The organism is Spirosoma harenae (assembly GCF_054776975.1).
In genome coordinates, this window is sequence record NZ_BAAHBD010000002.1 from 115,343 (window position 1) to 173,013 (window position 57,671).

A 57,671-nucleotide genomic window follows, 5' to 3' on the forward strand; every position below is an offset into this window, starting at 1 on the left:
AAGTAATTCGTTGTTTTTGTTTCGTAAATTCCAGAAGAAAGGCCGGACATTTTCGGTAAACTGGACTATTTCAGCTAATAATCAGGACAATGAGGGATTCAATAAGTCGCTCAACCAGTTTAATGGATCGTCAACGAGTCTAACATCTGGGGTCATTACAAAAGATACAATCACGGGCATCACGACCCAGCGAATCGATCAGCGCAATAATCAGCAAACGCGCGCAATGACCAATACGATCAACGTGAGCTATACCGAGCCGCTCTCACTTCGGCAAACGCTTGAGTTTCACTATAATCTGTCGAATAATCACAATACGTCGAACCGGGCTGTCAATGATTTCAATAGTCTGACGAATCAGTACGATCAGTTGAATTCGTTGTTGAGTAACAACTTCATAAACGACTACGTCACGAATCGGGGCGGTTTGACCTGGCAAACGAAGCGATTGAAATATACGTATGCATTGGGGGTAGATGCACAGCAGGCAAGCCTGAATTCGGATAACCTTACATATCGGGAAAGAAGCGTTAATCGGTCGTTTACCAATTTCCTGCCTAATGCCTTGTTTACCTATAATTTCGGTAAACAGCGGACGTTACGCTTTAATTATCGCACACGTATTAATGCTCCATCCGTGAGTCAGTTGCAGCCTGTTCCCAATAATACAAACCCATTAAATATTCAATATGGTAATCCGGCTTTGCAACCTGAATATAGCCATAATATCACCCTGAATTTCAATCGCTTTAATTCCGCTACATTCCGAAATATGTTCGCGTTTGTCAGTGCAAGCCGGACCGATAATAAAATTGTTAATTCAACGGTTTTTGCCCCAAACGGAGCCCAGACAACTACACCCATAAATACAAACGGTTATTATACCGTCAATGGATCGCTGGTACTTGGGCAGCCGGTTAAAATCGGGTTGCAGAAAACGAATCTGAACTTCTCCACCAACCTGACGTATAATCATGGTCAGAGTTATGTGAACAATCAACCCAACGAGGCCAAAAACTGGTTGATTGGACAAGGTGTGCGGATTAGCTCAAACTTCTCGGAGAAACTGGATTTGAATCTGGGCGGAAACATTAGCTGGCAATCGGCTCAGTATTCGTTGCAACCTCAGCAAAATACAACCTTCCTGAACCAGACTGCCACACTGGATATCTTTTATCAACTGCCGCTCAAGTTTACCTTCTCAACCGATGTTTATTACAATCACTACGGTGGTAGCTCAGCGAATTATAATCAGTCGTTTACGCTCTGGAATGCTACTTTATCGCGGCAGTTGTTTAAACAGAATCAGGGTGAATTGCGCTTCCAGGTGTTTGATTTGCTGAATCAGAACCAAAGTATCGTTCGGAACGTGACAGACACGTATACCGAAGAAGTACAAAGCCGCGTACTGAATCGCTATTTTATGATAAGCTTCGTGTATAACCTACGTAAATTTGGTGTTGGCACGACTCCGCCCCGCGATCCTTTCCAGCAGCGCGGCAATGGCAATGGCGGTGGACAGCGCGGGCAAGGTGGTTTCCGCCGAAATGGGTAAATAAAACCATTGACTGTCAATGAATGAAATAGGGTAATACAAGAAATAAAACTTTATCTGACTATTATAAACTAAAAGCTGGTCGTGTAACCAGCTTTTAGTTTATCTTGAATACAAGGCACATAACTATAAGTACATAGGGTTCACTGCTTTTGGTTAATATTGCATTTTGTTAATCAAAGTAAGCGTTCTTCAGTGAGTAAAAGGTCTACCCATTTTGCGGCTCTATTCGTTGCCTTTCTTTACTTAATCAACTTTAGAGTACATGCTCAGGTAATCACAACCATAGCTTCTGGTACAACTATTAATGATGGACAACCAGCCCTGAATGCTGCTTTTCATGGCCCTATCGCTGTTGGATTTGACAAGAACGGGAACACCTTTATTTTAGATGCAGACGATTATCGAGTTCGGAAAATTGATTCGAATGGCATCGTTACAACATTGGCTGGCGATGGGGAACTCGGTTTTGCTGGGGATAATGGCTCCGCATTAAATGCTAGATTCCTTGACCCTCGTGGTATTACTGCTGATGCAGCAGGTAATGTATACATTGCTGATACTCAAAATCATCGCATTCGAAAAATAAATACGGCAGGTACTATTACGACCATAACCGGAACCGGTACGCAAGGGTATAGTGGTGATGGGGGAGTGGCTATAAATGCTCAAGTAAACTATCCCAAAAATGTAACTATTGATAAGCTTGGAAATCTTTATATCGCTGATTCTCAAAATTATCGTATTCGGAAAATTGGTGTCGATGGTATGATCAGTACTGTAGCTGGAAATGGGACTTCAGGCTATAGTGGAGATGGTGGATTAGCCATAAACGCACAGTTATTTCTTCCTGGTGCCATTGCCGTTGACAATGCCGGTAACCTCTACATTGCTGATTCAAACAATAACCGTATCCGAAAAGTGGATACGAATGGCATCATTACGACTATTGCCGGTAATGGCACCTACCAAACTACTGGCGATGGTGGACCCGCCATCAATGCCGCAGTATATCTTCCAGTTGATATTGCTGTTGATGACGCTGGAATTGTATACGTATCGCAGCAGGACAGTCGGATACGAAAAATAAGTGCCGATGGTACTATTTTGCCTGTAGTCGGCAATGGTACGGATGGATTTACGGGCGATGGTGAACTGGCTGTAAATGCATTAATTGGCCCTGCCGTGGGCATTAAAATTGACAATGAAGGTAACCTTACTATTGCTGATCGGACTAATTATCGCATCCGTCGCATCATAAGCGATGGCGTTATAAATACGGTTGCTGGGGGATTTACGGGCGATGGTGGGCCAGCAACCAACGCTCACTTCAGAAGATACCTATTCAATACTCCCTCCAATCTCACAGTGGACACCAAAGGGAATGTGTACGTGGTGGATCGATTTCAAAATCGGATTCGCAAGGTTAGTCCCAATGGCGTCATCACAACAATTGCCGGAACGGGCGTTAATGGATATTCTGGCGATGGTGGACCCGCTACGGAAGCTCAGCTTCGGCATCCGCGTGGAGTAGGACTTGACTCTACGGGCAATCTATATATTGTGGATCAATACAATAGCCGAATCCGGCGGGTTGATACGAACAATAGTATTACGACAATTGCGGGAGATGGTACGCCCGATTTTATCAGCCCCTGGCCCTACATTTCCAGTGCCAGTATTTACAATTCGAATGGAATGGCTGTTACGAAAGCTGGAACAATGTACGTACCTGTTAGCAACAGCAACTGTGTCCTGAAAATTACTCCAGAAGGTATTATCACAATTGTAGCCGGAACTACAGCCAGTGCCGGATATAGTGGTGATGGCGGTCCAGCCATCAATGCAAAATTGAATTTCCCAGTCAGTGTAGCCCTTGATGAAGCTGAAAACCTGTATATCGTTGACCAGTCTAATAATCGGATACGCAAGGTTGATGCCGCTGGTATCATTACGACGGTTGTGGGTAATGGTTCGACAGGCTATGGTGGTGAAAATATAGTAGCGGCCAATGCTCCATTGAACACGCCCTATGAAGTTGCTTTTGATAGTAATGGATCAATGTATATTACTGAATCCTATTATAGTCGCGTACGAAAAGTTGATCGTAACGGAATCATGACTACGGTAGCTGGTAGTGGGACCCCCGGATTTAGTGGCGATGGAGGTGTGGCAACGAATGCTCGATTATCAGGCCCAAATGGCATCGTCATAGATGCTGCTGGCAATCTATATATTGCTGATGTCGGGAATAAGCGTGTTCGTAAAGTTACCTATCCCGTTCAGGCAGCACTAACTACAACTAGCCCCGTAAATTGCTCAACAACATTATTCACGATTACAGCCAAGCCATCTGGACCTGGTTTCGCTTATCAGTTTAGCTCAGGAGCTGCGCAGATAGGCTCCACCAATCAGGCTATTGTTAGTACGCCTGGCGTCTATTCTGTTACAGTAACAACATCTATTTTCGGCTCTCCTGCCGGTTCAGCTACGATTACTATCCCCGACGCTTCTACTATTTATACGGTTAAGGCCGGAAACTGGGATGATCCAACTATATGGTCATGTGGTTTGATTCCTGTTGGTGGTCAAAAAGTACGCATTCTGCATTCGGTTGATGTTCCCTTGAATTATCAAGCTCAAGCAAGCACTATAAACTATGAAACCGGAGGGAGTTTACGTTTTGCTGTTGGGTCCGGTGTAAAATTAGCTCCTTGAATAAATACTACCCTGAACAAAAATACCCGGTAACTTTTCTAATAAGTCACCGGGTGTTTTGTTGGTAAATACGGATTAAAGCAATTATTTGATATATCGAAAATCTTCGTTGCCTTTTAAGGATAGTAACGTTTCATACATCAATTTGATAACGTTCTGAACGTCATCCATATGCACTGTTTCGACCGTGGTGTGCATGTACTTGAGCGGTAGCGAAATCAGTGCTGAAGCAATACCTTCAGTTGCGTAAGCAAACGCATCCGTATCCGTACCGGTCGATCGGCTAACGGCTTGCCGCTGAAAAGCAATTTCGTGCTGCTCGGCTACTGCGATCATGTAATCGAGTACGTTATTCTGTACGGCAGGACCATAGCACAAAACCGGACCAGCCCCACACTTAAGATCGCCCTGCTCTTTCTTATCATACTTTGGTGACTGCGTATCGTGGGTAACATCGGTACAGATGGCAAGGTCAGGGCGGAGACGACGAGCGATCATTTCGGCACCACGCAAACCAATTTCTTCCTGTACGGCATTGACAACGTATAACGTAAAGGGCAGTGTTACATTATTTTCCTTGAGCAGCCGGGCTACTTCGGCAATCATAAAGCCACCCATCCGGTTGTCTAGTGCCCGACCAACGTAATAACGATTGTTCATCTCCGTCAAGCCATCCACGAACGTACAAACCGTTCCCACGTGAATGCCCATTTCCAGCACTTCCTGCTTGGTAGCCGCACCCACATCGATGAACAAATCCGTTACTTTAGGGGCTGTATCTTTCGCCAGATCGCGGACGTGAATAGCGGGCCAGCCAAATACGCCTTCAACCACCCCTTGCTTCGTATGCAGGTTTACGCGCATCGAAGGTGCAATCAATGCGTCAGAACCGCCATTCCGACGAACGAAAATGTAGCCATCATCGGAAATATAATTGACGAACCAAGAAATTTCGTCGGAGTGGGCTTCAATGACCACTTTATAGTCTTTCCCTGGCCCGATGACCCCTACGGCGGTTCCGTATGTATCGACAATGTATTCGTCGGTATAAGGTTTAAGATAATCCAGCCAAATCTGCTGTCCCGACGATTCAAAGCCAGTAGGAGAGGCATTATTAAGATACTTGTACAGAAATTCTTTACTGTGTTCGTTCATGTAGGCAAAATATAGTAAAACTTGCAATGTGCGAATAACGTAGATTTTACTGTTCAAAACAGGTTAAATCTGAGGTAATTAGTAACGAAACTTACTTAAAGCCAATTCGCTCGCGTTTCTCTTCGAGGCCCATCGAGCGTAGCAATTCAAACGCAATCCGCTCATCGTATTTGCGTTTCCAATAGTCTGTTTCCAGACGTAGTTTGTCTAGTTCGACTTGTTGTTTATCCACCATTAGCCGGAGTGTTTCGAGTTCATGGTTAACGATGGAAGTAGGTTTTTCTTCGACAACTTGAGCCGGAATGGCTTCATCGCTTAATAAGCTAAGGGGCGAAACAGCCAGAACACTCGCGATCTGGTTCAATCGGGAAAGGGTTAGATCGGTTTTGCCGCGCTCAATGTCGCCGTAGGCAGTAGTCGACAGATTGAGCAGATCGGCCATATTTTCTTGCGACAAACCGCGTTGGAGTCGCTGTAAACGTATTTTTTCGGCGATGGAAGCTTTCATATCAAGTAACGATGATAAAATCTAAACCAAAACTGACAGGGTTTTTCGAGAGGATAACGCAATTTTGTGACGAAACGATTCTCGAACTTACACCAAGTGTTCTTGGTTTTCAATTTAACGAATAGAAATCCCAGTATGAATTACGAAAAAGAATTCCGCAATTTCGCTGTTCACCACATGGGCCTCAATGGCCTCACGGTGGATGGCTACATGAACCATACCGTTAATAACCTTACGGTCGAAAACATGACCCGCTCGGTTATTGAAGAACGGCCGATGAACTTCCGGGAAGTAGACGTATTCTCGCGGTTGATGGCCGACCGGATTATTTTCATGGGTTTGCCCGTTGATGACAATATCGCCAATATTATTGTTGCGCAACTATTGTTTCTGGAATCGGCCGATCCGAAGAAAGATATCCTGATGTATTTGAATAGTCCTGGTGGTTCGGTATATGCCGGGTTGGGTATTTACGATACCATGCAGTACGTTCGGCCTGACGTGGCTACTGTTTGCACAAGTCTGGCGGCTTCGATGGGAGCTGTCTTGTTAGCAGGTGGAGCCGCAGGCAAACGTTCGGCGCTTCCACACGCTCGGATCATGATTCACCAGCCATCGGGTGGTGCGCAGGGCCAATCGGTTGATATCGAAATTACAGCTCGTGAAATCGTAAAACTTCGTGAAGAGCTGTATCAGATTCTGGCTGATCACTCTGGAAAAAGTGTTGAGCAAATCGAAAAAGATTCGGATCGCGATAAATGGATGCGTGCCGATGAAGCCAAAGAATACGGCCTGATCGACGAAGTATTACGCCGGGAAAGATAAACTAAATTACGGATTACGAATGGTGATTTTCCTTCGATGCTATCAATAAATCGTGCATCGTACATCATAATTCGTAATTCCTTTAATAACTTTGTTCATTACTAAAGACTCAGTAGAATCTGAGTCTTTTTTTTCTATCAGAATTTAGGTTGTCAACAAAGTTTTCGTTTATCATCCACAAACCCAGCTTTTCCCCTGCAAACGTTCATGCCACAAATTAGTTGCTCGTTCTGTGGACGGCGCAAAAACGAAGTAATGGTGCTCCTGTCGGGCATCGATGCACACATCTGTAACTACTGTATCGAACAGGGACATCAGGTGGTGCTGGAAGAAATGCGCCCACGTCGGAGTGAACCGACCGAAGTAAATATCAATCTTATCAAGCCGGTTGAAATGAAACGGCATCTTGACCAATATGTAATTGGCCAGGATGAAGCCAAAAAAGCGATCACAGTAGCCGTTTACAATCATTATAAGCGACTGATGCAGCCAAAAACCGATGATGATGTGACGATTGAAAAATCGAATATTATCATGGTTGGCGAAACAGGTACGGGAAAAACCTACCTGGCGCGCTCGATCGCTAAAATTCTTGAAGTACCATTCTGTATTGCTGATGCTACGGTCATTACGGAAGCTGGTTATGTGGGCGAAGATGTAGAGACCATCCTAACACGACTTCTGCAAGCAGCTGATTACAATGTGGAAGCTGCCGAACGGGGCATTGTGTACATCGATGAGATCGATAAGATTGCTCGTAAGTCTGACAATCCCAGCATTACCCGCGATGTGAGTGGTGAGGGCGTTCAGCAGGCTTTGTTGAAATTACTAGAAGGTTCAGTTGTGAACGTGCCACCACAAGGCGGTCGCAAACACCCAGATCAACGGCTTATTGCACTGAATACGGAAAATATTTTATTCATCTGCGGAGGAGCTTTTGATGGTATCGAACGGCATATTACCAAGCGAATTAATACCCGGCCTATCGGTTTTTCAGGGGATCGTCGCCTGAATGACACGCTGGAGCGTGGGCACCTGATGCGTTATATCTCAGCACTTGACCTGAAATCGTTTGGCCTGATTCCTGAACTCATTGGACGATTGCCTGTATTGACGCATCTTGAACCACTCGACCGAAAGGCCCTGATGCAAATTCTGACGGAGCCGAAAAACGCCATTACCAAGCAGTATAATAAGCTGTTCAAAATGGAAGGTATTACACTGCGGTGGGACGATAGCGCACTTAATTATATTGTCGATCAGGCACTTCTGTACGGCCTTGGTGCTCGTGGTCTGCGTTCTATCTGTGAATCCATTATTACCGACGCGATGTTTGAAATGCCTTCTCAACTGGGCGTTAATGAACTAACCGTTAGTTTGGAGTATGCCCGGGAGAAGTTTGGGAAAACTGTTTCGCATCAATTCCGATCAGCCGCTTAATTAAGTAGAAATCTCCTTTATGTAAGCCCCCTATAGAGGTAGATGTTTTAGAGAAACTAATTACTCTAAACATCTGCCTCTATAGGGGGCACTCATTTAGAAAGTAGACACTTTACTAAATGACTTCGGTATTTTCGGACGCTTTCAGAATAGAGCAGAAAACGCTGGGAAATTTCGCTTCTAACTCATTCATTCGTAAAGAAACCAGACATTGTGTTCCTTCGGTTCGAGCACGTATAATACCCGCTTCCCGCAACACCCGCAGATGATGCGACATAGTTGATTTAGCGACAGGTGTTTCGATTGACCCACAGGATTTCTCGCAGGCATGCTTCGCCAGATTTTGGACAAAATTTAGTCTTACAGGATCGCTCAGCGCATGCAACACGCCCGTTAGCGTAATCTGATCAAGGGTTGGATGCGGGTATTGTTTCATAAGGTATATGCATGAAAACGAGCTAACAGGTTACCTGTTCGATTTATGTTGAGCAAGTAATTCTGATCTGCACCGAACCCAAAAATAACGGATAAGTAATCTGTCTGGTCGTAGGAAATAGCTTCAGAAAAAATCAACTTGGTTTCTCCAAAGGCGGAGTTTTTTTTAGCTATATACGTTATTTTTTGCCTGACTGCTAACAAACGGGAAATTCGACAGTTTAACGAGTTGATAACACATTCGTTACACATAAACATAACCCGTTTTGTTATGAGAAACAGATATAATTCTCTGCTCAGTAGTTTATTATTTGTTGCTGTCTTTGCTGCTTGCAGCCGCCCGGTAGCCTACTTTCAACCCACCGCCCGGGAGCATTTTACTTCGACAAAAGCTCCGGCTACCCCTCCGGCGATTACTGCTCCCATCACAACAGAAACACCTACTCAAGAGGCTGTTAATGCAACTGCTGAGCCTACTGCACAAATCGCACAAGCGACAGCCGCTATGGATCAGTTAGATGCACTGGCACGAAATGACAGCAAATTAGCTAACAATAAAGCGCTTCAGAAACGGCTAAGCCGTATTCGGACCATGCTGGCTACCACCAACACGACTGACAAATTGGCCGCTACAAACGCCACTGAGTCTAAGAAAATGAATCTGGTGGAGCGGATGATGGTGAAAAAACTGAACAAAAAAATCAGTAAGCAACTAGCACCCGCCAACCCAGAAAAAGCGATGGTTAGTACGGGTACACTGGCTACTGGGGCCGTTTTTGTCATTGTCGGTTTGTTATTGGTTTTGTTGACGACAGGTACAGCCTTTACCATCGGACTTATCGCCTTATTGGTAGGAGCTGTTGTACTACTGGTTGGCTTACTATAACACGCTGGTAATTAAGAGCTATTTATGAAATCTCCGTTGGCTGATTGACAAAGTTGGCTAATGGAGATTTTAGTTTCCGGACCTTACCAATGATTTAATCGGAAATTTTCAGTGATTCTTAACAAACCAATGACGTTGTAGTTTTTGAAGAAGCTATCTCAATTCTTTACGTAAAATTGTCACTTATGAGCGTCTTTTTCCGAACCGTCTGTTTCCTGGTTTTGGGTATTGGTATGCTGGCCTCCTGTAGCCGTCCGGTTGCTTATTTTCAACCCACAACCCGGGAGCATTTTACATATTCACCTTCGCCTGTTTCGCCAGCAACTCCCGATAACGTAGTTAATCCTGCTCGGATCGAACCGAGCAGGTCTATTCCAGATCAACAAGTTGCACAAGCAACAGCCGCGATGGATCAGGTGGATGCGTTAATCCGTCAGGAGAGCAAATTGGCCGCTAATAAAACGGTTCAGAAGCGACTGGGACGTATCAGAACAATGCTGGCATCGGCTGCTGTGAATGTCGAACGAACACCGGCTACTACGACTGCTCCTAAAAAGATGAATTTAGTAGAGCGATTGATGGTCAAAAAATTGAATCGAAAAATCACGAAACAGTTAGCACCAGCACATCCTGATAAATCATTGGCTATTAAAAGCATTCTCACGCTGGGCGCGGTTCTGGTATTAGGAGGTCTATTGTTGATGCTGTTAACGACTGGAACCGGATTCGCTATTGGCGTGATTGCGTTAGCGGCTGGCCTTGTATGTCTATTAGTTGGGCTATTGTAGCCAATTAATAGAAAATTAAAATCCCATTAAGTGAAATTATAGTAAAATTTAATGGGATTTTGGTAGATTTTCGCACTTTTGAGGGGCATTGAATCAAAAAAAGTAATTCAATGCCAACAAATGAACCAAGTTGTAGTTCATGAGAAGAATACCTTAATCATTCACGTAAATCAATCACTTAATTCAAACGAACCCCTATGCGAACACTGTCTAAATCCCTGTTTTTTTTGCTTTTCGGCATTGTTGTTCTGGCCTCCTGCAGCCGTCCAGTCGCTTACTTTCAACCTACTGCCCGGGAGCATTTTACCTCAACCCAGCCTAAAACAACTCCTACTGCTACCCCAACTGATGTAGCAACTCCCACTGAAATCGCAACGCCTGCCACCGAACCCGCAGCGACTGCTACACCCACTGAGCAAATTACCCAAGCTAAACAGGCTGTCAGTCAGGTCGAGGCTTATGTTCGCAACGATAGCAAGCTGGCGTCGAACAAGAAATTAGCCAAGCGCATGGAGCGATTGAAGGAAGCTCTGACAACGGCTAGTGAAAAGGCAACTGTTTCAACAAATGCTGCTTCTACGAAAAAAATGACGTTTATGGAGCGGACGATGTTGAAAAAATTAGACAAGAAAATTAAAAACCACGTTGCTCCTGATAAAACCAAAGTGCTGGATCGTAATGTGCGGCTAGGGCTTATCATAGGGCTTATTGGTTTGATTCTCTGGCTGCTAGGTGGTGCTAGCGTGCTGGCGGTTATTGGTCTTATCATGTTTGTCGTTGGTCTGGTTCTGGTACTGATCGGCTTGCTCAACGCTTAACTTCTCTATTAACGAATTGGCATGAGCCAGTTACCGTTCATTTGTTTAATTCACGGCCACGGCGTAGATGCTTCCATTTGGGATAGCATCTACGCCGATCTGGCATCTGGCGCGACTGTAGTAAAACCTGACTTCGCCCGATTATCGAATTATACTACAATTGAAGCTTACGCTGAAGATTTGTATGCCCGACTACAGTCGGCATCGGTCGAAAAAGTAATCCTGGTAGGGCATTCGATGGGGGGATATATTGCGCTTGCTTTCGCTGAGAAATATCCCAAAATGGTACAGGGATTGGTTCTTTACCATTCGACGGCAACAGCTGATGATGAGGACCGTAAGAAAACCCGGCAACAAGCCATTGAGGGAATGAAAGCCGAAGGAACTGCACCATTTATTCAGAAACAATTGCCGAAAATGGTTGCTCCAGATTATCCGCCGGAAAAAACGCAAGGGCTGATTGATCAATTTAGCCAATTGCCTGTTGAGGCTTTAATTGCGGGCATGGCAGCTATGGCGAATCGCCCCGACCGGACGAAGGTTTTACGCGAAGCTCAGTTCCCAGTTTTATTGGTTCTCGGTCAGGAAGATCAGATTATGCCTCACGAAAAAATCGCAAAACAGGCCGATCTATCCGACCAAATTGCCTTGGCTACTATTAAGCAGGCTGGACATTTGAGTATGATAGAACAGCCGGAAGAATCGGTAAACGTTTTGCGAGATTTCCTGTCGAAATTCTGATAGACGTAATACATTCGATAAAAGAGGAAGTCTACGGGCTTCCTTTTCGTGTTTTAAGCCGATTTTCAACGGATTATCCGTAAACTTGCACCTCAATTTTTGATAACCTTCCGGCTTGCTCCCGAATCGGTCAGGTCGGATTTTATAGTTTACTGAAATGGCTGAGCTTTTTAACGTTTATCCGCTATATAACATTGAGCCTGTGCGTGCGCAGGGCAGTTATTTGTGGGATGTCGATGGGACTCGTTATCTGGATTTATACGGTGGGCATGCCGTTATTTCGGTGGGCCACACGCATCCGCGATATGTTAAAGCCCTAACCGATCAGTTGAATAAAATTTCGTTTTATTCAAACTCGGTTATTATTCCACAGCAGCAAGAACTGGCTGACAAATTGGGGGCTCTGTCTAATCACCCTGATTACGCGTTATTTCTATGCAATTCGGGTGCTGAAGCCAACGAGAATGCCTTAAAATTGGCCTCGTTTCATAACGGGCGGACGAAAGTTGTAGCCTTCACAAAGTCGTTTCATGGGCGTACAGCAGGAGCCGTTGCAGTTACGGATAACCCAGCAATCGTCGCGCCGATCAACTACAATCAGCACGTCACGTTTCTGCCATATAACGATATTGAAGCGGCTCGTGCCGGAATCACATCGGAAACCTGCGCCGTGATCATTGAAGGCATTCAGGGAGTAGGAGGTATTCAGGTTGCTACCAATGAGTTTTTGCAGGCTCTCCGCCAACGTTGCGACGAAACCGGTACAATCCTTATTCTGGATGGCGTTCAGTGTGGATATGGCCGTTCGGGTAAGTTTTTCTCGCATCAATTTAGTGGAATTGAAGCCGATATTATCTCGATGGCAAAAGGCATGGGGAATGGTTTTCCGATTGGCGGAATTCTGATTTCACCCAAGTTTAAAGCCAGCTACGGATTACTAGGTACAACCTTCGGAGGTAATCATCTGGCCTGTACGGCAGCTATTGCGGTTCTTGACATTATGAAAGAGGAAGGCCTCATGGAAAATGCCACAAAAATGGGTAATTACCTAATGGATGGTATTCGCCAGATCGGTGGTCATAAAGAGTTACGAGGTCGAGGACTGATGATTGGTATTGAGTACGATTTTCCAGTGGAGTCACTGCGTAAAACCTTGTTGTTTGAGCATAAGCAGTTTACGGGCGTAGCCGGAAAAACTATAATCCGTTTGCTCCCTTCACTGGCGATTGGTGTCGATGAAGCCGATCAGTTTCTGGAAGCGTTGCAAGTGTGTTTGAAGACTGAAAAAGCGACGGTTTAAATGGAGAAAACTTTGTTTTTGGTATAAGAAAAAATACGCCAGCGCCGTATTCAGTAACTAGTACGCTAATTGCTTAACGAGTCTAATGACCAATTTCCTTTCCCTCGCCGACGTCACGAATCTTGACGCCCTTATCCAGTCGGGTCTTGCTGCAAAAGCAAACCCGTTTGCCGATCAACACTTGGGTAAAAACAAAACTATTGGCCTGATTTTCTTCAACTCTAGTCTCCGCACCCGGATTAGTACACAAAAGGCTGCCCAAAATCTTGGTATGAATGTAATCACCATGAACGTCGGGCAGGATAGCTGGGGACTTGAAATGGAGGAGGGCGTACTCATGAACGGCGACAAAGCCGAGCATGTGCGCGAAGCCGCTGCCGTGATGGGTCGCTATTGCAACATTATCGGTATCCGCGCTTTCGCCGAACTTCAGGATCGAGACAAAGATTACCGCGAACAGGTTATGCACCAGTTTGCCAAATACGCAGGTGTACCGATTGTTAATCTCGAATCAGCGACTCGCCATCCGCTACAATCGCTGGCCGACTGCATTACGATTGAAGAAGCACGCGCTAAATCACCCGTTATGCCTGCTCGGCCGAAGGTGGTGTTGACCTGGTTGCCGCATTTCAAACCATTGCCACAAGCTGTTGCCAATTCGTTTAGCGAATGGATGAACGCACGTGCCGCTGCAGGGCATGTTGAGTTTGTGATGACTCATCCTAAAGGGTACGAACTGTCGGCTGAGTTTGCAGGCAATGCTCGCGTGATTTATGATCAGGATGAAGCGTTTGCTGGCGCTGATTTTATCTACGGGAAAAACTGGTCTTCTTATACACACTATGGGCAGGTTCTATCACAAGATCCATCGTGGGCTGTGACAATGGCTGATTTGCGTCTGTCGAACAATGGGAAATTTATGCATTGTCTACCCGTCCGGCGAAATCTGAAAGTGGCTGATGAAGTGTTGGATAGCCCGCATTCACTGGTTATTGAGCAGGCTGCCAATCGCGAATGGTCGGCGCAGGCTGTGCTGAAGGAAATTTTATTGAATTTAGGTTAATATCGCGTAAATGGATACCCTTACAGTCGTTAAAATTGGCGGGAATGTAATTGATGACCCAGCCGCTCTCAAACGTTTTTTAACCGCGTTTGCCAGCTTATCAGGTGCTAAAATTCTGATTCATGGTGGAGGGAAAGTAGCTACGCAAGTCGCTGAAAAACTGGGTATTGAGACTGTAATGGTTGAAGGTCGGCGGATAACCGATCAGCCAATGCTCGATGTAGTGACGATGGTGTATGGCGGTTTGGTAAACAAACAGATCGTGGCTAAACTTCAGGCACTGAACGTTAATGCCATTGGTCTGACGGGCGCTGATGGAAGCACAGTATTAGCTAAAAAGCGGCCGGTAAAAGATATTGATTACGGTATGGTTGGTGATATTGAAGAGGTCGATTCGGGTCAGATTCAGTTTTTCCTACGCCAGAGCCTGACGCCCGTTTTTGCTCCGATCACTTATAATTTGGCGGGTGATCTACTAAATACCAATGCCGATACAATGGCTTCGGCAATTGCCGTCGATATGGTAAAGCATAACCAGGTGACGCTGATTTATTGCTTCGAAAAGAAAGGAGTTTTAAAAGACCCTACTGACGATAGCAGTGTCATAAATGAACTGACACCTGATCAATACGCTGACTACAAAGCGGCTGGTGCGATCAATAAGGGCATGATTCCCAAGCTGGACAATGCTTTTAAGGCGCTGGATAGTGGCGTTTCAAAAGTAATTATCTGTCACGCTGATGAGTTAGTGAACGCAGTGAATCAAGGGGCAGGAACAACACTGAAAAAATAAAGCGACCCGAAAGTCGCTGGAAATGGTATAGGTTAAGAAAGATTGGAGCGGCTGTCTGGCCGCTTTATTTTTCGGTAAGTAAATGCGCGACGCGCCGAACTCCCATAAAACGTCGTTGATAATAGCTCGCGTCTAGATAATCATATCGAACGCCACCATTCCAGGCAGAATGGATAAATTTGATTTGGTCGCCAATGACTTCGGTGATTAATCCTACGTGGCCTATTCGGCTACCTTTCGAGCTATGCCCTTTAAATAAAATGAGATCACCAGGCTGGGCGGCTTGTTTGGCGATGGCTTCACCTACATTGCCCTGGGCAGCGCTGGAATGGGGAAGCGAAATGCCAAATTTATTAAAACAGAACCGGGTGAAACCTGAACAGTCGAAACCGCGTGTGCTTGTACCACCAGAACGGTACCGGATTGAAAGATGATCTTTGGCAAAGCTGATTACGTCTTTTACGAGCGGAATCTGCTCGTAGAAACTTGGTTCATCAGGAGTTACGGTGGGTACCTCAGTTACGGCGAATATGTCGGAAGTTACGGTAGGTACGCTTTGTGCTTGAACGATGCCAAACGAGACAGTACAAAATACTGTCAGGAGCATTTTTTTGATCATATAAGGAGGTCAAAAACAAGTTACACTTATAAAAGTATGGCATTATAGGTAAACTACCTATTTGTTGAGGAATTTTTTCTACAATTTTTTCTCCATTTTTTGTGCCAATTGTGCGCAAGTCACTGGCATTAAATTAATTGAACGGATATTAAATTTCTTTTAAGGGTCTACTTGTGCCGAACGCCTGCACATAAATGAACCAGCCCTGTTGACGAACAATATGCTCGTCAACAGGGCTGGTTCGCTTTTGAATTGATGTCTACAGGGAAATGGACTGGTATTATTCTTGATACATCTGGTTATCCTATTGTAACGTCCAGCTATTTGCTGATCGATTAAAACCAGCCTGCGCCCATAATGCGGAAAGGCCAGGGAATAGAAGCCAGAATAAGTAATAACCCCAAACCGTAAAAAATCCCGATCAAACGTTGTTTCGTTGTAGCATCCGTGGCGCGTTTAGAACGAGAATAGCCAACCGTAATGAGAACAATTGCGATCAGCATACCGGTTGTGTGTTCGACACTGTAGAAACGATACAACTTCTCGCTCATCATGCCAAAGTTTACTTTAGGGCTGATAAATAAGAGAACCAAGCCGATCAGCAACTGGGTATGAATAGAAATAAGGGTAAACAGATATAATTTTCGATTTCCCTCCGTGTAGCCACTTTGGCCCTGCCATTTGCTGATAGCGGTACCAACCGCTGCCAGTAATAAAATAAGGGCAATCCAGCGTAGCCCTGAGTGAGCATGTACTAATCCAGAATACATAAGTCGGTCAGTTTAGCGAACAAATTGATTTCGGACAGCAAAGAAACAACCAAACCACCAACTTACCTTGATCATTTAGTGTTTCACGGTTATGATTCTTTACAATACAACGTATAGTGTAGCCAGCGAAGTGGCTGACGACTGGCTGCGCTGGATGAAGCGATTTTTCCTGCCTGCGGCCATGGCTACCGAATTGCCCACGGGCCACAAAATCCTTCGACTGTTAACAGAGCTGGACAATGGGGGAGTAACGTACTCTGTACAACTGGATTTTCATTCGCTGGAGGCCTACCAAACCTATCTGGAAATTCATGCAGATTCACTACGTCAGCGAATTCAGCATCGATTTGGTAACCAATTTGTTTCGTTCGATACGCTGCTTGAGGAGCAATAATAGATGCAGGCTCGTTACTATTTTTTTAGGATCTTTATCAGCTTACGAGTAATCAGGGCATAACCTTCATCGGAAGGGTGTAAACCATCGTACGTTTTATCGATAGCCTCCACAGGATACGGATACTCATCTGTTTCGGGATTGAAAGGAATATCGATGAACTTCGGATACGTATAGTTGACGTACGTACCCGTTTGAGGATCTTTCAGACGTTTGAACTTGACCAGGTTTTTATGCTGTAATCCCTTTAAATGATAGAGATCTAAAACGGGTAAATTGGCGTAGTGACCAATTGAATCAATAGCATTGGCAAACGATTCTAAATATTGCCCGTTTTTGGCTTTGTACGACCCATACGCATTGTTCTTGAAATTGGCTATGTACACAAAATCAACCCGCTGCATGGGGGTTATGAGAACAATAGGCGCTTGCGGATTCAGACTATGAAGTTTGTCGACAATAATGCGGAACGAGCCGTAAACCGTCCCAGTGCCTGTATTCAACTTATAGTCCTCCAAACGACCAAGTGGGCGACCGGACCACCAATCGTTTGTACCTAGAAAAACAGAATAAACATCTGCTTTTGTTAGCCCTAATTTGTCAATCTCCTGAGCAATCTTAACCGCTGTCCAGCCATTGTGTCCTTGATTGGTATAGCGGATATAAGGCAGTTTTTCAGTTACCTGAGTCATGTAGCCTTTGGTGATTCGGTTGCCCGTTTCGTTCTGGTGATCATTCAAATACGTAATCGAATCCCCGAGAGCTACCCAGGTCATTTCTTTATGATCGAACGAGCTAAGCAGACAAACCAGGCTTGTGAGAACGAAGAGATTTTTCATTGGTTTAGGTGCCTAATGACTACGGACTAGGGTTTGTTTTCTCTTTTTATCAACCGTCAATAGAAACGCAGGGAGTAGAATCAGGTTAGACGCCATCCCCATCAATAGCGTAATGGATACTAATAGCCCCAGCGCCATAGTTCCCTGGAAGGTCGATGCCGCAAAAATAGCGAAACCAGCAAACAGAATCATGGCGGTGTAAAACATACTAATACCCGTATAGCGAATCGTTTCCGAAACCGCTTTATCCAGGCTAAGCTTCTGATTACGAAGTTCATCGCGATATTTTGTGATGAAATAAATTGTACCATCAGATGATATCCCAAAGGCGATACTAAAAATTAGGATAGTTGATGGTTTGAGATGAATGTCCAGAAACCCCATGATACCTGCCGTTACGATCAGAGGGACTACGCTGGGCAGAATGGCAATTAAACTTAATCGAATGTCGCGCAGGAGGATAATAAGAATGACCGAAACCAGTAGCACAGCCCACACCGTACTTTCCGCCAGGTTTTTTAACAGGTAATCGTTGCCTCGTGTGAAGACGACGCTGTTGCCCGTAATAGTTACCTCGTATTGCTCATCAGCCGCTACCCGCTGCCCAGTGGTTCGGTCAAAGTTAAAAATGGAATCAACTTTTGGTTGCAGCTCAGTTAGCAATTGCTTCGTTCGGACAGTACCTACGTCCGGCATCTGAAAGCTGATCCGTGTGTACCGGAACGTGCTATCCATATACGCCTTAAACGCAGATCCTCCAGCGGCATTTTTAGCTCCTTTTAATTGCGGAGCGTAACTCGCCAGTTGGCTTAGTTCGAGCGCACCGGGCATCGCGAAATATTTAGGATCGCCACCGCGATAGGACTGATAAAAAAACTTAACGGCTTCAACCAATGAGAGCGGACGTGTGAATTCATTGTATTTGGCGAATTCGCGTTCTAACACTTTGATTTTGGTCAACGTTTGTGGAGTCAGCACGCGTCCTGGCCGTTTTGTATCGATACTGACTTCGAAGGGCATTACACCTTTAAATCGATTTTCGATAAATTTCAAATCTGTATAAATCGGGTCGTTTTTAGGCAGGTCGTCTACCACATAACCAATCGGATTGAGTTGTAAAGCACCGACGATGGCAATAGCGGTTATAATGGCAATGAAGGTATAAATGGCTGGCCGTCGGGTATGAACTATATGATCGACCCAGCCCAGAAAGCCACTTACTTGTCGACGTTCCAGATGACCTCGTTGTTTTTGAGAGGGTATAGCCAGATAACTAAAAATAATGGGAATGAGAATGAGCGACACAACGTAGGTTGTCATGATGCTGACAGCGGCAACCAGTCCAAACTGAAGTAGGAGGGGGCTGCCGGTAAAATAAAATACGAAGAAGCCAATGCTCGTAGTAATGTTGGCAAAGAAAGTGGTTTCTCCCACCTTTTCAGTCGTAATTCGTAAAGCGTCCTCTTTGCTACGTTTGCGGTTCAGTTCTTCATGATAGCGATTTAGCAGAAAGATCGCATTCGGAACACCGATCACAATAATTAAAGGAGGAAGAAGGCCGGTTAGCAGTGTAATTTCATAGCCGAAAACAACAATATACCCCGTTACCCAGATAACGCCAATACCCACTACTCCAAGTGCTGCTAGGGTGACAATGAATGACCGGAAGAAGTAAAAGAGTATCAAACCGGTAACCAAAAAAGCCAGGCCCATAAATAAAGTCAGTTCCTGGCTGATTTTAGCACTGAACTCTGTACGGATGTAAGGCATCCCCGACATATGTACCGAACCGTCTGGCCCAAGCAACGTATGGCGTCTACCGAACGAATCTGCTACGGCTTCGATCTGGCGGACCAGGCCAATCCGATTTTTGGTATTGACCAGTTTCGACTCGAACGTAATGGCCATCAAATGAGCCTTACCGCTACTGTCGCTGACTAAATTTCGGTAAAAAGGCAAATACGCAATTTTTGCACGCAAACTATCGACACCCGCTTGCGTGGTTAAAGGCTTAGCTACTAATGGACTAATACGAAACGTATGGGCTGTATCGTCACGGATGATAGTGTACAGATTCGCATTGGATACAACATCTTTGACCCCTTCGATCCTGTGTATTTTCTGGCTAAGCGTATACCAGTCGTTGAAGAATCTTAACTGATACATACTGTCGGTTTCAACACTCAATACCATCACACTTCCATCCTGTCCGAACCTCGATTTGAATGCTTCATATCGTTGATTTTCTGGATCAGTAACGGGTAAAATTTTCGCTAATTCATAGGAGAGTTTGACTTTGGAGGCTTCGTAGCCCATAAAAGCCGTGCTCAGTAAAATGACTACGATTAACGCAATTCGATTGGATAAAATAAAGGATGAGATACGGTGCCAAATCATGTCTGGTATACATGAAGTAAGGTCGCAAGGTAAGCAAAAATGGTGGTGTTTTGGAAAGTAGAGGGGGATTTCAATGGCAACAGTTCTACCAGATATGGCCGTATTGGGTTAAGAAAATTTTTGCTGATTATATGGTAAAACAAAGGTTTAGTTGGATAATGATCTGGTATTTGTGAGAATATGGCCAGTAATTCATTAAAACCCTTGTGAATGCCAAACAAAAGGGATAAGAAGCCGATTATGTTAGTAGAGAATACCTAGCCTTCTATATAATTCAGGTTAACTATATGACAACGCCTACAAACCATATTAAACTATCAACCCATACAGACCAGGCGGTTCTTTGGGAACATAATCCTAAAAACGTAGCATTTATTGGCGACTACCTGCCCCGGCAGTGTGGTATTGCCACCTTTACATCTGATCTTTATACTTCTTATAAAACGTTTATACCTGATTCTAAACCAATTGTTATCTCGGTTAATGATACTCCTGATGGGTACGACTACCCAAGCGAGGTTCGTTATGATTTCTATCAGCAGGATCAGGATGCTTATCGGAAAGCGGCTGAGTTTTTGAATTCAAAAGATGTCGATGTCGTTTGTCTTCAGCATGAATATGGCATCTTTGGTGGTTCGGCAGGCAGCTATATTCTGACGTTGCTACGTAATCTGACCATGCCGGTCATTACCACGTTTCATACTATCCTGAAAGATCCCAATGAAGAGCAGTTGCTGGTGCTGAAAAGCATTGCTGATCTGTCGTCGCGGGTGGTTTGTATGTCTGAAAAAGGACGGGATTTTTTGATTAATATCTACGAAATCCCTGAGGATAAAATCGATCTGATTCCCCACGGTATTCCCAATATGCCGTTTGTCGATCCCCATTTTTATAAAGATAAATTCGGGATGGAGGGCAAACAGACGTTACTGACGTTTGGGCTGCTTTCGCCCAATAAAGGCATTGAAAATATGATTCGGGCACTGCCCCGAATTGTGGAACAGCATCCGAACGTAGTATATATGGTGTTGGGAGCTACGCACCCGCATTTGCTTAAGCATGAAGGCGAAGCTTATCGCGACAGCCTGAAAAAGCTGGCGGCTGATCTGGGTGTTCGCGACCATATTCGCTTCTATAATCAGTTTGTTGAACTGGAAGATCTGCTGGAGTATCTGGGATCAGCTGATATATATATAACACCGTACCTGAATCCGGCTCAGATCACCTCTGGAACTTTATCGTATGCGTTTGGCTGTGGGAAAGCCGTGGTTTCGACACCCTATTGGCATGCCGAAGAACTCCTGGCTGATGGTCGGGGTATATTAGTACCGTTCGGAGATTCTGAAGCGTTTGCCGATGAAATTATTCATTTGCTGACTGACGAATCGATGCGGCACGCGATGCGTAAGAAGGCTTATCTGATGGGTCGCGAAATGATTTGGGAACGGGCGATTCAAGCTTACGCCGATTCATTTACCAAGGCCCGTCAGGAACGAATGAGCACTATCAACAGCCAGATTCCCTACTCAATGGGCAGCCATAGTACCGCTGTTTTTAAACTACCTGGGCTCCGGCTTGATCACTTATTCCGACTGACCGATTCGACGGGAATCGTACAACATGCTCGTCATCACTTGCCTTATTATGAAGAAGGTTATTGTACCGACGATAATGCTCGGGCACTGATTCTGACACAGATGTTGCTGGAGGGTGGTATGGGAGATTCTAAACTAGCGCGTACCGCCGATAACTACTGTGCTTTTATGAATCATGCTTACAATCATGAATATCGGCGCTTTCGCAATTTCATGAGCTATGATCGGCGTTGGCTCGAAGAATTTGGCTCTGACGATAGTACGGGTCGAACGATCTGGGCATTAGGTACCTGCATTGGTCGTACGAATGATCGTAATACGGTATCCTGGGCTATTACCTTGCTAGAGCATGTATTGCCTAGTGTTGTTAGCATGTCGTCTCCGCGTTCCTGGGGGTTTGCGTTGCTGGGTATTTATGAATATCAAAAGAAATTCAACGACGACCGGTTAGCCAAAACCATACAGCGTCAATTGCTGGATAAGTTAATTTTCCGCTACACCGAAACTGCAACGGAAGATTGGCCCTGGTTTGAAAACACGTTAGCCTACGACAATGCTATGTTGGCACATGCCTTGATTCGTTCTGGTGATCAGCGAATTGTGGATATTGGTCTTAATTCGTTACGCTGGCTGGTGGGTTTACAAACGGCGAAATGCGGTCATTTCCAGCCAATTGGTTCCAATGGATTTTATACAAAAGGACAGGCTCGTGCCTATTTCGACCAGCAGCCTCTTGAAGCGCAAAGTACTATATCAGCCTGCATTGCGGCTTTCGAAATAACAGGCGAAGACGAATGGCATCGTACGGCTATTCGAATTTTTAAATGGTTTCTGGGACTCAATGACTTAGGCCTGCCTTTGTATGATCAACAAACAGGTGGTTGCCGTGATGGACTGCATATTGATCGTGCGAATCAGAATCAGGGAGCTGAATCAACCTTGTCGTATTTGATTGCGCTAGCTGAGCTATATATGGTACAACGAAAACGTACGGAAGCAAAATCACGCGATTTAGAAATGCCTGCGTTGATGAATGGATAGCTGACGAGGTAAAACATTATCTACCTGGAAACTCTTATATCGATATAGGTATACGGCTTTACTTGTATCATCCATTCGCACTATGAGTATAAAAGCAACCCGAACAGGTATTGTTTTGCGACCCGATCCAACTCGGGTTTTATTCCGCCCGTTTGAATTGGGCAGTACCACACGAACGCTGAAAATTATTGCCCGTGTAGGCAGCATGACCGATGAAGAAGCTGAGCAAAAACTGGATGAAGTAATCCGGGAATTTGGCGGGCGACATTACAAACTCGAACGATTTCTGCTACAGCGGTTCGAACAGATTAAGTCGCAATTACTGACTGATGAGCCCTTAACCGAAGAGCGAAAATTATTGCTCGGCGCTTATTTCACGATGGAATACTCACTTGAGTCGGCGGCCTTGTTCAACCCATCCATGATCTGGCATCCCGATCAAACGAATGTGCCGCCGGGTTATAAGCGGTTCATTCTGAGTTTACGGGCAACCGGTGAAGGCCACGTATCGTCAATTTCCTTTCGGATGGGATATATTGATGATATGGGGAAAATCGTGTTGCGTAAACCGTCTCGTTACGTAACCTCGCCCGAAACGGTGCAGAATCACCTGTTTAATCGGACGGTGTTTGAGCGGAAATTGTATGAGCTTCGATTGGAGAATAGTATCCAGGAAAAAATGATGGCGGGCCTGGGCGATGAGTTTAGCCTGGCCGAACTGGAAGCACAAGTTAAACGTGTATCAGCACAGTTTCGATATAATGCTGAATATGAGACTATTGCCAGTGGATTGCTGGCTTTGGCTAAGTCGAACTACGAAATTCATTTTGAAGACGATCAGAGTCTGGATGAGCGTTGTATCTTCCCGAATTCGCCAAATGAAACGAATGGTATTGAAGATGCACGATTTGTGCAATTTACTGACGACAATGGCGAGGTTACCTATTATGCCACCTATACGGCATATAATGGTCGGGTCACATTTCCGCAATTGCTGGAAACCAAGGATTTTACGCATTTCAGTGTCAGCACACTCAACGGAGCGGAGGTTTCGAACAAAGGGATGGCCTTATTTCCACGAAAAGTTAATGGGAAATACGCCATGATTTCGCGACAGGACGGCGAAAACATTTACCTGATGTATTCTGACGATCTGTATTTCTGGCAAACAAAAGATATTTTGCTGAAACCCACCTATCATTGGGAATACGTGCAATTAGGGAATTGCGGTTCACCTATTGAAACCGAGCAGGGTTGGCTCGTCCTAAGTCATGGTGTAGGACCAATGCGGAAATACGCTGTTGGCGCTTTTTTGCTGGATCTTAACGATCCAAGCATCGTCATTGGGCGCACTGCTGAGCCGATTCTAAGTCCTGATGAAAATGAGCGGGAAGGTTATGTTCCGAATGTTGTGTATAGTTGTGGTGGTCTGATTAACAATGACGAATTAATTATTCCATACGCTATGGCCGATTATGCCAGCAGTTTTGCTACGGTTAATGTTAAAGAGTTATTAGCTGAATTAACGGGTAAGGATAAGCCAGAGATAGTAGCTACACCAGAAGCTATATCGCAGACATAGATATAGAATTAGTTAAGTAAGTTCTGTATAACAAGATGATCCCCATGGTGGTTTATATAGCCACAATGGGGATTTCTTTTTACTCCGACCAACTAAATCTTGGCTGCTAATGCGCTGATTCTATTTAGATTATAATTGAATACTACCATAAAATATTAGTTTGAGTATAAATACTTCCTACAGATATTTACTCAATAAAACTGAGTAAATATAACTAATCTAATAATTAGCCCTAACGATGGCCGCTTGATAATATTATAATAGCCCGGAAAAACAATTTATCATTCACCTTGTTTGCTAACTTTTTTACTGATTTTCCGCTGTTTTTAATCTACTTTTAATTTACTGATTTCTATCTGATTATCAAATTGTTAAAAGGCAATCAATTGATCCTATCGATGCGATTGGTAAATTACATGAATTATTTGGTGATATAGTTATAGTGCAAAATTTTGTAATGCATTATTTTTTGTACAATTTTGATATAAGTTCTGAAAAGAACTCATTATTAACTTAAACGCTTTAATTCATGAGAAAACTTTTAATAGCACAGCTATGGCTGTGCCTTTTCAGTTTACCATTGCTAGCGCAGGACATAGCTATCAGTGGTAAAGTGACCTCAACGGAAGATAACTCTCCACTTCCTGGCGTAAACATCGCCGTAAAAGGAACGGCGCGCGGAACAAGCACGAATGCGACAGGCGATTATCAGTTAAACGTTCCAGCAGGTTCGACGCTGGTTTTTAGTTTTATAGGCTTCATCACACAAGAAGTTAAGCTAGGCAACCAAACGAGTGTTAACGTATCGCTGGTATCTGATGCTGCACAATTACAGGAAGTTGTTGTAACGGCTCTTGGTATTAAGCGAGATGCCAAATCAATTTCATTTGCGACTCAACAGGTTAGTGGGGAGAACCTGACCGTCACTCGTCAGCCCGATGCGGGTAATGCGTTGGCTGGTAAAGTAGCTGGTTTACAGGTGTTAAGTCAGGCGGGTTCCAAGCTGGGTTCGGGAGCTGTTGTGCGAATTCGTGGAGCGGCTTCGCTGGTTGATAAAAATCCGTTGTATGTAATTGATGGAACCCCATTGGCCAGTGATAGTGACACGCCTGGTTCGCTGGATATTAACTCCGACGATATCGAAAATATTTCGGTCTTGAAAGGGCCAAACGCGACGGCTCTTTATGGTCAGCGGGGTGATGCTGGGGTTATTGTGATTACGACCAAAAAAGGCCTGAATCGGAAAGGCATTGGCGTTGATATCAATAGTACCACTACATTCGAACAGATCAACATCATTCCAAAATACCAGAACCAATACGGTGGTGGGGGTGAATCGGCATGGCGTACGTTTACCTGGGCACCGGGCAACCCGACCGAATGGCAGGCGCTGAACGGCAAAAAGTACCATGATTATTCGGATGATGCCTCCTGGGGGCCAAGGATTGATGGTAGTGAATATATTCCCTGGTATGCCTGGTATCCTAACAATCCGTACTCATTCAAAACCGCTTCGTATACGGCTCAGCCCAATAACGTTCGGGATTTCTATAATACGGGTAAATCTTATAATAATAGCATTAGTCTGAAAGGCGGTGGTGAAGGCTACACGCTTCGGATGTCCTACACGAACCTGAATCAGACTGGTATTCTGCCCAGTACATCCTTGAAGCGTAATTATATTACAGCGGCCGCTACCTACGATCTGGGCAAACACCTGACGGCTGGTATCAACTTTAATTTCACTTCAGAGCAGGTATTTGGAAATTTCGGTGATGGCTATGGTAACTATTCGGGTTCAGGCTCCTTCAATCAGTGGTTCCACCGCGATCTGGATATGAGTATCATGAAGGAGTTGCGTAATTTCCGTACACCAATTGGTGCCTTAGCTAGCTGGAACCATACTAACCCAACGAATACGACTAATTTTAATTCGGCTACGTTTAACAAGGGGAATTACTGGTATAACTTCTACTCGTATCTGGATTATACCAACAATACCAGTAATCGAGATCGGCTATTTGGCGATGTGAATCTGACGTATAAGATCGACGACCACTTCAAAGTACAAGGTTGGTTGCGCCGGAACCAGCGTAATACAAACTATGAGAACAAGCAGCCATCCATTATTGAATTGAGTGGGGCCCAAACCGGCCAAAAGGCAGGCTATTCAACTGGGCAGATTCTGGATCGGGAAGACAACTATGAATTCCTGACTACGTACGATAACCGCTTCGGTGATTTCGATATTAATGCGAACGTAGGTGGTAACATTCGTGACAATATCTATACACGGGTCGACCTGGCGACTCAAGGGGGATTATTTGTTCCTGATCTATTCACGGTCGGTAACTCACTTCAGGCGTTTACGCAAACAAATAACCGTTTTCGTAAGACCGTGCGCAGTATTTACGGACGGGCATCACTGGGCTGGCGTAGTTTAGTGTTCCTGGAAGTTACAGGACGTAACGACTGGAGTTCGGCTCTGCCTGCCAACAACAACTCGTATTTCTATCCGTCGGTAGGGGGTAGCTTCGTGTTTTCCGAGCTGACCCGTCAGTCGCTGCCTTTTCTGTCGTTTGGTAAGTTGCGGGGGAGCTGGGCGCAGGTTGGCTCTGATCTAAATCCATACCAATTATCGTTGACATATGCCGTCGACCAGGCAAAATACAATGGTGTAAATAGCTTGATGACTACACCGAATTTGTTGCCAAATGCAGGTATTATTCCATCGCTGTCTTCGGCTTATGAAGCGGGTATTGATTTAAGTTTCTTACGGAATCGCGTTGGATTGGCTTTCACGTATTATCACGAAAACAAAATCAACGAAATCCTGAATGTAGACGTAACGGCAGCGAGTGGTTTTACGCAGAAAGTGATCAATGCAGGTCGGATCGAGCGTGATGGTGTTGAGATTCAGTTAAATGGGAAACCCGTTGTTGGCAAAAACTTCAACTGGGACATGACGCTCAACTTTGCTGTAAACAACTCACGTATTGTCGAATTGGCACCCGGTGTAAACTCGATTCAGGCAACATCAGCGATTCCATTTGGACAAACAGCCCAGTCGTACAGTACGAACGACGCTTTCCTGTTTGCGTATGTGATTCACTCGACCGGTGTTGACAACGGTGGCAACAACCGTTGGGGGCAGTTGCGTGGGAATGGAATTGTTTACAACAATGGTCAGCCCGTGTTGAATGCAGATGGAACCTATCAGTTTGCAACGAACCAATATTTTGGATCGGTTCTGCCATCGTTTACGGGCGGTTTTGTCAATACTTTGCGTTATAAAGATTTGTCACTTGCGTTCAGTATCGATTACCAGAAAGGCGGAAAATACTTCTCATTATCAAATTTCTGGGGAACGTATTCCGGCCTATATGCTGAAACAGCTGCTACGAACGACAAAGGCAAAAACGTTCGTGATGATGTTGCGCAGGGAGGTGGTGTACACGTAAAAGGTGTCAGCGAAACCGGCGAAGCGATTGATACATATGTTGGGGCTTACGATTACTATCACCAGTTTGGTAACAATTCAATTATCGACAATTCTGTTTTCGATGCTTCTTACGTGAAACTTCGTGAAGTGAGTGTTGGTTATCGCCTGCCGATCAAACCCAACAAGTTTGTCCAGAATATCAACGTATCGGTAGTTGCTCGTAACCCTTGGTTGATCTATGCAACCAACCGCAACATCGACCCATCGGAGCTATCACAACGGTTTGGTGAAAATGGTCAGCAGCCCGGCACCCGATCACTCGGTTTCAACATTCGTTTAGGACTCTAATTATAACTTGAGCCAACCCGATTGGCTCGATTTAGCAATAGCATCACAATGAAGACATTTAAAAATAATGCAATGGCACTCAGCATGCTAACTATGCTGGGAGTTGCCACTAGTTGCAGTGATTTCGGGAACGAGAATATAACACCGAACGCTGCTTCGACACCAGTAACTTCGGCATTGTTGACGGAGGCCATTACAGGTGTTCCTCCGACGACATCAACTGGTGCCCTGCTCGATGGCGTTGCCGGACGACTGACCGGATTAGCTCCTGAAACTCGACTATTTGCGCAATATTGGTCGCAAACGCAGTATCCTGAAAGCTCACTTTATTCGACGACGTTTGCTGACTGGAGCCGTTACTACGCGGTTACATTGGAAGATTTGCAAACGATTATTGATTATAACAACGATCCTGCAACGAAAGCCTACGTAGCGCAGTTCGGTTCGAACAATAATCAGTTGGCGATTGCGCGAATTCTGAAAGCCTATATGTATTGGGTTACAACGGATCGTTGGGGTGACATTCCCTATTTTGATGCTCTGAAAAAGAATACGCAGGTCAAATACGATTCGCAGCAGGCTATTTATACCGATCTATTTAAAGAACTGAAAGAGGCCCAGGCTCAATTCGATGGCGGAACGGTATTTAGTGGCGATATCATATACAGCGGTAGCGCGGCAAAATGGAAGAAATTTGCCAATTCGATGCGTATGCTGATGGCGTTACGGCTCTCGAAAGTTGATCCAACGACAGGTAAAACGGAATTTGCTGCAGCTTATGCCGATGCGGGTGGTTACATCAGTACCAATACCGATAACGCACTGGTTCAATATACTGATGCCAATCAGTTCCGGAATCCTGATAATGCGTTGTTTGATGGCCGCGATGATTACGGTGTTAGCGATGTGTTGGTAAATAAACTGAAAGATCTGAGTGATCCACGGCTTCCTGTTTATGCTGCGCCAATCACCAATGGTGATTACAATGGACTGCCGTACGGATTAAACCGGAACCTGCTGATTCAGTATACGGGTGCTAATGAGTTTTCGCGTCCTGGTACCAAAATACTGGCTAAAACGCAGCCTGGGTATATCATTACGGCGTCTCAGATGTTGCTGGCAAAAGCAGAAGCGTCGGTTCGCGGTTGGATTACGGATGACGCCAAAACGGCTTATAATGCAGCTATTCAGGCGTCCTGGCAGCAATATGGGGTATATGATGCCACTAAATTTGCGGCTTATATTGCCAGCACGAAAGTAGCGCCAACGGCAGCCGACTTCCTCGCTAAAATTGGTGATCAACGTTGGATCTCTCTTTACCCAAATGGGACAGAAGCTTGGATTGAATGGCGTCGGACGGGATACCCTGATTTAAAGCCAACGCCATACGCAGTAAACGAGAGCAAGCAGATTCCTCGTCGGTATGGTTATCCCAACACCGAACCTACGCTGAATACGACAGCTTATAACGAAGCCGTGGCTAAATTGGCCAATGGCGACAAAACAAGTTCGCGCGTGTGGTGGGATAAATAATTTGCTAACCTTCATTTTGTACAAAAACGTCCACTTATTTAAGTGGACGTTTTTTGTTTTAATAGCCTGAAAAATACTCAGTCAATAATGCATTCTTTTTGCTAAAACTCTATTAAAACAAAGTATATATACCTAGTTTATTGCGTCACTTAGAGGAAATAACTGCCTATTTAACGATTCTTTTCGCTGACGTGCTGTATAATTATTTATAGTAATTATTTGCAACTAATGTATCGTTAATTACTCGATGATCTATACCAAATTAATAGTTAATGCGTATTTAACACGGAATGATATTCTATGGAAATAAGATGAAATGCGGATTCGTTCGTTGATTGTCGGATATGGCCAAATTTTTATTTGTAAATTGATCTTATATTTGTGCGTTGAAACTTAACTTAGTGTCTAGGTTTTAATTTCTTAATACTCATTTCTTAACTTAAACGATGTTCTATGCGTAAATTTCTACTAGCACAGCTTGTGCTGTGTTTATCCGCTATTCCTTTGATGGCTCAGATGATTAGTGGAAAGGTCACTTCATCAGAAGACAACAGCCCATTACCTGGAGTAAGTATTGTCATTAAAGGCAAAAACCAGGGAACAACCACGAACGCTGACGGAGCCTATCAGATTACGGCTGCAAAAGGCGATGTACTTCAAGTTAGTTTTATTGGCTTTACTACGTCGAGCGTAAAAATTGAAAGCCAGACAACACTCAATTTTTCGTTAAAGCCAGATGCGTCACAACTTCAGGAAGTCGTTGTAACGGCGCAGGGGGTTCGGAAAAGTCACCGCGAAATCGGTTATGCCGTATCGAAAGTTGAAACAGGTGACGTCACGGTTGGGCGTTCTCCTCAATTAGCACAGGCACTTTCTGGTAAGGTAACCGGTCTGGCTGTTTACAACGTAAACAACAGCGTAGATCCTGCTGTGAAAGTTGTACTACGCGGGTATCGTTCCTTGACGGGTAACAACGAAGCACTCGTCGTTCTGGACGGTATGCAAACGACCTCTACCGTTTTAGCTACAATTAACCCGAACGATATCGAAAGCGTTTCGATTTTGAAAGGTGGTCAGGCCGCTACCTTGTATGGTTCGGCTGGTATCAACGGTGCGTTGATCATCACGACTAAGAAAGGAACGAAAGGAAAGTTAAAAGTTAATTACTCGAACAGCACCAACTTTGAGCAAATTAGCTTCCTGCCACAGCTTCAGGAGACGTATGGTTCAGGATCACACTATGCGACGTCTTTTGGCGGAACAGGGTACAAAACCGATTATTTAGCGCGGTTAAAAGACAACTGGCGGTCGTACGAAAATCAGCAATATGGTGATGCATTCGATGGCTCAATCCGTATGCAGGGTCGTACAACGGAAGATGGTGGCCAGTATATGCTGCCTTATTCGGCTATCCCGAATGCTCGTCGGAAGGCGTTTGATACGGGTGTTTCAATGAACAACCAGATCAATTTCTCGGGTGGCGATGAAACGGGTTCGTTCTACATGTCTATTGAGAATCAGAAGATTGCAGGTATTGTTCCCCATGACAAAAGCGAACGGACAGGTGCTCGTGTATCGGGTACGAAAGAAGTTGGCAAACTTACAGCCACATTTAATGCCGCGTATACCCAGGCTGCTTACGACCGGACTTCTTCCGATTTCTATAACGACGTACTGAACCAGCCAGCCAACCTGCCGCTGTCAGATCTGCGCGACTGGCAGGGTAATAAGTTCGCGAATCCGAACGGTTTCTATAACGACTACTATAATAACCCATATTTCAACGCCGACAACAACCGGATGAAATACAAGGATTCCAACTTGAATGGTACCGTTAGCGCAACCCTACGACCTACCTCATGGCTGTCGATTACCGAACGTCTGGGTATGATGAATAACTCACGTATTGGTAAGAATACAACCGGTAAGTTCCTCTATTCTGACTGGGCTAAATCGAAGTCATTTATTCCGGCTCCTTTCTTCCGCGATGGTGACGGAACGGGTATCTACCGCGCTATTACTGATATTTTGGGTGGTGTAACGGATTACTCTGGTACGGAAAACGTGATCAACAATGAATTTCAGGTTACGGCTTCAAAAGACTTTGGGCCAGTATCAACGAAATTGTTGTTAGGTAATAGCGTTTATCAACGCGCTACAAAAAGTATGGCTCTCATTTCGAGCTCTGTTGTCGTTCCAGATATCTACAACGTAGCGAACCGTCAGGGTGAATTACAAGGAGGTGAAACCACTACCCTGGAGCGTCGTTATGGCTACTACGCTGACCTGACTGCGAATTATAAAAACTGGCTGATTTTGAACGGTTCGTTCCGTTATGACTTCACGTCACGTTTCTATAAAGCCGATCGGCCATCTAACTTCTGGTCTTATCCATACTATGGTGCTGCTCTGTCGTTCATTGCAACCGACGCGTTCCCGAACATTCGATCGAATGTCCTGAACTATGCTAAAATTCGGGCTAACGCTAACAAGAACGCTAACGACAATATCCCACTTTATGGTCTGGATCTGGTTTATTCGAACGGCGCTAACTTCCCATTTGGTAATACGGTTGGTTTAACGGTTGGTAACCGACTTCCCGATGCCAACCTGAAACCAGAGACGGTTTATTCGTACGAAATCGGTGGTGAGTTCCAGTTATTTAACAACCGGATCAACATCGACGTATCGGCTTATACCCAGAATTCAAAAGGACAGGTAATTACGGTTAGTGTTCCACGGTCAACGGGTTACTCGAGCTTACTTATCAACGTGGGCGAAACCAAAAACTGGGGTTATGAGGCTGAATTGAAGTATCTGATCGCTCGGGGCAATAAATTCTCCTGGGATGCGGCTATCCGGTATTCTTATAACGACAACAAAGTTATCGACCTGTATCCAGGCATTAACGAATTCCAATATGGTGGTTACTCATACGCCACAACGAACGTAATCAAGGACATGCGTTTCCCATACCTGAAAACGGATGGGTATCAGTATGCTCCAGACGGATCGGGTCGGGTTCTGGTCAATGCTACCACAGGTTATCCGCTACGTAATACCTCACTGGTAGGACGCGGAGGTACGCTGCCACGGCACATTGCTGGTTTAGGTTCGAAAGTGGAATACGGCGATTTGAGCTTTACGTTTAACTTCGAATACCGGGGTGGTAACGTAATGTATAGTGACCTGGGTCGCCAAATGACCTTTACTGGAACAGGTAAATGGACCGAGAACCGGGCTCCTCAAATCTTCCCAAATTCGGCAATCCTAAATGCTGATGGTAGTGTTTCGGCAAACACGACTCAGGTTCGGGAAGCTGAGTACTCTCTATGGGTAGACAACTATCGCCTGATCACTGAAAACTTCGTTACACCAGCCTGGTTCATCAAACTTCGGGATATTAACCTGGCTTACCGCCTGCCCCAAAACCTGATCAACAAAACGAAGATTTTCTCGGGTGCCAGCATTGCGATCTATGGACGTAACCTGTTCACGATTGTTGATAAAATGAACTACTATACCGATCCGGAATTCAGCTATCAAGGCAATCCAGCTCCAGGCAGCACCGATATCCCAACCACTAGCTCGGCTATCGGTATCGGTATCAACTCTACGACACAAACACCACCAGTACGTCAGTATGGTGTAAATATTAACCTATCGTTCTAAGTCTAGTCTCACAACGATTGATTTAACATGAAAGTAAAAGCAATATTAATTTTGGCCTTCGTGGCCCTGGTTGGTAGCAGTTGTAACAAATCGTTTCTCGACGTCAATACCAACCCAAACCAGTTGCCTACAGCGTCTCCAAGTTTTGTGTTCACTAATGCGTTGTTCACAACCGCAACGAATATTGCAGGAAACTCAGGGGGGCAGGGCTCTAGTGAAATCGGCTATTATTGGTCAGGCCAGTGGTCGCAGGGGAACGGATATATCATTAGCACAACCCAGTTCGCCTATCAATATACCGACGGCGATTTCAACTATTGGGATCCTTATTACGACAATCTGCAGGATTATCAATTCGTAATTAACAATGCAGATGCGAATAATCAGAAGTATCTGAAAGGTCCATCGAAGGTAATGAAGGCGATGCTGTTCCAGCAATTGGTGGACATGTATGGCAACCTGCCTTACTCGGATGCACTGAAAGCAACGGCTGCACTCGCCCCTAAATTCGATGATCAGAAAGCTATCTACGAAGCCTTAATCGTTCTTCTCGATGAAGCTATCGTCGATTTGAAAGCCAATGCATTTGCCAGTGCTTTCACCGGTTCTGATATCGTGTTTAATGGTAACGTTACCCGTTGGATTCAATTTGCGAATTCGCTGAAAATGCGTATCCTGATTCGTCAGTCGAAGATTTCTGGACGCGATGCTTACATTAAGCCAGAAATCAACAAGATCGTATCAGAAGGCTCTGGATTTATCACCGGGATCGATGTCGGTGTAGGTGGACCTTCCTTCTATCTGGCAACGGCTGGTAAATTAAATCCGGTGTATGATCGCTGGGGATACGATGCAAACGGAGCAAAACGTGCGCTGAACAACTACCCTCGTCCAACTCAATTCTTGGTAAATAGCTTGAAAGCCGCTGGCGATACGCTCCGGTTAAAGCGAATTGCCTATGCAAATGGTGGTGAAAACGGCTCTGCCCCCGGAACGAGTGTAGCGAAGGAAGTTTCGGCTAACTACTCAGGTACGCCTTTTGGTGTTAGCTCTGGCTATTTGCCAACGAATACGACTTCATTGGGACCAAGCCTGATCGTGAAAGGAGAATACAATCGTCCGTATATTCTCATGACCGCTTCTGAAGTTCAGTTCCTGTTGGCGGAGGCAAAACAACGGTATAGTGATGTTACACTGCCAAATACGGCAAAAGCGTATTTTGAAGAAGGTATCGTTCAATCGTTCCGTGTATTGGGAGCGAATACCGCAGGGGCGGCCGCCTTCAAAGGCAGTGGCATTCAAAACTACGATTTTGATGCGTCGACGGATAAGTTAGCTGCTATCGCGATCCAGAAATGGATTGCTAATGCAAACTTCAATGGTCTGGAAGCTTGGGCAGAATATCGCCGTACCAATTTACCTGTTATTCCGCAAAGCATTCAGGTACCGGAAGCTAACAAACGGCCATTGCGATTCTTCTACCCAAATACAGAAGGTGGATCGAACTCGGCCAATGTGAAAGCACAGGGAACGATCGATGTGTTTGCTACCAAACTGTTCTGGGACGTTGATTAAATAAACTGATTTATGTTTCGAAAAGAGGCCATCAATCTTGATGGTCTCTTTTTTTATGGTGCCCCAACTGGTTAGCAAAGAAAAAGCGGACCGATAGAATCGGTCCGCTTTCTGTATTACGCTTTATCCAACTATTAAAATTTACAATCCAACAAAAATCGATTAACTCCCAACCTACGCGACAGGCAGCAACGAATTATGCGAGTTTTAATCAAGATTTGTAAGAATGCCCAAGGCTGTAAATTTTAATCGAAATTTAATGCCTGTTCCCCTTTTTTCCATGGAATCGGGGATTTAAAACATTTTTTTAATGAATTTATTGATTATTCGGTAGGTGAAGATTAAAATTCGGCTCGACCAGGCGAGCTAATCGCCGGATAGAACCCTGGGTGTTTGCCTAAACTTTTTACCTGTACCGAAGTTATTCTTTAAGATTAACGGACTCAACATCATGAAAGACGAACTAGAAATAAAACGCGATGAAGCCAAGATATCAGGCCGAGCCGAAGGATCATTTGGCTCTGACGATACCGATGTAGACCGGCCGGATGAGGATAATCGAAATCGTTACGAACAAGAAAATTCAGCCAATGGACTTGACAGCCAACAGGTAAGAGGTGGTCAGGATGGCCGAAACGACCGTGCTATCGGCAGTACAGACATGGACAGTAAAAACGGTATCCTCCGTATGGGCGATAATTCGAATAGCACCATGGAAATCACCGAAGCAGGGGAGGAAGCGGCCGCTGCTGACGCACCAAAATCAAATACGGCTATGGTTGATGTAACTACGCACGGACCGGATGATTATGCGTCGGCAGAAGAAGTTCCTGTTCCTAAAGCGCAGGAAGAAGCTAAAGAGCAAAACGACAATCAGAAAGCAAAGTCGGATACAGAAGAAAAGTCGAATGATGACGATACTATCGCTGAGACAGGTACTGATCTGAATAATAAACCTCCCTATTGATTACACGTTTTCTAATTTCTCAACATTTAATAAATCAACGTTATGAGCGTAAGTAGTAATTCCCGCAAAGAAAGTACTGAGTCGTATGCGGCTCAGGCTATGCACAATACGATGGGTATTCCCCCGGCATTGGCGCAATTGAACGATAAAAATCTGGATAATGAACTGCCATCTCGGGTAGCTGACAGCAATGATACCGATGTTCCCGGCGATGTAGCGAATGCAGAAGCCACTGTTGCTGAAGCGGATGATACAACTGATGCCGACATTGAAGAGTCGAAACGAGCTTCATGGGGCCAACCGCCTGTAACCAGCGACGAGCCAACTGTTCCAGCCACTCGTGCCAACGAGCCTGAGCGAACATTGGGTAATGCGTAAGTAAGTCAATAGTCGATAGTCATTAGTCGGAAGTAGATGTGGGTATGAAATCTTATACCTGTTTTAGTAACGATCAATGACTATCGACTTTTTAACTTATTCAAGGTGTAACAAACCAGATGGTTCATTAACTTTTTCTGCCCATTGCTGGCCTGTAGATTACCCAGTGTTAATTCGTAAACACGATTAGGTTTCAAATCGGCTAGTGTTAGTGTCACCGTTTTACGGTTGGCTGAGAGTTGAGCGGACAAAACAGGAACCTCCTGAACATCCATTTGTGGGGAGCCATAGGCGCGATGATATTCGTAATAATACCGGCGAAAATGATAGTTGGTTAATGCTAGAGCCGTTGCCTCATCTACTGGCTGGGTAAATGTAAGCGCGAAACCTGTAGGAGTTAATTTCATTTCCATAATATCCAGCGGAACCCCTCCTTTATAACGAATCCGCTGAATTCCACGATGTCCAAGCCAACCATGATCGGTTTGCCCTAAATATAGACTGCCATCTGGTGCAAATGCCAGGCGGTGATTCCCGATTTGTAACGGAATCCCTTTCGAACCCGCTTTCTCGAAAAACGGCACACATGCTCCCTGAATTTGCCCGTCTACTTCATCAGGCAGAATGCGTAATAAATGAGTGAAATCCATATCGCCCACAAATAGCTGACCAGCAAAAGGACCAAATTTACCTCCCGTGTTATCGAGCACAATTTGGGTTGGTGAATGAGCCATCAACTCATGCGGAAATGCCACACTTTCGACTGTTCGCATGCTATCGAGTTTATTTACTGGTAATGTTAATGGATCAATATTCGGGAAACCTGGCCGCCAGACTAAACTCGTTGGATGGCCGTAAAAATTACCTTCTTCAACATGGTAAAGCTTACTCGTTCCAAGCCAATCGCCCTGATTATCGGTAACAAACAGTCGCCCTTTTGCATCGAACCCCATCCCGTCCGGCGACCGAAATCCACTGGCATAGGGTTTTAATTTGCCATCGGGAGTCAGTTGCATTACCCAACCACGATACGGGACACAGGAATACATTCGCCCTTGTCTTCCCAGTGCATCAAACTCGCCCCGAACTTCATCCCGAATCCCTGCTCCATTCGAAGCCGTATTCAGACTGATGTATAAGTTGCCTTTGCTATCACGGACGGGGCCAAAAGCAAACTCATGATAATTGCCCGTCATCCCATACTGATCAGTCACCGTTTCATACTTATCCGCCCTACCATCGCCGTTTGTATCCGTCAATCGCGTTAGTTCAGGGCGTTGAACGATCAGCAATTCGCGGTTACTGATGGCAATAACTCCCAATGGATCATGTAGTCCTTCGGCAAAAAGTTTCCAGATTTTGGTTTTCGGATTATACAGCATCACCTCGCCCCGGTGAAAGCAGGCTACCATTCTTCCATCAGGTAAAAAGGCAATCCCGCCTGTTTCAGCTACTAAGCCGGTTGGCGTTGCAATCGTCTCAATCTCGTAATAATCTGAAATTGTATCAACTGGAAAGCTGGTAAGCAGGAGTGAAGAGAGGAGGAGAGAGGCAAACATGGTTGATGTAGGGTGTATGATTGGCGATATAGGATATAAGATAAATAGTTGCTCTAGGATTACATACTATATCATACATCATTTTGACACGATTAGGGTAAATTGGCGAGTTCCGGCTGGTAATCGGATTTCTCCGTTTGCCAGCTGCCCAACTGAGGGTTTTAGGCGGATGCCGGGTTGAGCCGTTGCGACAAATGTAATAGCTTGCTGAGATGGACTAATACTGAACGTGCGAACAAGGCCTCTGCCGCCAGATAATGGCTTTACTAATTCCCGAATCTCAACACCGTTAACGCTGTAGCGAAATTCAGGATAGCGATTGATTAATTGATAGCCTTTAAACATCGGTGGTTGCTGAGTGCTCGAACCAATTCGCCAGGGAAAACCACCCGTATCCCGAAAATAAATCTCGCCAACAATCTTTGTCAGGCGTTGACCCTTACCATCCCATTGCTCCGTGTTATCGACAAAACCACCCGACCACGCATACCGTAATCGACACGATCCTGCATCAAATACATACGATTGACCACCTTCGGGACCGGGCATGCCTACAGCAATTGCGGCTGGTCCGCAGTCGGGCATAAATGTTCGATATACGGCTGGCAATGTTAGCGTATAGGGATGACCGGATGCCGCCGATTGATGGTGTTGATGGCTAGCATTTGCAAAACGATCCGGATTAGGAATGTTCAAATCCTGATCCATTGGAGGTAACCGTTTTGGTTCGTTCGTCGCGTAGATAACCCCATACATGATGGAGCCATGACCGGGATACGTACACACAAACGGAAAAGCCCCTTCGGATACGGTAACGACCAGCGAATCGCTATTGCCTGGCTCTACACTTGTTGTATGAGCCAGTACCTCATTCATCACAGGAACGTGGTGTTGGGAGGGGCCTTTATCACCCAGGGCAAGTGCAAATTCAACAACGCGAAGCCGGAAGTTAGGCCGTGTAACAACCAGATTGTGGGCCATGTCGTCTTTGTTATGAAAACGAATTCTTAGTCGCGTATTAGGTCTGACAATCAGACGTTTCTGGTCGAATTTTAACCCCGCCGACGCCGTAACCAGAATGGCCGTATCTCGTTGAGCACTTGCCCGCGAAGCCATGAATAAAATAAGGAAGAGCAGTATGAACTTGGTCATACGCTTAAAAGCAAAAAATTATGGACTCTAATGGTTATCAGACGATAGCTCAAGTAGCTTATCGACAGCATGAGAAGGCAAAAGTGTACCTGCAAGAACCTGACTTTCTAAAACGTGAAGATGTTGTCGAATACCTGACTGTTCATAAAATCGACTTTCCAGTCGTTGACGCAAAAGTCTCTTGAACCAGGTTAGTTGCTGTTCTTGTCGTCGACCAGTCCAGGTACCATTTTGTTGCGTGAGTTTCTGGTGTTCCTGAATGGTTTGCCAGATGCTGGCTACTCCTTCGCCCGTTAAAGCCGAACAAGTCAAAACAGGAGGAAACCAGCCTGTTCCAGTAGGTGGAAATAAATGAAGCGCATTCTGGTATTCAACGCGGGCTCGATGAGCCAGAGCCATATTAGCGCCATCCGATTTTGTAATAACCAAAGCATCAGCAAGTTCCATAATTCCCCGTTTCATGCCTTGCAGTTCGTCGCCAGCTCCGGCCAACATGAGTAATAAAAAGAAATCGACCATCCCATGAACAACCGTTTCAGATTGACCAACACCAACCGTTTCTACCAGAATAATATCGAATCCGGCGGCTTCACAGAGAAGGATATTTTCACGGGTGCGATGGGCAACTCCACCTAACGAATCACCAGCGGGAGAGGGTCGAATATAGGCCCCCGGATTCATCGACAGCGCTTCCATTCGAGTTTTGTCGCCCAGCAAACTACCGCCCGAGCGCTGGCTGGTAGGATCAATCGTAAGCACTGCCAGCCGGTGGCCTAAGCTGGTCAGATACGTGCCGAACGATTCGATAAACGTGCTTTTTCCTACGCCCGGAACGCCTGTAATACCAATGCGAATCGACCGGCCTGTTTGGGCTAAAACTCCCTCAAGGACGTCTTGAGCCAGTGCTTGATCGCCAGGAAGACGACTTTCTACCAACGTAATCGCCCGGCTCAGCAGAAGCCGATCACCGGTTAGAATTCCGTTTATATAGTGGTCAGCAGAAAATCGGATAGGCATGAAAGGATCAGTTACGTTTAACAAACCTAAAAGGTCTCCAAGACCTTTTAGGTTTAAACAACATATCTATTTAGTACCCCCGCAAATCATCGGGTGTTGTGATCTTTATATTTTCATAAGCACCTTCGATAAGCGTAATTGAAAAACCAGCAAATTCCATCACACTGGCGCAGTCTGTAAAAAAGGATTGCTCTTCGGTTTGAAACGCTTGCCGGAAGTTGGACAACTGAAACGTTTGGGGTGTTTGCACCAACCGATATTGGCTGCGATCAACAGCTTGACTAGCGCCATCCGGTCTAACCACTCGAACGGAATCTTTCACAGGCACGCAGGTAACCGCTGAGCCTGTACGATCAGCTGTTACAAAACTATTCTGAATAATCTCTGAGGAAACAAAGGGCCGAACGCCATCGTGTACGGCAACTAAGCCTACGTCTGACTGAATAGCTGCCAGCCCATTTCGCACAGATTGAAATCGACTGGCACCGCCATCGACAAGCTGGATGGACGGATGGAAATTATGTGTCTCGCAGAGCATTGTCCAGATCAAACGGTCTTTTGCCGGAAGAACCAGAATAATCTGTGAAGCTGGCAGGACAGCCAGAAATCGCTCAATCGTATGCTGAAGAATCGGTTTGCCGTTGAGCAGCAGAAATTGTTTCGGCACGTCAGATTGCATTCGACTGCCACTGCCGCCCGCAACGATGATAGCGAAAGAAGTTGATGGGGTATAGTCGTTAGTCATTCGGAAAAAATAAGGGGCCGAAAGGCCCCTCAAAAATACAAATGGCAACAACAATTGATCTAAAGAATCAACATGGCATCGCCGTAGCTGAAGAAACGATATTTTTCTTTGATCGCTACCTGATACGCTTCTTTGATCAATTCGTGGCCCCCAAAAGCGCTGGTCATCATAATCAGAATCGATTCGGGTAAGTGTAAGCTGGTCAATAGCGAATTGGCGATTTTGAAATCGTAAGGTGGGAAAATAAACCGGTCTGTCCAGCCTTCAACAGGCTTCAGCCGACTATTTGCCGATACTGACGATTCAATCGCTTTCAGGGATGTAGTTCCTACTGCACAAACACGTTTTCCGGCATCAAGTGCAGTATTAACGATTTGCGCTGATTCTTCAGGAATGCGGTAATTTTCAGAATCCGTCTTATGTTTAGTGAGGTCTTCCACATCAACCTGACGGAAGGTGCCTAAACCAACGTGTAGCGTAATGGGAGCAAAGTCGATGCCTTTGATTTCCATCCGCTTCATCATAGCCTTGGTAAAGTGAAGTCCGGCAGTTGGAGCGGCTACAGCACCAATATGTTGAGCAAAAACCGTTTGATAATCATCGCGGTCAGCAGCTTCGGCTTCGCGGTTCATAGCTCGTGGAATCGGTGTCTCGCCAAGTTCGTCAACAGCTTTCATAAATTCTTCATGATTGCCATCGAATAAAAAGCGGATCGTCCGACCACGCGAGGTTGTGTTATCGATCACCTCCGCAACCAGATCGCTATCACCAAAATATAGTTTATTGCCAACGCGAATTTTGCGGGCGGGATCAACCAGAACGTCCCAAAGTTTCATTTCGCGATTTAATTCGCGCAGAAGGAAGACTTCAATTTTAGCTCCGGTTTTTTCTTTATTGCCATAAAGTCGTGCTGGAAACACTTTGGTATTATTAATTACCATCACGTCGCCATCGCCAAAATAACTCAGCATATCCGAAAATCGCTTGTGTTCAATTGTTTTGGTCTTCCGGTCAACGACCATCAGCCGCGATTCACCTCGCTCAACCGGATATTTGGCAATCAGACTATCGGGTAAATCAAATTTGAATTCGGATAACTTCATAGGATATCAGCACGAAAATGAACGGTGCATTTTTTGTAAAGGCCGCAAATATAGTGAAAAACCCGGAAAATTTGACATCTTCCGGGAGTTTTTCTTGTAAATATCCGAGAAATCACTAGTGTGAAACGGAATGCTGATCAATTGGCTGAACCGAACCTTCCGTAGACGTTACATGATGGCGATCTGAGATGGTAAATTTAGCCATTAACTCAGGCGATACTTCATTAGAATAAGTCCCCTGGGCGGCTACGAATGTACCTTTCATACCATTAGAGGCCGTAATGGCATACAGAGTCATTTCATCGCCCGGATCGGAGGTGCCTTCAAACCGGTAAAATTTATCGACAGTGAAATCTTCGCTTTTCAGCTTCGTTTCAGTACTTTTTTCTTCCAGATAATCTTTTTTAGGGCCAAATTCATGTGTATAGCCTTTTTCCCGGAGTTCTTCCATGACTTCGGTCAGGGTGGTCATGTGATTCATAACGGTAGAGATTTAGTTTGTTAATAAAACAGAAAATGGATGGGATAGTTTTGCGATCTACAGTGCTGAAAAATGGGGTTGGTTAAACATTTGTTTGTAAAACCGAATTAACTATTCATACACTTAGTTAATTTAATCCGATTCATAATGGCGATCAATGTTTATTCGGCTCCCAAGATCTTGTGTCTGATGATGTTGGGTGTAGCCGCTTGCAACACCATCGATCCGGAGTTTAATGCCCCTTCTATTCCGGAACGTATCAATTTTTCCGCAACTCGTCAGTACCCCGAAGGAATTACGTATTCACCCAGACTCGATCAGTTTCTGATCAGTTCAATCACGCAGGGAAAAATAGGGACTGTCGATCAGAATGGGCGATATACGGATTTGATCGGCAATGATAGACAGCTTATTAGTAGCATCGGTATGAAAGTACGGGACGATTTGCTCTATGTCTGTAATGGCGATCAGGGCGTATCGGATAAGAGTACTCCCCAAACGACGCTGAAAACGGCAGGGCTGTTTATCTATGATTTGCGTACTGGAGACGTTGTAAATCGCTTTGATCTGGCTAGTAAAAGTAAGCTGCCCAACGCGAACCACTTTGCCAATGACCTGGCCTTCGATGCAGATGGAGCGGTCTATGTAACAGATTCTTTTGCGCCCGTTATCTACAAAATATCCGTCAAAGATTCGGTGGTCAGCACCATTACCTCACCACTTTTTGAAGGTGCACAAGGCATCAACCTGAATGGCATCGTGTATCATCCCGACAATTATCTGCTTGTAGTAAAATCGAATGAAGGGAAATTATTCAAAGTTGATTTGGATGAAACCAATATGATTACGGAAGTAACCGGCGTCAATTTGCCAGGTGGAGACGGAATGTTATTGTATGAAAACGATTTGTACGTTGTAAACGGTCGTACGAAAGTGTCGCAGATTCGAAGCTCGGATAATTGGAAAACGGCTTCGTTAGTCAGAACAGATGAAGGAAACTATAATCAGGCAACAACCAATGTATTGGTGGGCGATAAGATTTTCACGCTAAATGCCCGCATCGGCGAAGTGAGCGAGGCCGCAGCTGCTAAAAACCCTAGCCAACTTCAGGCTAATACTTATAGTATTCAGCAGTTTAAGTAGCAGAGGGCAGAGGAGTCGGGGCATAGGGATGTATTTACTTTACCCCATGCCCCGCGCTCTTAATCCCATATTGCTTAGTCGGGCAGTACTTTGATCATGATGTCTTTGTAATACACTTTGCTTTTAGGGTCATGACCTTGTAAGGCAATGGTACCCATGCTGAGTTTTTTGGGTTTGCCGGAATTGCTGATGCTGTCGGGTTCGGTATAGTTGTTGATCACCTTGTCGTTGATGCTGATCGTTACATTTTTGCCTTTTACCGTAATTTGCTCGGTATACCACTCATCATCTTTGACAAACGTTTCTTTTACGTCCTGAACGCCATAAACGCTACCCGTTTTTCGCCAGTCAGTATGGGTTTGGTTCACCTGAATTTCATACCCTTTTGATGGCCAGCCCGATGGTTGATAGGCGGTGTGAATAAACATGCCCGAGTTTGAGCCTGGCATGGTTTTTACGGTAGCTTTCCACTCGAAGTTTTTGAAGTTATGATTACCTACAGGGCCTTCATAAAACAAGTGAGCGCGCGGTCCATTGACTACGATGGCACCATCCTGAATCGTGAATGTTCCAGGGCTCTCTTCGGTAACTTTCCACCCATTAAAGGTCTTGCCATCGAAGAGACTGACCCAACCGTCGGCGGAGGGGAGGCTGATGAAACTGAAGCAAACACCAAGTAGGAGGGTAGCCGCTAAAAAAAATAATCTAGTTTTCATATCAATAGGCGTGTTATGTTTGAGAATTGCCTGGTACCTAAAAGCAAAAGTGACGCTGAAACTAACGAATGGCTTGTCTGTTTGTGTAGAATTTTAGAATCCACTTAATAGTAGAAGATAGCTTTATTGAACCCTGTTCATCATTTTTGCTCACCAATTCGTTACTTTCACAATTGAATCAACCAGAATTTATCATGCGTAATTTTGTTCTGCTGGTTTTGGGGCTGGGGTTTGTATCGTGCAAACTTTCTGTACCAAATGTTTACGATGCTCAATTTGCGTCGGATCCAACTGTTGCCCCCATAACGCCAGGTCAGATTGATGAAGCATCAGGTATAGTAGACAGTCGTAGCCAGCCAGGAAATGTATGGATCGAACAGGACAGTGGTAGTCCAGCCGAATTGGCGTTGCTCGGATACGATGGCAAACTAAAAGGGAAAATCAATGTTCCCAATGCAACCAATCGCGACTGGGAGGAATTGTCGATTGGGCCAGGTCCCACAGATGGGGTAAACTATATTTATATTGGCGAAATAGGCGATAATAATGCTGAATACAGCGGTTGTGTTATCTACCGTTTGCCCGAGCCTGCATCTCTGCAAACGCCTATTACACAGGTAGAACGCATTAATTTTCGCTACCCTGACGGACCTCGTGATGCCGAAGCTATGTTCGTAGATCCGAAGACCAAAGACATTTATATCATCTCGAAACGGGAAGAAAAAGTCCGTCTGTATAGCCTGCCTTATCCCCAAAATATCAATACCATAACAACAGCGACAGCTTTTGGTGAATTGCCTTCGTTTGGGGGAGGAGGGTTAGCTAATTATGTAACGGGGGCTGCTATTTCGCCCGATGGGAGCGAAATCCTGGTGCGCACATACACCCAGCTTTACTACTGGAAGCGTGATTCTGGTAAATCTATTGCCGATGCCTTACAATACGGAACGTCCCGTCAACTGACAATTCGATTTGAGCCACAGGGCGAAGCAGTTTGTTTCGATAAAGATGGCAAAGGCTTTTTTACTATTAGCGAAAAAGCAAGCTCACCTTCGGTCAATTTATATTACTACGCTCGAAAATAGTAACAGTGGCGAAAGAGTGAAAGAGCGAAAGCTGTAGGAACAGGTTATTCGCTTTTCACTCTTTCGCTCTCTCGCCTATGGATTCATCGATACTGATCATTGTTCTGAGTTTGTCGGTACTGATTTCGTACGCGTTCGACTTGTTCAGTAGTCGATTCAAAACGCCATCGGTATTGCTGCTCCTGTTGCTCGGTATGTTGACCCATCAGGCAACGGAATATTTCAATGTTCAGGTACCTTACGTTACTGCTATTCTACCAACACTCGGTACGCTAGGTTTAATCCTGATTGTATTGGAAGGTGGGCTGGATCTGGAACTCCACGCCGAGCGGTTGAGTGTAATACGCCGAACATTACTAGCTTCCTTACTGGCCATTATAGGAAGCACTCTTCTAATGGCTGGCATGCTTTATTTACTGCTGAACGATTCCTTTTATCGATGCCTGATTGCCGCATTGCCATTTTCGATTGTGAGTAGCACCGTAACCGTACAGACCGTCGCGAAACTAACAGGTGGACAGCAGGAGTATGCGGTGTACGAATCGGCTTACGCCAGCATATTGGGAATTATGGCCTATAACTTTCTGCTGCTAACGCGCAACTCAGTTTTTGGGGCCATCTGGTCGTTCACGCGCGATACTCTCGCTATGGCACTGATTTCATTAGGTTGCTGTTTTCTGCTGCTTTACCTGATTGGACGCATTAATCATCGAATCAAGTTTCTGCCAATTATTTCCGTACTGTTTCTGGTGTATGCACTCGCCGAAATCAATCACCTTTCCTCCCTGTTATTAATCCTGATTTTTGGGCTGTTTTTGAATAATACAGATCTGTTTATTCGTGGTCGATTGAGCCAAATCTTAAAAAACGACCTGTTCGAAAAAGAGCTTGAACAACTTAAAAATCTGGCTGCTGAAGGGGCCTTTGTTGTCCGAACCTTTTTTTACCTTTTGTTGGGGTATGCCGCAAATCCACGAAGTCTGATTGATGGTGATGCTCTGATTGTCAGTATATTATTTGTGGTGGTTATTATCGCCTGGCGATGGGTGACGCTTCGGTTAACGTATCAGGGATCGATAAATCCAATCCTTTGGATTGCTCCTCGCGGATTGATTTCTATTCTGCTTTATCTAACTATTCCGGACGAACTCCGGCTGGTTGGTTTCCGGGAAGGTATTCCTATTCTGGTTGTCGTATTCTCATCGTTAGTGGCCATGATTGGGATTCTAGGCAATAGATCGTTGAAGAATTCTCCGTAAAGAATTAGTATTCAGCCTTCTTGGCAGAAAGATAGTGCCAGAACCCCCAGAAAGGACGCGTTTTTAAGTAGGACAGGTTTTTATCGTTAGTGAAAGCTTCACGCTCGAAACTAATATTTCGATAGGCCGTATAGTGGTCCCGGTATTGAATCCGACGGATACCGTATTCAACTAGATACCAAAGGTAAAATGGTATAATACCAAGTTCGAGCTGTTGCTTGAGATGTATGCGTTCGTGATTAAGTAGCGTCTGGCCCGGATTTGGTTGTCGAACCAGAATGAATGGGAACAAAGCCATCCCATCGGCGTGTAGTGAAGAGAGACGAACAATGAACATACCTTTTGTGTACAGCTGCCAGACAAGGATAAGAACAAAAATACACACAGAGGTTTAACCTGATTCAATTATCAAATGACTTTGCTACTAATTTGTCTCTTCGTCATCGGTTATATTCTCATCACTCTTGAACATTCTATAAAAATAAATAAAACGGCGACTGCTCTCATTACAGGTGTAACCTGCTGGACAGTCTATGCGTTGATGAGTGCTGATCCCGAAACAGTTATAGATCATTTGGGAGAACATCTGGCCGAAACATCGGAAATTCTCTTCTTCTTATTGGGAGCTATGACTGTTGTTGAACTGATCGATGTACACGACGGATTTACATTGATTACGGATCGAATTGCTACCCGTAACCTGCGCTCCCTGCTCTGGATTATTAGTCTTTTGGCCTTTTTTTTATCTGCTTTATTGGATAATCTAACGACTTCCATTGTGATGATATCAGTTGTTAGAAAGCTAATTCGGAATACGGAGCAACGTCACCTTGCTGCGGGTATGATTATTATAGCAGCTAATGCCGGGGGAGCCTGGTCGCCGATTGGTGATGTAACGACCACCATGCTTTGGATTGGTGGCCAAGTGTCCACACTGGCTATTATTCGGGGATTGCTGTTGCCCAGTTTAGTTTCGATGCTCTTGCCATTGATTATATTGACCAGTTACCAGCCTCGAACAGGAAAAGAGAAGACATCATCGCAGGGAGTTAGTCGCCCTTATGTAACGCCAACTGCCCGTCGTGATCGCCGGACCATGCTTGCTGTGGGACTTGGTGGGATGTTGTTCGTGCCTATTTTTAAAACCTTTACACATCTACCGCCCTACATGGGAATGATGCTGGTATTAGGCGCCATCTGGGTAACTTCCGAATTGATACACAGCGATAAGGACGAAGAAGAGCGCCAGAAATTTACAGCTGCGCATGCCTTAAGTCGAATTGATGCGCCAAGTATTCTCTTTTTTCTGGGCATATTACTGGCAGTTAGCGCCTTAGAATCAACTCATATTTTACGTGGCCTGGCCGAATCCTTACAGCAAAGCGTTGGTAATCTGGATGTAATCATTTTTCTCATTGGGATCGTATCAGCCGTCGTTGATAATGTGCCTATTGTAGCGGCTACCATGGGTATGTATGATCTTCAAACCCACCCAACCGATGCCAAACTTTGGGAGTTTCTCGCTTATTGTGCCGGTACGGGTGGTAGTCTATTGCTGATCGGGTCGGCAGCGGGCGTAGCAGTTATGGGAATGGAGAAACTATCTTTCGGATGGTATTTGCGTAAAATCAGCTGGTTGGCTCTAATTGGTTACGTGGCTGGTGCATTAACATACCTGGCCGAATTTGCCTTGATTAATTAGGGTCAGTTCAGAAGTGAATACGGCTATCAATTTCTCGATTTTGCAGAAATCAACCGCATCGACGTAAATGGCTTATCACTCGTAATATTAATCAAAGCAAAACCCGTTTCGCCCTGAATGATTTTTTTACGCATAGTTAGTTGGCTAATGGTTGCGCAGGCTCCGTTGCTAAACCACCAGGCTGTGTAGAGAACACGACCCTTTTTGTGGAGTTCACCAACGTAAGTTGGGTGCCCATCCAGCGTTGTTTCCTGGATTCGTTTGAGTTCGTAACCGCTTCCTTTCCAGCAGACAACCGGACTATGATCGGCGCTAAACCAATCGAGTTGGGGTTTTATGTAGAGCAATAAGCCGGGCTTTACTAGTTTTATAAAGCCATTCGGAAGCATGTCGGAAGTACAGCCAAGCCTATAATTAGCCCAGGTCCGATCATTCTTTTTCAGAATAATAGATAGGTCCGAAGCCGATTTCTCTGGCAATGCTGCGAAAGCCCGCACGCTAATTCCGATAAGTATAACGCCCAATCCCCAGCCTGCTGATTGGACCATTTTGGTCATTGTTCCAGTCGATGGATTAGTTAATTCGGGTTGTCCTAAACGCCTTATAAATAGGATAGCTAGACCCCAGGCAGGAACCCAGGTATAAACAAAGACACAAGCTAAACCAATCAGCTCATGCGTAAGGGTTTCAGGCATCGCTCCAAAAAGAACCAGCAGCACAATTCGGAAAAGATTACACAGGATAGTCAATCCGAAAACAATTGATTCGAAAGCAATTATCCAGGGCATTGGGAGCTTTTTACGCTGCAACCGTTCTTGCCAGATCAGACTGAACAGGCCAACCAGGAGTGAGACCCCTGTTAGTTGCAAACCCATACAGGCAGGATCAACAGCCATGTCAACCGGGTTTGCAGAGGACATTATTCTGGAAATCACATTCCCTTCAACGTGTACAGGTATTCCAAATAATCGCAACAAATAACCAGCACCTGCACTTAATTGCAGCCGTATCGGAAACGTAAACAAAGCAGACAAATAGCGCAGAACGGGCGATAGTAAGACCAGGGAAACTAATCGACCCGTCCACCGATTTCGTCCGGCATAGCCTGGCCACCAGGCATAGAGCAGAAGGGCCATTGACAGAAAAGTGGTTAGATCAATAGGGGGCATAGTGTTTTCGCCAGATTAGCCACCCAACCAGAATTGCCAGCATCACCAACATTGCCCATTCGTGAGGCTCTGGAACCGCTCCATCGGTTTTCAGCGAAGCATTGTCCAGACCAGAATTATCTTTCGGAATACCGAATCGACCATAATCAGCCGCTGTTTCCAAAACGACCAAACTTGATAACGGTGACACTATGTGTGCCCGTTGTGCTTCCTGAATTAAGAAATCTGTCTGGTAATTTTTGATGAAATAAGATCGTCCAATTTCTCGTAACAGATGATTATAAGTAAACAGACGAGCCAGATGGTCGGGTGCAAGCGATGCTTTCGCAACAGGTGCGGGAATTTTCTGGATAGCTACCTGCGCTTCAAGTAAATTGACAGATTCTTTTTCAGTCTGTAGACGCGGAAACTGATGTTTCTGGAAAATACCTGTTAAATCGGGTGAATTGCCGCTAGTTAGGTTCAGTACACAAAGTTCAGACAGTGTTTTTAGGTAGGGTGATAACTCAGTGATGTGCTGGCCGGATGTAAAGCAGAACGTACGAATAGGAGTTTGCTGCCTGGCTACTAACCCAAAATTGTCTGCAAATTGACTACCGCGCAAATCACTCAAAGTCGGTGCATACGATGAACCTTTGGTAATAAGCAAAGCCGTTGCCGGGTTCTTGATTCGATAGACTGGGAACAGGCTAAACGTCTCCTGAGACAATCGTTCATAAAACGCATCCAGATTGTTTTGAGTCAATTGCTTCATCCCGTCATCAAACACCCATACTCGACTGTTAGGTTGTTTGGCCGCCAGTTGAAATGCTGTTGTAAATTCATCTCTTTGCCACAACTGATTTATATCCAGATAAATGTCAGTTGGCGTAAATGATTCATTTTCTATTGTTTGGGGGTCCATTTGGTAAGCGTAACCGTTCAGATAGAAGGCCTCCGATGATAGGTCAGGAGCTTGAAAACGCAACGTCCAGTTAGGTGTATAATTACCAGTATGCTGGATGACATTTCCTTGCAATTGGTTAAATAACCAGGGCGTTTGCAGATCGGTCGGTGTAGTCACGAAATCGATGTGTATGAGTTCATTCGCCGAGCTCATATCAGGTCCTTCAATATAAGGAGACTGATAATTCAATTGGTTATCAGTCAATTGAAGGGGAGACGTAATGCCGATTTTGACGCGCCGATCTTCGCCAGCCCGACAGGGAAATACGCGAACTGTAACTCGATTGCCTTCCTGCCAACGAACAATGGACGGATCGCGGGCAACTACCTTTGACTCTACTCCAACAATTGTTCGATAAGCTGAATCAGCTTTGGCAACGGTAGTTAATCGAGCTGGTTCTTCGTGGCCATTTACCCATAATGACATCGACGAAACGACAGATCCTGGCGGCAGATGAAAGGTCAGTAGTGCTTCCTCGGTCGTGAAGCGGGCCTGATTACGGATCTGGAATGTCTGTTCGGTGTAGCTGACCCGGAATTGCGGCCAGATACGCACTTGCGATACAACATCTTCGGTCGTCAAATGGCGACCCGTCCAGAATTTCTCTTCGGTACCGTGTCGATTGGCAGCTAATACTCTTGTTATAGCAAGCCGATTATCATTGCTCAACACATCTGCGGGAAGTATCAGCGAAGCAATCACAACCAATGGATCGTGTTGGCGAACATCATCCAGTGCGGTCAAACCGTTTATACTCCAGCCGCTGTTGTTAATAAAACGCCCTAGATCGTAAACATGATTGCTCAAAAGAAGCCGGTTGGTGATCCAGCCTGGTTTAAGTTTCTGGGCAATTAATACCCAATCGGGAAGGTCAGTTGTGTTTCGGATGGTGGCTTCGAGTTGCGTCTTTTCAATTCGATTTAGATCGCGAATCCATCCGCTTAGGAAGAAGCCAACAGCGATAAGTGGTATTGATAAACCGACACTAATTCCCAGTCGCAGATGTTCTTCTCGCTTCCCATCGAACCAGAGTCGTTTTCCCAGCGCAACGGCGAAGAAAAGTGGTACGAACGTATGCGCGGACAGACCTAAAGCGATCAGCATAGGTATGCTGATAAAGTAGAGTTGACAGACATAAATAGCCATGTACGCAAATAGCCACCAGCCTACAGCAAGCACTGTATAGAGAAACTGTTGCCATCGAACGGATAACGTTTCTTTCCATCCAAAGGCTAGCATAGCGCTTCCGATAAGTAATAAAGTCCAGCATAGCCAGGTTGTTGATTGCTGAAAAACTGCTAGTTCACGGTTTAATGCGTAGGCGCTTATCAGCCATAGTAAAAGACCTATCCAGCGCGTTGGCCGCCCTTTATCGTATCCATCTTGGCGAAATCTAAGAAAGCCATTGGCCACTAACAGCACTGAAAAAAGAACCGCCAGACAATAATGAAGCATAATCATGCCTCCGTTGGAATTACCGGCCCGATGTGGTTCTCCCAAAAGTTCATAACCTAAAAACACCAGGCTTGATCCAGTCAGAAAAAAAAGCCCAATACCGAAAAACGGCTCTCGAAATGGCTCCAGGAAACGGGATCGAAACGAAGGCGGAAATTGAGAATGGCTATCCGTATCGGACTGGATAATAGCTTCATGCTGACGAAGCTGTAGTTGGTCATTAGAAGTGTCTGTTTTCATAAAAGTACTTTGTGTTGCAAAGTGAAAATAACTGAAAAAATGTGTTGACGTTCTGTAAATGAAACTGCCTATAAATTCTTGATGAAAGATTCCAGCGCGTTTAAATGATCCGAAAAGGCTCGTTGGCCTGCCTGAGTAGCTGAATAGGTTGTATTCGGTTTGCGCCCAATAAATTGCTTTTGTACCAATATATAACCGGCCTCTTCCAGCGCCCGTAAATGCGTGGCCAGGTTGCCATCGGTAAGCTCCAGCAATTCTTTTAGCGCGTTGAAACTCAGCGAGTCATTTACCATTAAGACCGACATAATGCTCAATCGCGCTTTGCTTTCAAAAGCTTTGTTAAACTGAGCCAGCAGGTCGTTCTTCATGCGGATTACGTTCGTATTTAACATACATGGCCAGGCCATATACAATATGCAATAGGCCAAATCCAATCGACCAGGTCAGCAAATTATAACCGGGCCAGAAAAGAGACAACAGACCTAATATAATTTCGCAGTATCCTAATGATTCAACATCGCGCAAGGTGTATTTACTGCCGTTGAGCAACGCCAGCCCGTAAAAAATGAGCGTTGCCGGAAAAGCCAGCCAAACCAGGTTGTAATAAAGTAAAGTGAGGCAAAATATACCACCCGTTGCCAGCGGCACTGCGATTGCCCATAATAAGCGTTTCGACGATTGATTCCAGACATTCAACCCTTGTCGGCGGGCTTTACGAAGCGTAAAATATAAGCCCGATAGGAGGGCTGTTACCAGCACAATAATCGCTATAGTTATTAAAAACTGTCGGGCGTCATGATGATCTACATCCGTATAACCGTCCTGTGGATATGGGCGAAACCTTGTGAACACGCCTGATTGCATCCGCACGGCAACGGCAAACGCTCCAGCCAGAGCAATTATTCCTGCCGATACGCCAGACAAGCCGCTGAGTGACAGAAATTTAGAAGATCGCTCCATCAGGCTTCGGATTTCCGTTAGCGTTTGGAGATGTTCGCGGGATTCGTGCATGACTATTTGTTAAATAGCGAATTAGGATTTATGAATAGAGTATCGACTAAATGGCTGCCGAGGATAACAAGACCAACAAGAACAGCGAAAATGCTCAGAATCAGAACGGCCCCAGCCGATACATCTTTAATCGCTTTGATCTGGGGATGACGACCCGGTGAGACAAAATCGCATAGTTTTTCAATAGCTGTATTGAAAGCTTCAGCTGCCCAAACCAGGCCAATTTGAGTCAGAATGATAGCCCATTCAGTTGTGTTTAGCTGCAAATAAAATCCAGCTAAAACGACAATCCCCGCAACCAGTAGATGGACTTTAGCATTGTTCTCAAACCGGAACAAATCCAGAATTCCCTGGCCAGCAAACCGAAAACTGCGGACAACTTTATAGAAATCAATCATTCGGCAAACTTAGTATGTAAATCAAGTGTATGCGATTGGTTTCGAACGCACGAAATACTATTCGTTAGCAGTTGGACTATTTTCGCGTTCAGTGAACCAATAAAAGGCTACATACAAGACAATAAGAATAAAGCCATAAGCCAGCGTCAGCTTAATACTTACGTGATCGTGATAAGCACGGGCAATCGCTAACGTCAGCGAAGACGGTCTCGTCAAAATATCCCAGCTATTCCAGCGCCCCATTCGCCCCAGGTAAATACCAAACCCTGACAATACCTGACTTGCTAAAATCAACGCCCAGGTCAACAAATCGCCAGTGATTGGTCGGAGCATTCGGTGTACGATGAGGATGGAGTATAAACCAGCCAGTAACCCTGTTAGTGCAAATAAGAAGATGGTCATGGTATCGAACCAGAGTAGTGTCTGATCGATGTGTTTAATGTGGAACAGGTCGGTAATGATGTAGGGCGCATTCGGCAAAAAACTTAGCCAAAGTATCAAACCACCAATCAATAGCCATGGGCTTTTTAGTCGCGACGATGGGCTACTATTGAATCGTAAATCGCGTATAACCAGTACAACACCCAATGGAAACCAGGCCAGGGCTAGGTTCCAGGTAAGCATTACGAAAAACCACCAGTTGCCGGTCAGCAAACCACGGGTGACGACTAAGCTTAATCCGGCAGCTGTTAGCAGTGTTAAGGCCCGAAGCCCCTTTCCAGACGAATCTTCCAGACGGGCAATTAGATCAGATCGGTAAAGCGAAGAATGTAAAGGTTGCATATTTGAAAGTACTTTGTTTTGCAAAGTAAGTGCGATATAGAAATATCAGTCAAGAAAAAAGGAGAAAATATTTTTATTCATGTAAGTCGCCGATGCGGAATTGATCATTTACATAGACGATTTTAATTCAAATTAAATAATAAGTACCGACCACAATGACTTAATTTTAACGTTTTATAAATGAGTATAATTACTCTAAATAGATTGGTTATAACTGATTTGATGTCAGTAACTAACTCCTATTACTAAACGATATGTACTTATGCCTGTTTGGAATGCTGATACCGCCCGACATTTGTTAGCCCGTTGTCTGTTTGGATACACTCGGAACGATCTGAGCAAGGCGTTATCGTACGCAACTGTCGATGATTTTGTTAGCAAAGAATTATTGGCTGATAAACCGTTGCCAGCCGCTCCAAATACATGGGTAACAGAAGTTCCCGTCGCCAGCGATCCTAACACGGGTCCACGCTACACGGAAATGACAACCTGGTGGCTAAAACAAATGCTGACCGAAGGAACGTCGATGCGGGAGAAAATGGTGTTATTCTGGCACAACCATTTCGTATCAGGGCGGAATAAAATCAATTATCCACAGCATATGTACCAGCAGAATAACCTGTTCCGTAAATATGCTTTTGGTGATTTTCGGCAGTTTACAAAAGATGTGACCATCGATCCGGCTATGCTGATCTATCTGGATGGGCGTGGGAGCAATAAAAATGCGCCTAATGAGAATTATGGGCGTGAGCTGATGGAGCTCTTTACGCTGGGTATTGGCAATTACACGGAAACGGATATAAAACAGGCGGCACTCGCCTTAACTGGCTGGACAGTATCAGGTCTGAATGCGGTTTTTAACAAGAATAATTTCGCTGATAAGACTAAAACATTTTTAGGACAGACGGGCAATTTTGCCTACACCGATATAGTCGATATTATTCTGTCGAAAGAGGCTGCTGCTCAATTTGTTTGTCGAAAATTGTATAAAGAGTTTGTATTCTACAAGCCTAATGAAGAGTTCATAACCCAGTTGGCGGCTGTATTTCGAAAGTCGAATTATAACATCAAAGCTGCTTTACAATTTATGCTCACTTCCGACGAGTTTTTTAAATCAGACTATCGGGGGGCTAAGATCAAAAGCCCGGTTGAGTTAACCGTTGGCTCGCTCAAGTTTCTGAATATTAGTACGCCAGACTTCGGCTACATTGCTGATTCATCCAAAACGCTCCAGCAGTATTTGTTTTATCCGCCTAATGTAGCAGGCTGGCCGGGCCAACGCGACTGGATTAGCTCAAATACGTATGCCGCTCGTGGTGGTTTTTCAGACTCACTGGTGAACGGCAAAAAAAGTACGGGTGCTGCCCTATCCTTCAAAGTTGTTCCACTCGATTATGCACGTAGCTATAAGAGTTCTGAAGATGCAACGCAGTTCGTGAGCGATGTAATTAGCCTTATGGTAGTTATGCCTCTGGTGGCTACAAAAAATAAGCTCTTGCTCGACACACTACTAGATGGAACCATCGCGGCAAACTGGTCAACCAATACGCCACAAGCTGATTTACGTATTCAGAAATTTCTGAAAGCAGTTATGCGATTGCCTGAATATCAACTTACTTAATATTGAATGATTGAGTGACAGAATGATTGAATTGATGGCATATGAACAATTCAATCATTCTATCACTCAATCATTCAGCCATTAGCCTATGAACCGCAAAGATTTTCTCCGACAATTAGGATTCATTACGGGTGGTGTTGTCCTGGGGGTACAGGGAATGCCTGTTCGGGCGTATGCGCATAATCCGTTTATGTTTGACGTGCCAGGTACGAACGGAAACATTCTGGTGCTTGTGCAACTTCAGGGCGGTAATGATGGCCTCAACACGGTCGTACCTTATGAGAACGACATTTATTACCAAAAACGACCGACTATTGCGCTTGCGAAAGATAAAATACTTAAACTGAATGATCAGTTAGGGCTAAATCCGGCTATGTCGGCATTTAAAGCCATGTACGACAACGCCCAACTAACAGTCGTTGAAAACGTTGGCTATCAGTCGCCTAACCGATCACACTTTCGATCAACGGATATATGGTTGTCAGGTTCCGATGCAAACACCTATCAGTATGATGGCTGGGTAGGGCGGTATCTGACTCATAAGTTTCCGTCTTTTCCGCTTATACTACCCGAACACCCAATGGCGATTCAGATTGGGGCGGTTGAATCGATGTTGTTACAAAGTGAAGTTGGATCAATGGGAACGGTTTTCGACTCGCCTAATACATTTTATCAACTTGTACAGGGAGTTAGTGACGATTTTTCAGCGATTCCGAATACTGTGGCTGGTGATGAGCTGAAGTTTTTGCAACAAATTGCTGCTCAGTCAATTCAATATTCGGATGTAATCAAGAAGAAGGCTGATATCGGAAAAAACGCTGTTACCTATCCGAACACAAATCTAGGAAAGCAACTCTCAATTGTGGCCGACTTAATTGCAGGAGGACTCACAACGCCCGTTTATCTGACATCCATTGGCGGATTTGATACGCACGCCAATCAGGTTGTTGCTTCCGATACAACAACAGGATCGCACGCGAACTTGCTGAAAACGGTGGCCGATGCCGTATCTACGTTTGTTAAAGATTTAGCAAAACAGAATCTGGCGAATAAGGTCACTGTTATGACGTTCTCCGAGTTTGGCCGACGGTTGAATCAAAACGGTACGACCGGAACTGACCACGGAACCGCAGCACCACTTTTTGTTGCCGGAGCTCCCGTTCGAGGAGGTATCGTGGGAGCGAGTCCGAACCTGACCGATCTGGATAGTAGCGGAGATATCAAGTTTACCAACGATTTCCGGCAAGTGTATGCCAGCGTTTTACGCGATCATTTGGGGGTTGATGCGCCAACAGCACAGACAATTCTAGGCCGCGATTTTGACATATTGCCTATTTTCCGTCAGGCACCTGCTTTAGAAGTCATGGAAGGCATTGCTGCCCTCGGTCAGAATACGCCTAATCCTTTTGCTGATCAAACCGAAATACAGTTTACGCTAAAGCAGGCTCGCACAGTCCGGTTATCTTTATATAACATGCAGGGGAGAGAAGTAGCGATTCTACGCGATGGTGCATTTGATAAAGGAAATTACGCCGTGTCGGTCAACGGAGCGGGGTTAATGGCTGGGCACTATTTGTACAGTCTGAAAACAGACGATCAGCAACTGGTGAAACGACTCGTGAAGGTGTAGGAATATCGTCAGGAAGTTGAAAAAGGAGAAGAGAGATGGTTCAGTCGATTCTCTTCTCCTTTTTTCGTTATTTTTACCAGATGACTTTTGATCAATTACCTCCTCGTCGTCAGGAACAACTGATGGCTTTCGATCGGCTCCTAACGATTATGGATGAACTGCGTGAACAGTGCCCTTGGGATCGCAAACAAACGATGGATAGCCTTCGCCATCTGACCATCGAAGAAACGTACGAACTCTCCGACGCCATTCTGGAAAAAGACCTTCCTGAAATTCGAA

General features: G+C 45.0%; 48 protein-coding genes (2 of these 48 running past the window's edge). 27 read left to right on the forward strand and 21 right to left on the reverse strand.

Annotation, left to right across the window (positions count from 1 at the left end):
* On the forward strand, positions 1-1,555 hold the 3' portion of the coding sequence (locus tag ACYVE4_RS00895; protein ID WP_460994889.1) for an outer membrane beta-barrel protein. Its footprint begins 1,433 nt before the window's first position; the window shows 1,555 of its 2,988 coding nt (coding positions 1,434-2,988); its start codon lies off the left edge, out of view; it ends in the stop codon at positions 1,553-1,555.
* Positions 1,556-1,750: 195 nt separating this feature from the next.
* Positions 1,751-4,273 (forward strand): NHL repeat-containing protein, encoded by a 2,523-nt coding sequence (locus ACYVE4_RS00900; protein ID WP_460994890.1) that lies wholly within the window; start codon positions 1,751-1,753, stop codon positions 4,271-4,273.
* An 84-nt stretch (positions 4,274-4,357) separates the two neighbouring features.
* Here the strand turns inward: ACYVE4_RS00900 and ACYVE4_RS00905 are convergent, their stop codons facing one another.
* Together ACYVE4_RS00905 and ACYVE4_RS00910 are read right to left on the reverse strand one after the other, a co-directional pair.
* Positions 4,358-5,428, reverse strand: coding sequence for a M42 family metallopeptidase (locus ACYVE4_RS00905; RefSeq protein WP_460994891.1), 1,071 nt, complete (start codon positions 5,426-5,428; stop codon positions 4,358-4,360).
* A gap of 91 nt (positions 5,429-5,519) precedes the next feature.
* Positions 5,520-5,936: a helix-turn-helix domain-containing protein gene (locus ACYVE4_RS00910; protein WP_460994892.1), complete on the reverse strand. Its 417-nt coding sequence runs from the start codon at positions 5,934-5,936 to the stop codon at positions 5,520-5,522.
* Positions 5,937-6,071: 135 nt separating this feature from the next.
* Here ACYVE4_RS00910 and ACYVE4_RS00915 point away from each other — a divergent pair, with 135 nt between their 5' ends.
* Together ACYVE4_RS00915 and clpX are read left to right on the forward strand one after the other, a co-directional pair.
* Complete coding sequence (locus tag ACYVE4_RS00915) at positions 6,072-6,761, forward strand: ClpP family protease (RefSeq protein ID WP_460994893.1); 690 nt, start codon at positions 6,072-6,074, stop codon at positions 6,759-6,761.
* 207 nt (positions 6,762-6,968) lie between these two features.
* Positions 6,969-8,201 (forward strand): ATP-dependent Clp protease ATP-binding subunit ClpX, encoded by a 1,233-nt coding sequence (clpX, locus tag ACYVE4_RS00920; protein ID WP_460994894.1) that lies wholly within the window; start codon positions 6,969-6,971, stop codon positions 8,199-8,201.
* Between the two features lie 115 nt (positions 8,202-8,316).
* Here the strand turns inward: clpX and ACYVE4_RS00925 are convergent, their stop codons facing one another.
* Entirely contained in the window at positions 8,317-8,637 is a 321-nt protein-coding gene (locus tag ACYVE4_RS00925; RefSeq protein WP_460994895.1) for an ArsR/SmtB family transcription factor, read from the reverse strand.
* A 270-nt stretch (positions 8,638-8,907) separates the two neighbouring features.
* On the opposite strand from ACYVE4_RS00925, the gene ACYVE4_RS00930 reads away from it, so the two are divergent.
* From ACYVE4_RS00930 to argB, 7 genes are all read left to right on the forward strand, one after another.
* Positions 8,908-9,522 carry a hypothetical protein gene (locus ACYVE4_RS00930; RefSeq protein ID WP_460994896.1) on the forward strand — a complete coding sequence of 205 codons (615 nt, stop codon included), beginning with the start codon at positions 8,908-8,910 and terminating at the stop codon, positions 9,520-9,522.
* 185 nt (positions 9,523-9,707) lie between these two features.
* Entirely contained in the window at positions 9,708-10,310 is a 603-nt protein-coding gene (locus ACYVE4_RS00935) for a hypothetical protein (protein WP_460994897.1), read from the forward strand.
* 197 nt (positions 10,311-10,507) lie between these two features.
* On the forward strand, positions 10,508-11,128 hold the full coding sequence (locus ACYVE4_RS00940; RefSeq protein WP_460994898.1) for a hypothetical protein: 621 nt from the start codon (positions 10,508-10,510) through the stop codon (positions 11,126-11,128).
* A 21-nt stretch (positions 11,129-11,149) separates the two neighbouring features.
* Complete coding sequence (locus ACYVE4_RS00945) at positions 11,150-11,869, forward strand: alpha/beta fold hydrolase (protein ID WP_460994899.1); 720 nt, start codon at positions 11,150-11,152, stop codon at positions 11,867-11,869.
* A 157-nt stretch (positions 11,870-12,026) separates the two neighbouring features.
* The gene (locus ACYVE4_RS00950; RefSeq protein WP_460994900.1) at positions 12,027-13,169 is read left to right on the forward strand and encodes an aspartate aminotransferase family protein; all 1,143 of its coding nucleotides are present in this window, start codon (positions 12,027-12,029) and stop codon (positions 13,167-13,169) included.
* Positions 13,170-13,254: 85 nt separating this feature from the next.
* Positions 13,255-14,232, forward strand: a complete 978-nt coding sequence (locus ACYVE4_RS00955) for an N-acetylornithine carbamoyltransferase (RefSeq protein WP_460994901.1) — start codon at positions 13,255-13,257, stop codon at positions 14,230-14,232.
* A 10-nt stretch (positions 14,233-14,242) separates the two neighbouring features.
* Positions 14,243-15,025 (forward strand): acetylglutamate kinase, encoded by a 783-nt coding sequence (gene argB, locus ACYVE4_RS00960; protein ID WP_460994902.1) that lies wholly within the window; start codon positions 14,243-14,245, stop codon positions 15,023-15,025.
* 64 nt (positions 15,026-15,089) lie between these two features.
* Here argB and ACYVE4_RS00965 read toward each other — a convergent pair whose 3' ends face one another.
* Positions 15,090-15,644 carry a C40 family peptidase gene (locus ACYVE4_RS00965; RefSeq protein WP_460994903.1) on the reverse strand — a complete coding sequence of 185 codons (555 nt, stop codon included), beginning with the start codon at positions 15,642-15,644 and terminating at the stop codon, positions 15,090-15,092.
* 335 nt (positions 15,645-15,979) lie between these two features.
* Positions 15,980-16,414, reverse strand: coding sequence for a cytochrome B (locus tag ACYVE4_RS00970; protein WP_460994904.1), 435 nt, complete (start codon positions 16,412-16,414; stop codon positions 15,980-15,982).
* A gap of 91 nt (positions 16,415-16,505) precedes the next feature.
* On the opposite strand from ACYVE4_RS00970, the gene ACYVE4_RS00975 reads away from it, so the two are divergent.
* Positions 16,506-16,808, forward strand: coding sequence for a DUF4286 family protein (locus ACYVE4_RS00975; RefSeq protein ID WP_460994905.1), 303 nt, complete (start codon positions 16,506-16,508; stop codon positions 16,806-16,808).
* 17 nt (positions 16,809-16,825) lie between these two features.
* On the opposite strand, the gene ACYVE4_RS00980 is transcribed toward ACYVE4_RS00975, so the two are convergent.
* Positions 16,826-17,647 (reverse strand): SGNH/GDSL hydrolase family protein, encoded by an 822-nt coding sequence (locus ACYVE4_RS00980; RefSeq protein ID WP_460994906.1) that lies wholly within the window; start codon positions 17,645-17,647, stop codon positions 16,826-16,828.
* Between the two features lie 12 nt (positions 17,648-17,659).
* Positions 17,660-20,044 (reverse strand): efflux RND transporter permease subunit, encoded by a 2,385-nt coding sequence (locus tag ACYVE4_RS00985; protein WP_460994907.1) that lies wholly within the window; start codon positions 20,042-20,044, stop codon positions 17,660-17,662.
* Between the two features lie 287 nt (positions 20,045-20,331).
* On the opposite strand from ACYVE4_RS00985, the gene ACYVE4_RS00990 reads away from it, so the two are divergent.
* The 8 genes from ACYVE4_RS00990 (at position 20,332) to ACYVE4_RS01025 (ending at position 36,177) form a co-directional block, all read left to right on the forward strand.
* The gene (locus ACYVE4_RS00990) at positions 20,332-22,680 is read left to right on the forward strand and encodes a glycosyltransferase family 4 protein (protein WP_460994908.1); all 2,349 of its coding nucleotides are present in this window, start codon (positions 20,332-20,334) and stop codon (positions 22,678-22,680) included.
* Between the two features lie 82 nt (positions 22,681-22,762).
* Complete coding sequence (locus ACYVE4_RS00995; protein WP_460994909.1) at positions 22,763-24,262, forward strand: glycoside hydrolase family 130 protein; 1,500 nt, start codon at positions 22,763-22,765, stop codon at positions 24,260-24,262.
* Between the two features lie 529 nt (positions 24,263-24,791).
* On the forward strand, positions 24,792-28,052 hold the full coding sequence (locus tag ACYVE4_RS01000; protein ID WP_460994910.1) for a SusC/RagA family TonB-linked outer membrane protein: 3,261 nt from the start codon (positions 24,792-24,794) through the stop codon (positions 28,050-28,052).
* Between the two features lie 48 nt (positions 28,053-28,100).
* The gene (locus ACYVE4_RS01005) at positions 28,101-29,585 is read left to right on the forward strand and encodes a SusD/RagB family nutrient-binding outer membrane lipoprotein (RefSeq protein ID WP_460994911.1); all 1,485 of its coding nucleotides are present in this window, start codon (positions 28,101-28,103) and stop codon (positions 29,583-29,585) included.
* Between the two features lie 453 nt (positions 29,586-30,038).
* Positions 30,039-33,257: a SusC/RagA family TonB-linked outer membrane protein gene (locus tag ACYVE4_RS01010; protein WP_460994912.1), complete on the forward strand. Its 3,219-nt coding sequence runs from the start codon at positions 30,039-30,041 to the stop codon at positions 33,255-33,257.
* A gap of 27 nt (positions 33,258-33,284) precedes the next feature.
* Positions 33,285-34,832, forward strand: coding sequence for a SusD/RagB family nutrient-binding outer membrane lipoprotein (locus ACYVE4_RS01015; protein ID WP_460994913.1), 1,548 nt, complete (start codon positions 33,285-33,287; stop codon positions 34,830-34,832).
* 451 nt (positions 34,833-35,283) lie between these two features.
* Positions 35,284-35,799 (forward strand): hypothetical protein, encoded by a 516-nt coding sequence (locus ACYVE4_RS01020; RefSeq protein WP_460994914.1) that lies wholly within the window; start codon positions 35,284-35,286, stop codon positions 35,797-35,799.
* A gap of 42 nt (positions 35,800-35,841) precedes the next feature.
* Complete coding sequence (locus tag ACYVE4_RS01025) at positions 35,842-36,177, forward strand: hypothetical protein (protein ID WP_460994915.1); 336 nt, start codon at positions 35,842-35,844, stop codon at positions 36,175-36,177.
* Positions 36,178-36,257: 80 nt separating this feature from the next.
* Here the strand turns inward: ACYVE4_RS01025 and ACYVE4_RS01030 are convergent, their stop codons facing one another.
* The 6 genes from ACYVE4_RS01030 to ACYVE4_RS01055 form a co-directional block, all read right to left on the reverse strand.
* Positions 36,258-37,736 (reverse strand): PQQ-dependent sugar dehydrogenase, encoded by a 1,479-nt coding sequence (locus ACYVE4_RS01030; RefSeq protein ID WP_460994916.1) that lies wholly within the window; start codon positions 37,734-37,736, stop codon positions 36,258-36,260.
* Positions 37,737-37,814: 78 nt separating this feature from the next.
* Positions 37,815-38,888 (reverse strand): cupredoxin domain-containing protein, encoded by a 1,074-nt coding sequence (locus ACYVE4_RS01035; protein WP_460994917.1) that lies wholly within the window; start codon positions 38,886-38,888, stop codon positions 37,815-37,817.
* A 27-nt stretch (positions 38,889-38,915) separates the two neighbouring features.
* Positions 38,916-39,905 (reverse strand): methylmalonyl Co-A mutase-associated GTPase MeaB, encoded by a 990-nt coding sequence (gene meaB, locus ACYVE4_RS01040; protein ID WP_460994918.1) that lies wholly within the window; start codon positions 39,903-39,905, stop codon positions 38,916-38,918.
* A 70-nt stretch (positions 39,906-39,975) separates the two neighbouring features.
* Complete coding sequence (locus ACYVE4_RS01045) at positions 39,976-40,650, reverse strand: 2-C-methyl-D-erythritol 4-phosphate cytidylyltransferase (protein ID WP_460994919.1); 675 nt, start codon at positions 40,648-40,650, stop codon at positions 39,976-39,978.
* 59 nt (positions 40,651-40,709) lie between these two features.
* On the reverse strand, positions 40,710-41,753 hold the full coding sequence (queA, locus tag ACYVE4_RS01050; protein ID WP_460994920.1) for a tRNA preQ1(34) S-adenosylmethionine ribosyltransferase-isomerase QueA: 1,044 nt from the start codon (positions 41,751-41,753) through the stop codon (positions 40,710-40,712).
* 115 nt (positions 41,754-41,868) lie between these two features.
* Complete coding sequence (locus tag ACYVE4_RS01055; RefSeq protein WP_460994921.1) at positions 41,869-42,234, reverse strand: hypothetical protein; 366 nt, start codon at positions 42,232-42,234, stop codon at positions 41,869-41,871.
* Positions 42,235-42,381: 147 nt separating this feature from the next.
* On the opposite strand from ACYVE4_RS01055, the gene ACYVE4_RS01060 reads away from it, so the two are divergent.
* Complete coding sequence (locus tag ACYVE4_RS01060) at positions 42,382-43,377, forward strand: gluconolaconase (RefSeq protein ID WP_460994922.1); 996 nt, start codon at positions 42,382-42,384, stop codon at positions 43,375-43,377.
* Between the two features lie 74 nt (positions 43,378-43,451).
* Here ACYVE4_RS01060 and ACYVE4_RS01065 read toward each other — a convergent pair whose 3' ends face one another.
* Positions 43,452-44,093, reverse strand: a complete 642-nt coding sequence (locus tag ACYVE4_RS01065) for a 3-keto-disaccharide hydrolase (RefSeq protein ID WP_460994923.1) — start codon at positions 44,091-44,093, stop codon at positions 43,452-43,454.
* 194 nt (positions 44,094-44,287) lie between these two features.
* Here ACYVE4_RS01065 and ACYVE4_RS01070 point away from each other — a divergent pair, with 194 nt between their 5' ends.
* Complete coding sequence (locus ACYVE4_RS01070) at positions 44,288-45,178, forward strand: PE-PGRS family protein (protein ID WP_460994924.1); 891 nt, start codon at positions 44,288-44,290, stop codon at positions 45,176-45,178.
* A 77-nt stretch (positions 45,179-45,255) separates the two neighbouring features.
* Positions 45,256-46,437, forward strand: a complete 1,182-nt coding sequence (locus tag ACYVE4_RS01075) for a cation:proton antiporter (protein WP_460994925.1) — start codon at positions 45,256-45,258, stop codon at positions 46,435-46,437.
* A gap of 4 nt (positions 46,438-46,441) precedes the next feature.
* Here ACYVE4_RS01075 and ACYVE4_RS01080 read toward each other — a convergent pair whose 3' ends face one another.
* Complete coding sequence (locus ACYVE4_RS01080) at positions 46,442-46,774, reverse strand: hypothetical protein (RefSeq protein WP_460994926.1); 333 nt, start codon at positions 46,772-46,774, stop codon at positions 46,442-46,444.
* Positions 46,775-46,849: 75 nt separating this feature from the next.
* Between ACYVE4_RS01080 and nhaD the strand changes: the two genes are divergently transcribed.
* Positions 46,850-48,139, forward strand: coding sequence for a sodium:proton antiporter NhaD (nhaD, locus tag ACYVE4_RS01085; protein ID WP_460994927.1), 1,290 nt, complete (start codon positions 46,850-46,852; stop codon positions 48,137-48,139).
* A 26-nt stretch (positions 48,140-48,165) separates the two neighbouring features.
* Here nhaD and xrtN read toward each other — a convergent pair whose 3' ends face one another.
* The 6 genes from xrtN to ACYVE4_RS01115 all read right to left on the reverse strand — a co-directional run bounded on the left by xrtN (position 48,166) and on the right by ACYVE4_RS01115 (position 54,141).
* The gene (xrtN, locus tag ACYVE4_RS01090) at positions 48,166-49,308 is read right to left on the reverse strand and encodes an exosortase N (protein ID WP_460994928.1); all 1,143 of its coding nucleotides are present in this window, start codon (positions 49,306-49,308) and stop codon (positions 48,166-48,168) included.
* Positions 49,295-51,949, reverse strand: a complete 2,655-nt coding sequence (locus ACYVE4_RS01095; RefSeq protein WP_460994929.1) for an XrtN system VIT domain-containing protein — start codon at positions 51,947-51,949, stop codon at positions 49,295-49,297. Before ACYVE4_RS01095 ends, xrtN begins: the two co-directional genes overlap by 14 nt.
* A gap of 68 nt (positions 51,950-52,017) precedes the next feature.
* Complete coding sequence (locus tag ACYVE4_RS01100; RefSeq protein ID WP_460994930.1) at positions 52,018-52,317, reverse strand: winged helix-turn-helix domain-containing protein; 300 nt, start codon at positions 52,315-52,317, stop codon at positions 52,018-52,020.
* Positions 52,289-52,960, reverse strand: a complete 672-nt coding sequence (locus ACYVE4_RS01105) for a DUF308 domain-containing protein (protein ID WP_460994931.1) — start codon at positions 52,958-52,960, stop codon at positions 52,289-52,291. The genes ACYVE4_RS01100 and ACYVE4_RS01105 overlap by 29 nt, the downstream gene beginning before the upstream one ends.
* Positions 52,961-52,962: 2 nt before the next feature.
* Positions 52,963-53,358, reverse strand: a complete 396-nt coding sequence (locus ACYVE4_RS01110; protein WP_460994932.1) for a diacylglycerol kinase family protein — start codon at positions 53,356-53,358, stop codon at positions 52,963-52,965.
* Between the two features lie 57 nt (positions 53,359-53,415).
* Entirely contained in the window at positions 53,416-54,141 is a 726-nt protein-coding gene (locus tag ACYVE4_RS01115; RefSeq protein WP_460994933.1) for a DUF1361 domain-containing protein, read from the reverse strand.
* Between the two features lie 262 nt (positions 54,142-54,403).
* On the opposite strand from ACYVE4_RS01115, the gene ACYVE4_RS01120 reads away from it, so the two are divergent.
* The 3 genes from ACYVE4_RS01120 to mazG all read left to right on the forward strand — a co-directional run.
* Positions 54,404-55,762 (forward strand): DUF1800 domain-containing protein, encoded by a 1,359-nt coding sequence (locus ACYVE4_RS01120; RefSeq protein WP_460994934.1) that lies wholly within the window; start codon positions 54,404-54,406, stop codon positions 55,760-55,762.
* 88 nt (positions 55,763-55,850) lie between these two features.
* Positions 55,851-57,392: a DUF1501 domain-containing protein gene (locus ACYVE4_RS01125; protein WP_460994935.1), complete on the forward strand. Its 1,542-nt coding sequence runs from the start codon at positions 55,851-55,853 to the stop codon at positions 57,390-57,392.
* Positions 57,393-57,472: 80 nt separating this feature from the next.
* Positions 57,473-57,671 carry the start of a nucleoside triphosphate pyrophosphohydrolase gene (gene mazG / locus ACYVE4_RS01130; RefSeq protein ID WP_460994936.1) on the forward strand. Its footprint extends 623 nt past the window's final position, so only the first 199 of its 822 coding nucleotides appear in the window; the start codon lies at positions 57,473-57,475; the stop codon falls past the right edge of the window.

Coding starts and splice junctions, on each gene's coding strand:
- ACYVE4_RS00905 (WP_460994891.1), bottom strand. CDS start 5,428: ATGAACGAACACAGTAAAGAATTTCTGTACAAGTATCTTAATAATGCC.
- ACYVE4_RS00910 (WP_460994892.1), bottom strand. CDS start 5,936: ATGAAAGCTTCCATCGCCGAAAAAATACGTTTACAGCGACTCCAACGC.
- ACYVE4_RS00915 (WP_460994893.1), top strand. CDS start 6,072: ATGAATTACGAAAAAGAATTCCGCAATTTCGCTGTTCACCACATGGGC.
- clpX (WP_460994894.1), top strand. CDS start 6,969: ATGCCACAAATTAGTTGCTCGTTCTGTGGACGGCGCAAAAACGAAGTA.
- ACYVE4_RS00925 (WP_460994895.1), bottom strand. CDS start 8,637: ATGAAACAATACCCGCATCCAACCCTTGATCAGATTACGCTAACGGGC.
- ACYVE4_RS00930 (WP_460994896.1), top strand. CDS start 8,908: ATGAGAAACAGATATAATTCTCTGCTCAGTAGTTTATTATTTGTTGCT.
- ACYVE4_RS00935 (WP_460994897.1), top strand. CDS start 9,708: ATGAGCGTCTTTTTCCGAACCGTCTGTTTCCTGGTTTTGGGTATTGGT.
- ACYVE4_RS00940 (WP_460994898.1), top strand. CDS start 10,508: ATGCGAACACTGTCTAAATCCCTGTTTTTTTTGCTTTTCGGCATTGTT.
- ACYVE4_RS00945 (WP_460994899.1), top strand. CDS start 11,150: ATGAGCCAGTTACCGTTCATTTGTTTAATTCACGGCCACGGCGTAGAT.
- ACYVE4_RS00950 (WP_460994900.1), top strand. CDS start 12,027: ATGGCTGAGCTTTTTAACGTTTATCCGCTATATAACATTGAGCCTGTG.
- ACYVE4_RS00955 (WP_460994901.1), top strand. CDS start 13,255: ATGACCAATTTCCTTTCCCTCGCCGACGTCACGAATCTTGACGCCCTT.
- argB (WP_460994902.1), top strand. CDS start 14,243: ATGGATACCCTTACAGTCGTTAAAATTGGCGGGAATGTAATTGATGAC.
- ACYVE4_RS00965 (WP_460994903.1), bottom strand. CDS start 15,644: ATGATCAAAAAAATGCTCCTGACAGTATTTTGTACTGTCTCGTTTGGC.
- ACYVE4_RS00970 (WP_460994904.1), bottom strand. CDS start 16,414: ATGTATTCTGGATTAGTACATGCTCACTCAGGGCTACGCTGGATTGCC.
- ACYVE4_RS00975 (WP_460994905.1), top strand. CDS start 16,506: ATGATTCTTTACAATACAACGTATAGTGTAGCCAGCGAAGTGGCTGAC.
- ACYVE4_RS00980 (WP_460994906.1), bottom strand. CDS start 17,647: ATGAAAAATCTCTTCGTTCTCACAAGCCTGGTTTGTCTGCTTAGCTCG.
- ACYVE4_RS00985 (WP_460994907.1), bottom strand. CDS start 20,044: ATGATTTGGCACCGTATCTCATCCTTTATTTTATCCAATCGAATTGCG.
- ACYVE4_RS00990 (WP_460994908.1), top strand. CDS start 20,332: ATGACAACGCCTACAAACCATATTAAACTATCAACCCATACAGACCAG.
- ACYVE4_RS00995 (WP_460994909.1), top strand. CDS start 22,763: ATGAGTATAAAAGCAACCCGAACAGGTATTGTTTTGCGACCCGATCCA.
- ACYVE4_RS01000 (WP_460994910.1), top strand. CDS start 24,792: ATGAGAAAACTTTTAATAGCACAGCTATGGCTGTGCCTTTTCAGTTTA.
- ACYVE4_RS01005 (WP_460994911.1), top strand. CDS start 28,101: ATGAAGACATTTAAAAATAATGCAATGGCACTCAGCATGCTAACTATG.
- ACYVE4_RS01010 (WP_460994912.1), top strand. CDS start 30,039: ATGCGTAAATTTCTACTAGCACAGCTTGTGCTGTGTTTATCCGCTATT.
- ACYVE4_RS01015 (WP_460994913.1), top strand. CDS start 33,285: ATGAAAGTAAAAGCAATATTAATTTTGGCCTTCGTGGCCCTGGTTGGT.
- ACYVE4_RS01020 (WP_460994914.1), top strand. CDS start 35,284: ATGAAAGACGAACTAGAAATAAAACGCGATGAAGCCAAGATATCAGGC.
- ACYVE4_RS01025 (WP_460994915.1), top strand. CDS start 35,842: ATGAGCGTAAGTAGTAATTCCCGCAAAGAAAGTACTGAGTCGTATGCG.
- ACYVE4_RS01030 (WP_460994916.1), bottom strand. CDS start 37,736: ATGTTTGCCTCTCTCCTCCTCTCTTCACTCCTGCTTACCAGCTTTCCA.
- ACYVE4_RS01035 (WP_460994917.1), bottom strand. CDS start 38,888: ATGACCAAGTTCATACTGCTCTTCCTTATTTTATTCATGGCTTCGCGG.
- meaB (WP_460994918.1), bottom strand. CDS start 39,905: ATGCCTATCCGATTTTCTGCTGACCACTATATAAACGGAATTCTAACC.
- ACYVE4_RS01045 (WP_460994919.1), bottom strand. CDS start 40,650: ATGACTAACGACTATACCCCATCAACTTCTTTCGCTATCATCGTTGCG.
- queA (WP_460994920.1), bottom strand. CDS start 41,753: ATGAAGTTATCCGAATTCAAATTTGATTTACCCGATAGTCTGATTGCC.
- ACYVE4_RS01055 (WP_460994921.1), bottom strand. CDS start 42,234: ATGAATCACATGACCACCCTGACCGAAGTCATGGAAGAACTCCGGGAA.
- ACYVE4_RS01060 (WP_460994922.1), top strand. CDS start 42,382: ATGGCGATCAATGTTTATTCGGCTCCCAAGATCTTGTGTCTGATGATG.
- ACYVE4_RS01065 (WP_460994923.1), bottom strand. CDS start 44,093: ATGAAAACTAGATTATTTTTTTTAGCGGCTACCCTCCTACTTGGTGTT.
- ACYVE4_RS01070 (WP_460994924.1), top strand. CDS start 44,288: ATGCGTAATTTTGTTCTGCTGGTTTTGGGGCTGGGGTTTGTATCGTGC.
- ACYVE4_RS01075 (WP_460994925.1), top strand. CDS start 45,256: ATGGATTCATCGATACTGATCATTGTTCTGAGTTTGTCGGTACTGATT.
- ACYVE4_RS01080 (WP_460994926.1), bottom strand. CDS start 46,774: ATGTTCATTGTTCGTCTCTCTTCACTACACGCCGATGGGATGGCTTTG.
- nhaD (WP_460994927.1), top strand. CDS start 46,850: ATGACTTTGCTACTAATTTGTCTCTTCGTCATCGGTTATATTCTCATC.
- xrtN (WP_460994928.1), bottom strand. CDS start 49,308: ATGCCCCCTATTGATCTAACCACTTTTCTGTCAATGGCCCTTCTGCTC.
- ACYVE4_RS01095 (WP_460994929.1), bottom strand. CDS start 51,949: ATGAAAACAGACACTTCTAATGACCAACTACAGCTTCGTCAGCATGAA.
- ACYVE4_RS01100 (WP_460994930.1), bottom strand. CDS start 52,317: ATGAAGAACGACCTGCTGGCTCAGTTTAACAAAGCTTTTGAAAGCAAA.
- ACYVE4_RS01105 (WP_460994931.1), bottom strand. CDS start 52,960: ATGCACGAATCCCGCGAACATCTCCAAACGCTAACGGAAATCCGAAGC.
- ACYVE4_RS01110 (WP_460994932.1), bottom strand. CDS start 53,358: ATGATTGATTTCTATAAAGTTGTCCGCAGTTTTCGGTTTGCTGGCCAG.
- ACYVE4_RS01115 (WP_460994933.1), bottom strand. CDS start 54,141: ATGCAACCTTTACATTCTTCGCTTTACCGATCTGATCTAATTGCCCGT.
- ACYVE4_RS01120 (WP_460994934.1), top strand. CDS start 54,404: ATGCCTGTTTGGAATGCTGATACCGCCCGACATTTGTTAGCCCGTTGT.
- ACYVE4_RS01125 (WP_460994935.1), top strand. CDS start 55,851: ATGAACCGCAAAGATTTTCTCCGACAATTAGGATTCATTACGGGTGGT.